Annotated in this window: 39 protein-coding genes and 1 CRISPR repeat array; of the genes, 31 read left to right on the top strand and 8 right to left on the bottom strand. The window is 43.9% G+C overall.

Going from position 1 to position 51,123, the window contains the following annotated elements:
• Positions 1 to 77 precede the first annotated feature (77 nt).
• The 4 genes from csn2 to cas9 are packed head-to-tail and all read right to left on the bottom strand — an operon-like array spanning position 78 to position 6,178.
• Positions 78 to 776 (bottom strand): type II-A CRISPR-associated protein Csn2, encoded by a 699-nt coding sequence (csn2, locus tag HMPREF3190_RS07060; protein WP_066781695.1) that lies wholly within the window; start codon positions 774 to 776, stop codon positions 78 to 80.
• Positions 773 to 1,105, bottom strand: coding sequence for a CRISPR-associated endonuclease Cas2 (cas2, locus tag HMPREF3190_RS07055; protein WP_066781693.1), 333 nt, complete (start codon positions 1,103 to 1,105; stop codon positions 773 to 775). Before cas2 ends, csn2 begins: the two co-directional genes overlap by 4 nt.
• The gene (gene cas1, locus HMPREF3190_RS07050) at positions 1,102 to 1,983 is read right to left on the bottom strand and encodes a type II CRISPR-associated endonuclease Cas1 (RefSeq protein ID WP_066781691.1); all 882 of its coding nucleotides are present in this window, start codon (positions 1,981 to 1,983) and stop codon (positions 1,102 to 1,104) included. The genes cas2 and cas1 overlap by 4 nt, the downstream gene beginning before the upstream one ends.
• A complete protein-coding gene (gene cas9 / locus HMPREF3190_RS07045; RefSeq protein WP_066781689.1) occupies positions 1,970 to 6,178 on the bottom strand; it encodes a type II CRISPR RNA-guided endonuclease Cas9 in 4,209 nt (1,402 codons plus the stop codon). The genes cas1 and cas9 overlap by 14 nt, the downstream gene beginning before the upstream one ends.
• Positions 6,179 to 6,683: 505 nt before the next feature.
• Between cas9 and tilS the strand changes: the two genes are divergently transcribed.
• The 10 genes from tilS (at position 6,684) to HMPREF3190_RS06995 (ending at position 19,280) form a co-directional block, all read left to right on the top strand.
• Positions 6,684 to 7,853 carry a tRNA lysidine(34) synthetase TilS gene (tilS, locus tag HMPREF3190_RS07035; protein WP_082715243.1) on the top strand — a complete coding sequence of 390 codons (1,170 nt, stop codon included), beginning with the start codon at positions 6,684 to 6,686 and terminating at the stop codon, positions 7,851 to 7,853.
• Between the two features lie 224 nt (positions 7,854 to 8,077).
• A complete protein-coding gene (locus HMPREF3190_RS07030) occupies positions 8,078 to 9,541 on the top strand; it encodes a YcxB family protein (RefSeq protein ID WP_066781684.1) in 1,464 nt (487 codons plus the stop codon).
• Between the two features lie 171 nt (positions 9,542 to 9,712).
• Positions 9,713 to 10,405, top strand: coding sequence for a Maf family protein (locus HMPREF3190_RS07025; RefSeq protein ID WP_449676403.1), 693 nt, complete (start codon positions 9,713 to 9,715; stop codon positions 10,403 to 10,405).
• Between the two features lie 603 nt (positions 10,406 to 11,008).
• The gene (gene hpt / locus HMPREF3190_RS07020) at positions 11,009 to 11,560 is read left to right on the top strand and encodes a hypoxanthine phosphoribosyltransferase (RefSeq protein ID WP_066781762.1); all 552 of its coding nucleotides are present in this window, start codon (positions 11,009 to 11,011) and stop codon (positions 11,558 to 11,560) included.
• 5 nt (positions 11,561 to 11,565) lie between these two features.
• Positions 11,566 to 11,721, top strand: a complete 156-nt coding sequence (locus HMPREF3190_RS07475; RefSeq protein ID WP_156425756.1) for a hypothetical protein — start codon at positions 11,566 to 11,568, stop codon at positions 11,719 to 11,721.
• A gap of 71 nt (positions 11,722 to 11,792) precedes the next feature.
• Complete coding sequence (gene ftsH / locus HMPREF3190_RS07015) at positions 11,793 to 14,261, top strand: ATP-dependent zinc metalloprotease FtsH (protein ID WP_082715229.1); 2,469 nt, start codon at positions 11,793 to 11,795, stop codon at positions 14,259 to 14,261.
• Between the two features lie 8 nt (positions 14,262 to 14,269).
• The gene (gene folP / locus HMPREF3190_RS07010) at positions 14,270 to 15,622 is read left to right on the top strand and encodes a dihydropteroate synthase (RefSeq protein WP_066781682.1); all 1,353 of its coding nucleotides are present in this window, start codon (positions 14,270 to 14,272) and stop codon (positions 15,620 to 15,622) included.
• Positions 15,594 to 16,982 carry a hypothetical protein gene (locus HMPREF3190_RS07005; protein ID WP_066781679.1) on the top strand — a complete coding sequence of 463 codons (1,389 nt, stop codon included), beginning with the start codon at positions 15,594 to 15,596 and terminating at the stop codon, positions 16,980 to 16,982. Before folP ends, HMPREF3190_RS07005 begins: the two co-directional genes overlap by 29 nt.
• Positions 16,983 to 16,991: 9 nt before the next feature.
• Complete coding sequence (locus HMPREF3190_RS07000; protein ID WP_082715227.1) at positions 16,992 to 18,503, top strand: MATE family efflux transporter; 1,512 nt, start codon at positions 16,992 to 16,994, stop codon at positions 18,501 to 18,503.
• A 156-nt stretch (positions 18,504 to 18,659) separates the two neighbouring features.
• Complete coding sequence (locus HMPREF3190_RS06995) at positions 18,660 to 19,280, top strand: biotin transporter BioY (RefSeq protein WP_066781677.1); 621 nt, start codon at positions 18,660 to 18,662, stop codon at positions 19,278 to 19,280.
• Between the two features lie 148 nt (positions 19,281 to 19,428).
• Here HMPREF3190_RS06995 and HMPREF3190_RS06990 read toward each other — a convergent pair whose 3' ends face one another.
• Together HMPREF3190_RS06990 and HMPREF3190_RS06985 are read right to left on the bottom strand one after the other, a co-directional pair.
• Positions 19,429 to 20,427 carry a sensor histidine kinase gene (locus HMPREF3190_RS06990; RefSeq protein ID WP_449675192.1) on the bottom strand — a complete coding sequence of 333 codons (999 nt, stop codon included), beginning with the start codon at positions 20,425 to 20,427 and terminating at the stop codon, positions 19,429 to 19,431.
• A gap of 64 nt (positions 20,428 to 20,491) precedes the next feature.
• Positions 20,492 to 21,190 (bottom strand): response regulator transcription factor, encoded by a 699-nt coding sequence (locus HMPREF3190_RS06985; RefSeq protein WP_066781675.1) that lies wholly within the window; start codon positions 21,188 to 21,190, stop codon positions 20,492 to 20,494.
• Between the two features lie 115 nt (positions 21,191 to 21,305).
• Between HMPREF3190_RS06985 and HMPREF3190_RS06980 the strand changes: the two genes are divergently transcribed.
• The 4 genes from HMPREF3190_RS06980 to tsaD all read left to right on the top strand — a co-directional run bounded on the left by HMPREF3190_RS06980 (position 21,306) and on the right by tsaD (position 27,862).
• A complete protein-coding gene (locus tag HMPREF3190_RS06980) occupies positions 21,306 to 22,079 on the top strand; it encodes a type III pantothenate kinase (protein WP_066781673.1) in 774 nt (257 codons plus the stop codon).
• Positions 22,080 to 22,261: 182 nt separating this feature from the next.
• A complete protein-coding gene (locus HMPREF3190_RS06975; protein ID WP_066781671.1) occupies positions 22,262 to 24,241 on the top strand; it encodes a cell wall-binding repeat-containing protein in 1,980 nt (659 codons plus the stop codon).
• A 327-nt stretch (positions 24,242 to 24,568) separates the two neighbouring features.
• Positions 24,569 to 25,117: a tRNA (adenosine(37)-N6)-threonylcarbamoyltransferase complex ATPase subunit type 1 TsaE gene (tsaE, locus tag HMPREF3190_RS06970; protein ID WP_449675198.1), complete on the top strand. Its 549-nt coding sequence runs from the start codon at positions 24,569 to 24,571 to the stop codon at positions 25,115 to 25,117.
• A gap of 15 nt (positions 25,118 to 25,132) precedes the next feature.
• Positions 25,133 to 27,862: a tRNA (adenosine(37)-N6)-threonylcarbamoyltransferase complex transferase subunit TsaD gene (tsaD, locus tag HMPREF3190_RS06965; protein ID WP_066781668.1), complete on the top strand. Its 2,730-nt coding sequence runs from the start codon at positions 25,133 to 25,135 to the stop codon at positions 27,860 to 27,862.
• 153 nt (positions 27,863 to 28,015) lie between these two features.
• On the opposite strand, the gene HMPREF3190_RS06960 is transcribed toward tsaD, so the two are convergent.
• Positions 28,016 to 28,909: a class I SAM-dependent methyltransferase gene (locus HMPREF3190_RS06960; protein ID WP_449676399.1), complete on the bottom strand. Its 894-nt coding sequence runs from the start codon at positions 28,907 to 28,909 to the stop codon at positions 28,016 to 28,018.
• A 279-nt stretch (positions 28,910 to 29,188) separates the two neighbouring features.
• Here HMPREF3190_RS06960 and HMPREF3190_RS06955 point away from each other — a divergent pair, with 279 nt between their 5' ends.
• The 17 genes from HMPREF3190_RS06955 to HMPREF3190_RS06875 all read left to right on the top strand — a co-directional run bounded on the left by HMPREF3190_RS06955 (position 29,189) and on the right by HMPREF3190_RS06875 (position 49,956).
• Positions 29,189 to 29,386, top strand: a complete 198-nt coding sequence (locus HMPREF3190_RS06955; RefSeq protein WP_066781666.1) for a CASC3 protein CASC3 — start codon at positions 29,189 to 29,191, stop codon at positions 29,384 to 29,386.
• 379 nt (positions 29,387 to 29,765) lie between these two features.
• A complete protein-coding gene (locus HMPREF3190_RS06950) occupies positions 29,766 to 31,142 on the top strand; it encodes a Sec-independent protein translocase subunit TatA/TatB (protein ID WP_066781664.1) in 1,377 nt (458 codons plus the stop codon).
• A 1-nt stretch (position 31,143) separates the two neighbouring features.
• Positions 31,144 to 31,932: a twin-arginine translocase subunit TatC gene (gene tatC / locus HMPREF3190_RS06945; protein WP_066781663.1), complete on the top strand. Its 789-nt coding sequence runs from the start codon at positions 31,144 to 31,146 to the stop codon at positions 31,930 to 31,932.
• A gap of 31 nt (positions 31,933 to 31,963) precedes the next feature.
• Complete coding sequence (gene hypA, locus HMPREF3190_RS06940; protein ID WP_066781661.1) at positions 31,964 to 32,392, top strand: hydrogenase maturation nickel metallochaperone HypA; 429 nt, start codon at positions 31,964 to 31,966, stop codon at positions 32,390 to 32,392.
• Positions 32,393 to 32,607: 215 nt separating this feature from the next.
• On the top strand, positions 32,608 to 33,261 hold the full coding sequence (hypB, locus tag HMPREF3190_RS06935; RefSeq protein WP_066781659.1) for a hydrogenase nickel incorporation protein HypB: 654 nt from the start codon (positions 32,608 to 32,610) through the stop codon (positions 33,259 to 33,261).
• Positions 33,262 to 33,495: 234 nt separating this feature from the next.
• Positions 33,496 to 34,314, top strand: coding sequence for an NAD(+) synthase (gene nadE, locus HMPREF3190_RS06930; RefSeq protein ID WP_066781656.1), 819 nt, complete (start codon positions 33,496 to 33,498; stop codon positions 34,312 to 34,314).
• A gap of 381 nt (positions 34,315 to 34,695) precedes the next feature.
• Entirely contained in the window at positions 34,696 to 34,983 is a 288-nt protein-coding gene (locus tag HMPREF3190_RS06925) for a co-chaperone GroES (protein ID WP_066781654.1), read from the top strand.
• Between the two features lie 39 nt (positions 34,984 to 35,022).
• Complete coding sequence (gene groL / locus HMPREF3190_RS06920) at positions 35,023 to 36,654, top strand: chaperonin GroEL (RefSeq protein WP_066781651.1); 1,632 nt, start codon at positions 35,023 to 35,025, stop codon at positions 36,652 to 36,654.
• 215 nt (positions 36,655 to 36,869) lie between these two features.
• The gene (locus HMPREF3190_RS06915; protein WP_066781648.1) at positions 36,870 to 39,803 is read left to right on the top strand and encodes a CRISPR-associated helicase/endonuclease Cas3; all 2,934 of its coding nucleotides are present in this window, start codon (positions 36,870 to 36,872) and stop codon (positions 39,801 to 39,803) included.
• A complete protein-coding gene (locus tag HMPREF3190_RS06910) occupies positions 39,796 to 41,502 on the top strand; it encodes a type I-E CRISPR-associated protein Cse1/CasA (protein WP_066781646.1) in 1,707 nt (568 codons plus the stop codon). The genes HMPREF3190_RS06915 and HMPREF3190_RS06910 overlap by 8 nt, the downstream gene beginning before the upstream one ends.
• Positions 41,502 to 42,074 carry a type I-E CRISPR-associated protein Cse2/CasB gene (casB, locus tag HMPREF3190_RS06905; RefSeq protein WP_449676395.1) on the top strand — a complete coding sequence of 191 codons (573 nt, stop codon included), beginning with the start codon at positions 41,502 to 41,504 and terminating at the stop codon, positions 42,072 to 42,074. Before HMPREF3190_RS06910 ends, casB begins: the two co-directional genes overlap by 1 nt.
• 1 nt (position 42,075) lies before the next feature.
• Positions 42,076 to 43,308, top strand: a complete 1,233-nt coding sequence (gene cas7e, locus HMPREF3190_RS06900) for a type I-E CRISPR-associated protein Cas7/Cse4/CasC (protein ID WP_066781643.1) — start codon at positions 42,076 to 42,078, stop codon at positions 43,306 to 43,308.
• A 10-nt stretch (positions 43,309 to 43,318) separates the two neighbouring features.
• Complete coding sequence (cas5e, locus tag HMPREF3190_RS06895) at positions 43,319 to 44,053, top strand: type I-E CRISPR-associated protein Cas5/CasD (protein WP_066781641.1); 735 nt, start codon at positions 43,319 to 43,321, stop codon at positions 44,051 to 44,053.
• 8 nt (positions 44,054 to 44,061) lie between these two features.
• Entirely contained in the window at positions 44,062 to 44,718 is a 657-nt protein-coding gene (gene cas6e, locus HMPREF3190_RS06890) for a type I-E CRISPR-associated protein Cas6/Cse3/CasE (protein ID WP_066781639.1), read from the top strand.
• A gap of 35 nt (positions 44,719 to 44,753) precedes the next feature.
• Entirely contained in the window at positions 44,754 to 45,710 is a 957-nt protein-coding gene (cas1e, locus tag HMPREF3190_RS06885; protein ID WP_066781637.1) for a type I-E CRISPR-associated endonuclease Cas1e, read from the top strand.
• Between the two features lie 104 nt (positions 45,711 to 45,814).
• Entirely contained in the window at positions 45,815 to 46,870 is a 1,056-nt protein-coding gene (gene cas2e, locus HMPREF3190_RS06880) for a type I-E CRISPR-associated endoribonuclease Cas2e (protein WP_066781633.1), read from the top strand.
• A gap of 29 nt (positions 46,871 to 46,899) precedes the next feature.
• Positions 46,900 to 47,415: a CRISPR direct-repeat array (repeat unit 29 nt; unit sequence GTTTTTCCCGCATACGCGGGGGTGATCCC).
• 2,292 nt (positions 47,416 to 49,707) lie between these two features.
• A complete protein-coding gene (locus HMPREF3190_RS06875) occupies positions 49,708 to 49,956 on the top strand; it encodes a type II toxin-antitoxin system Phd/YefM family antitoxin (protein ID WP_066781631.1) in 249 nt (82 codons plus the stop codon).
• 128 nt (positions 49,957 to 50,084) lie between these two features.
• Here the strand turns inward: HMPREF3190_RS06875 and HMPREF3190_RS06870 are convergent, their stop codons facing one another.
• Positions 50,085 to 50,306, bottom strand: coding sequence for a hypothetical protein (locus HMPREF3190_RS06870; protein WP_066781628.1), 222 nt, complete (start codon positions 50,304 to 50,306; stop codon positions 50,085 to 50,087).
• Positions 50,307 to 51,123: the final 817 nt, after the last annotated feature.

Genomic DNA, 51,123 nt, shown 5'->3' with positions numbered 1-51,123 from the left:
CCAGTTAAAACGACACTGCTCCAAAACCATGGAGCATTTCGTTTCACTCTCCATTGCAAAAAGAGTGGGTCGCTTAACTAGCAATTCTTGTAAATTGTTTCACATAATGCCTCGTCAACAACAAGATTATTGCAACCATTATACACATTGTTAGGTATGGCATTCTCCAGAAAGAGCATTGAAATAGGAGCTTTTAGCACTTCTTCAAGGAAAATTTTTAGTTCATTGTCACTCAAAAAGAGCGACAAATTAACAAAAATAATTACTTTTTTATAGTGTATGTCTTGTGCAAAATGCAAGAACTGTATAAGCTTGTCAAGGAGCGTAGATTGTTCTGAAAGCTCAATACCGAAAGCAAATGATTTCAGAAACTTATCTAAACTCCATTCTACTGAAAAAGTATAATCTGCGCTATATTGCAGAGCATAGGTGTTGATAAGTGAAAATAGCTGATTTGCTTGTTGTTGTATTTCAAGACTTTGATTGATATCAGATTGCATGGTTGCGCAGAGCTGTTTTTGTAATTCTCCTATAAAGCTTTTATCCGACCAAGGAAGATTAAACGGATCAATAATCACGGAACATGCTTGAAGTGGACTGATAGCTTTATTGTCCTGATCGATAAACGCATAGGGTTCTTGCGCATGTTCTCCTAAGTGCGACAGCAACGAGCTTATTATGCGCGTATAGAGTATCTTGCTATGCACAGAAAGCATAAAAGGCTGATAAGGGTTAATATCGCACGTATGTTCAAAGCCGTTAATGCATAATTTCATATAATGATCAGCCCTTTCAAAGAGGTTTCTCTATCATTAAACGGCGCCTCTCCCGTAAGATATGTCATATTACTAAATTGTTTTTCAGTAATGCGTAATACTTGTACTAAACCCTTAGGCGGCTTATGTTGCGTTAGTCGTTCCAGTGCATACATATACGCAGCATCATTTATCACTAGGCGCACATATACCGATTGCTGCATAAACACAAAGCCCTCATTAATCAAAAATCTGCGAAAGTGTCGATATTCCTTTTTATCGGCCTCCGTAAGAATAGGAAGGTCAAAAAATACAATCATGCGCATATATCGTACTCGTCTATCGGTCATGGCATTGCGTTAAAAGAGCTGATATCACTTACAGGAATGGTTTTATTAAGGGCATTTATACATTCGCTTATATACATGTGAATAATTGAACGCAGCTTATAAATGCCGTTTTTGTACTCAAATTCAAGGTTTGGCATATCAATAAGATTGTATTTTACTTCTCGCGTAAGTTCGCTAAATTCCCCTTCAACAATAATTCGATCAATAACAGGCCGAAATGGCTCCATAAAATCGCAGCTTAAATTGAATGGGTTGGCAGGGCCTCGATGATAAATTCCGCATTGCAACAATAAACCTTTGGCAGCAAGCTCTCTGTTTAGTATAGAGAGCAAAATAGCATAGCCATAGTTAAGCATTCCATTGATAGGCGAACCGTCATCGCGTGAAAAATGAGATCCAAAGAGCGCTCTAAAGTAAATATTTGCAGCTACTGCCTCGCGGTTCGTTGTATCGCCCGATTTTACAGTACGCGCCAGTTCATAGAGTTGATTGGCAGGATTAGTATGACCACAGTCAAGGAGCACATCGGCTTGGTTATTTATTTTATGCATAATAATTTGCTGCCATACACGTTTTTTGGACGGTTCACTCCATTGTAATTGCTCGTTGGATCGTTGGAATATGTTATACGCGCCAAAAAGCGGTAATAATTGACCAACGGGATTATGCCGTTCATCGGGGATAATAAGGGATATTTTGTTTTTTGCGAGCTCCGAGAGCAAGTAAGCGCTCAGGTATGCCGTCTGCGTTTCAAGGCAGACGGCATCAAACTCGCTTAAATGTATGGAATGGGTATTGTGCTCTGTACGTATAACCATGCAACCGCTTTGGTAGGAGCACTTACATGGGTTTTCTATAAATATCTCACGAAATGCCAATGGTTTCCTTTCGCTCGAACATGCCTGTTACGGATTGATCAATAAAGGTCACCGTGGTGGCGGGATCATTAAGCAGTGAGTTTAGATTAATGAGTTTTACGCCTGCTGTTTTTGCACCACCAAATATTTGAAGATTAACTACATTGGATTCTGCATTAATAAGGTTAAAGAGACCATAAATTGAGTTCTGTAACTCAATACGATCAGGTATGTCAAGGCAATCGGCCAGTTTTTCTGTAAGGTTTAAGCGTCTAAATACATCAGGAGCAATACGCGGTGCATTACGCAATATGTATACCACCAGTTCTTCTAAGGCACTGTCATCCAGTTCTTTTTTGTCTTCTATAGCATTGATTGCTCCATAAAGATGCATTGGGAAGGCAAGCTGAAGCGCATTTCTTACTTCTTTTTTGCCTGTTATGTAGTAATAATCGCTTACTGAACGATCGCTGTCTCCACTGCATTGGCTAATACAAATAAGCTGATATTTTGGAACGCACGCGCGCTCGATACGCTGGAAGACCAGATCCTTTGTTTTTCTTTTAGCGTTTGGCACGTTTTCATGTTCTACCAATTGCTTGGCATACTGTGCTAAAGCACCTCTATCATCACGATTTATGTTTGCTGCTATATACAAGGGCACACCATCGAAGCGATACTCTACATCTCCTTGTTTGTTAAGCACGCTATAAATAAAGAAGTGTGCGTAGTCTTTCCCTGAATAACCACCATATTTCTGAGTGTCTAAATTCTTTTTAAGCGGAATAAGTGAATCTGGTGTTTTCTTCTTGTCGTGCGGCGAGTAAATGGTTTGATCCCAGAACTGGCCAGCATCGATAAAAGGTCTTCTGGTGAGATATAAATTTTTATAGCTAAGCGCACGGCGAAGGCGTTCTATCTCAGAAGCGCTATTCCATATAGTGTCACCGTTTTCGTTACTATAATCGCAAAAGAAACTATGCGCCATAAAGCTGCGTGAATCGAAATTCCGAGTTTGAGCACTGTGTTGCAACTTGCTTTGAGCAATATATGCGCGTAATATTTTTACGTATCTTACAGGGTTTTCATACATATCGGGAAAGCGCGTTTGTACAAAGCGACCCATGGTAGATGCCAGCAGCGCATCATGAGCATGATGGAAGGAATTGGCAGTACGTGATTTATATAAGTTGCATGCTATGCGTACATCGTGCGACAACGAAGCTTTAACAGGAATAATTTTCGTATCAGGTAGAATTCTACTCAATTCATCGCGTAGAACTTTTACTATTTGACTTGTTTCTACTAATTGTCTATTAATGAAACCTTTAATTTGAGCATCCGATAAAGATTTACGTTTCAGGTTATTGTGTTTCTTTTCGGATATGAGCCCAGCTTTTTCAAGTGAAGTCCAGAATGGCTCTTGTTTTGCTTGAATGACGCTTGAAAGCAGCAATGAGTCGCTTTTTCGTTGGTTTTCGCTTGCGTAAACCAGTACCCTATTGTCAAAACTGTTGTCTGTTATGTAGGATTGAGGGATAACGTGGTCAATTTGATAGCTTGAAAGATTGTTAATATCAAGCGATTTGCCAGAATACATGCACTTCCCGTTTTGCGTAAAATACAAAAATAGTTTGTCGTCAATATTTTGTTTTTTGTAGGTTTCAAGCAGTTCTAAGGAGTGTTTAATTGCTGGTGCATTTGCCTTATCAATCGATTTAAGCGTTTCTAGGTTTTTCTTTAAGCTGGAATAACGTGATGATGTGCGCGTGTTATGTTTCCCATCTTTTTCATCGCGTGTTGTTTCAATATAAATGCACGTAGGATCATGCTTAGTGATTCGTCTGATTTCACCAACAATATGCAGCGCTTGATTTACACCGCGTTTAATAGCGGGTGACATAATGGCTGTGTCAAGCACACTTTCGTTGGTTTTGGCAAGGTGCTCGTTGTTATATTCCTCAATTTTTTTATCGAATTCGAGCTTTTTGTCGGTAATTACTTGCATAAATACCAACGTTCTGCCGTTTTCTGGATGTCCATTGCGCAATACGTCTATAATGCTCTCACGGCCACGTGGCGTTTCAACAGTTAAGCCCGACAATAATTGTTTCGAGCATTTTCCCCAACCGCTAAATTTGCGACGTGCGATTGTTTTAATTTCGTCCTTGCTGAACATATCTCCAAAACGTTCTTTAATTTTCTGTTCGAAAATTTCTTTATCTTCAAAGATGGTGCCCCACAAAATAAGTTGTTCCGCTGTTTCTATTTGTTGTGCAGTTAAATCATTTGCTGCATCTACGTTAAAGAGTTTGCGGAAGAAATGGTGCGAGCTCAGCGTCGATTCAAAGCCATGTTCGCCCTGACCGCCAGCAACGGAGTTATTGATGTGCCCTTGTGCCTTTAAATAGTTCGAAACATCGGCATAGCTTACTTTTTGTTTTTTAAGAAACAGCTGGCGGTATATTGCCTTGCAGTCTTTGTTGCTGAGCGGCATTCGACGTTCTCCATCGCAATTCCATCGCGCTCCGTTCAGTTCGTTAAGAACGCAAAACTCTTGATATAGCAGCGATTCTTTCGGCAATACGTCTTCGCCATATAAATAGGTGCATTTACCTGTCATGCGTAAAATAAATGCTTCTGCGCTGGCAGATTTGTCGATAATACTGTCCCAGTTCCATGGGTAAATGCGCTGGTTTTCTGCGTCTTTATTGCGTTTGGACCAAGCGAATTTACGGCCATTGCGTTGTATCCCTTTTTGGGTCAGAGGCCCTACATAGTAGGGAATTCTAAACGTAACAAGCGATTCCAATTTCGGCTTAATTTTTGTAAGGAACGGGTAGTGTTGAGCTTGATTCTCAATAATGAGCTGCATTTCTTCCAGATGGAATTGATAAGGATACACGCCATTATCGCTTGTTTTTTGACGGCGCAGGAATTTCTCTTCATCGAAATCTTGCTTCATTTGTTGGTATGCTGCATCGTTCACCGCATCAGTATTTTCAAAAAGATCCTTGATATATTTCTTGAATTCATCATAATCGGTGCTATGTTGCGCATTGTAGCGTGCATACGTACATAATTGCTTTTTTGCCTTTGGGTCTTCGGCGCTAAGGTTAAAGCACTCGTTGTAGCGTTGCGGATTATATTTTCTTACCAGTTTTTTAAGAGTTCTCAGTTGTTTGCTGTAGAGCGCATATGAGTAGCAATGATACGCAGAAAGGGTACATTGCGCTGATTCGTTTTTAACTGCTGTATTATTTAGAATTTTTTCTACAATTATTCCAGAATATAAATTGAGGATACTTTGCAGTAATACCTGATTGGCATCATCAATTGTTTCTTGCAATTTGAGGATTTTTTCCTCTTCATTGCATTTTGCTTTGTATTCGTCTTTTTCACCTTCAATATTGAAGATAATTTTGAAGTCGGTTTTATATCCTAACAGTGCTTTTGTTAATTCGCCTGCAATTTTATCGTTTTCAATGCATGTCGCGAAAAATGTTTTAAGAGTGTCCTTTTTTTGCTGGTTGCTTTGCTGATGAAAGCACGTATTCAATTGGCTTGCAAGCGTTGTGGTGCCGTCAATTTCGTGAAAACAAAGATCATTATTTTCACACCACAGCTGCAGCTGATCCAGAAAATCGGCAATTTGGCTATCGAGGTTAAAGTTTCTTACATTAAGCGTTTTGTTGTCTTGATATAAAAAGTTCCCTCGGTATTTCACAATATTGTGCAACGCTAAATAGATAAGGCGCAGATCAACCTGTTCACTGCACTCAACTAAAAATTTGCGCAGGTGAAAGATGGTGGGGAATTGCTGGTAATACTCCTGTTCATTGGCAAATATTTGAGCGCCGCACAAAATAGGTTTGCCGCCAAACAAATAACCTTTTCCTTGTTCGGTTCTGTCTTCTTGCCACAACCTCGATTGGTTTAAGCGAATAAAAAAGTTTGAATCGCATGATTCCATTTCTGCAGCGAACTGCTCTTGCAGCAGGGAAATACGCCATCTACGACGCTTGAGTCGTCTGCGTGCACCGCGCGCTTCCCGTGTTTCTTGTGCGGTTGATGCCGACTCAAACAGGCGCGAACCTAAGGTAGGCCGATGGTTAAACGTAAAGAGATCGCCATCGAGTGTGGTAACGGCCCATCCGGTAGAACCAGTGCCTACATCGAGCCCAATTGAATAGTCTTTTGCATTGCGAAGTTTCATGTTGACAGAGCTCCTTACGTGTTTTACACTCTAGGTGTTTTAATTACCAGTTAAAACGACATTGCAAGTCAAAATAAAGCTGTAGCTTAAAGACTCACTTTGTGAGCGATGTGTAGACATCAACTCTGAACTCCTTCGGGAGTTCTTTTCTTTTATTTTCAAGTATTATGTAGTTACAATCAAGAATACACGCATACAGCTACGGTAAGCGGCTGTGTTTTGCACGTGATGAGTTACTGCGCACGTTGAGGGCACTGCGGTTTGGGATGGGCACTGTGTACGTAGAAGGCACTGCGGCACAGAATGGGGCTTGCGCACGTCGCGGGCACTGCGCATGCCGATGGTACTGCGGTGCGGCATTCGTGCACAACCCCAGCACACGTAACACCTGCACGTAACACCTGCACGCACCGTTCACAAGCCCCCATCAGCACGCCATTGCCCATAAGCGCCCGCACAATTCCCAGACAGGAGAACACGCGTGAATGCTTCTAAAAACACGTCGATGAAACCGTTACCAGAAACGGATATATCACAAGTTCAACAGGCACTTCCTAGTACCTGTGAAGAGTTCGTGCACACGCTTCGTGCCACCATCGAGCGTAATCACCTTGCACATCCGCACACACCAGTGCTGTTGATGGTTTCAGGCGGTTCCGATTCGTGCGCGCTTGCGTATGTAGCGTGGCTGTTGCGTGAACGTGGTGTGTTGCAGCACCTGGCTATGCTGCATGTGAACCATTGTTTGCGCGGCTTTGACTCTGATGCTGATGCTGCGTTTGTGGAGCGCTTGGCGGCGCACTTGAACATCCCTCTTTTTAGCTGCCGCATTGATATTGCTCGCATGGTGCGTGATGAGCAGGGTAATATGGAAGCTATCGCACGTCGCGAGCGTTACCGCGCAGCACAAGAAGCGCTTGAAAGTTTCTGTACTCATTGCCAGCTTGCACCCTCGCACGGTGTCTTCTGCACCGCGCACACGGCAAACGATCGCGCTGAAGCGTTCTTCATGCGCTCAATTGTGGGCACTGGACCAGGTGGTTTTCGTGCCATGCGCTACCGTAACGGGCAGTGTATTCGCCCTTTGCTTGACGTGTCACGCGAACAAGCGCGCGCGTTTTTGCGGGCGTTTCCCCATGTCTTACCTGGTGAACACGGGGAACTTTGGCGAGAAGACGCTACGAATGCTAACACCGATCACTTTCGCGCATATGTGCGCCATACGCTTGTTCCCGCAGCTGAAAAGTGGAATCCGCAATTTCTAACAGTGCTTACGCGTAGCATGAATTTGATTGCTGATGAGGACGATTTTCTTGAATCGCTTGCTCACGATATCGCCTGCAATCAGGTAACGTGGCTTGATGAAGGTGCGGGATTGGGTTGTGTGTATCAGCATGGATTTCTGCTTGCGCCCCAGTTGGGCACGTATCATCTGGCGTTGTGTCGGCGCGTTGTGCTGCAAACGCTGAAGCGTATGCTGGGCGATGATGCGCGTATCGAAACTGCCAGCGTGCAGGCTATTTTGAGCGGTTTTGTGTATGATGAAACATCGGGCGCGTGCCATATGAACAGCGGATATGTTGCGAACATTCAAGGAAATTACGCAGTAAGTTCCAATAAAAAGGGTGTTCGTGTTGAACCGATGAGTGCGTTTCGCGCACGACGCAAAAAGTAGTCACGTGCATTGCGTATCAACATGCATTGTTCGAATTAATTATTTGAGTACTTGATCTTGCGCCTCTGATTTTTTATGCATGATTTTTTGTGCTTACTTATGGTTTCAATTTTTCTATCTAAGTAGAAGATACGAAAGAGGTAACGTCCGTTTACAATTACAGCCGTGGTATTTAACATAATGGAACAACAGATACTATCGTAACGTTTATGGAGAAAGCGAACATGCCAGATTCTTTCACGAACGAAAAACATAAAGAAATTCCTATGAGTGAGGCGAATCCACGTTATTGTATATCGTACACGCATACCTGGGAAAACTATTACAGGATGAACAGGGATTTATACAAGCAGAAGATGCTGCACATGGGTGCAGTAACTTTTATTCTTTTAATGATTGTTGGAACTGTTTGTATGACAGCTGATACGTTACAGCTGCTTGGATGGGGCGTTTATTGCGCTGCCATTCTGCTTCTTGGTGGCTTGCCGTTGATCTGGAAATATATACTCCGTTTCCAATTTCGAAGACAACAGGTAAATGGTAACGAGGAATGGAATTATGTGTTCTACAATGATTCATTTACCGTGCATACGAAGAACACTATCGTGACAAGAAAATATTCCGATTTGTATTGCATAGTTGAAAGTGCCGATTACATTTATTTGCTACTGGAAATGAATCACGCTCTTCCAGTTCCACGCGATAAGGCACAGTGTGATACATTTCTTCTTAGTTTGGGTAAGCAGCGAAAAAAAGATAGAATTGCATCGGTACTCTGCTGGTTGTATGTACTAAGCGGTATTCTAACAGCATTTTACGGAATGACTGCAGCGCGTCTTCCATATCAGTGGCTTTTGCAGACGTGGGTATATGTTATATGTGCGGCAATGCCATGTATCTGGATTATTACAATAGTGCTAACAGGTGTTTCTTGGAATCGGCATCGTATTTCCTGTGTACAAAAGACTGGTGTAAGAATCGTACTTCGGGTTTTATTGTTTATGCTTTGCAGTTTACTTATTTTGGGTCTTGGTTTGTTTGACACGGTATTTATTTTTGATCGATACCCGATAATAAAAAATGACAATGGAACCTACACAGAGCACGTGGACGATAAGTATGCCCCTTTTGAGTATTATCTTTATCAGTCGCAAGGACCGTTTTTCTTGAAGTATCTTCGGCCAATGACAAATGCAAATGATACAGATCCGACAATAAGTGAATCAGAGTGGTTTTCTCGAATGGAGAGTAACAACAGTACAGCTGGAAAGTTAACAACTGAATATCGAGAGGACCCTTCTCGTGCGTTTGATACTTCTGTTCAGGATGCAGAAGAAGAGAAACGACGAATCGGAGCTCTTAAGATATTTGATATGTATTTTGTACCGCAAGGCTCTACGTTTAAGGAGCACTATACTGCTAAAGGGGATAGATATTTTGTCCTGCATGAAAGCAACTCGGATATTGCCTATTTGCAGTATGATAGAGATTCTAAGAATGGTAATTGTGGCCTTTATGTCGTATTTAAGGCTATTAAATCTTTAGATGGACGCTGGTCGCCCTATGATACACAGATGCAGAACATATATGCTTATGAATACAACACTGGTACTATTGTAAAGAGCGATAAGGCTAGTTGGTCGGATGCTGGAAGTGAAGAGTATCGCACGTTGACGGGCGAACTATAAGAACAGTAAAATTCCGTTTTGGATCAGCGAAAATTCTAATATGCAATAGTCTTGGGATCTTCACGTTATTGTGTTTATGCCAGGGGTGAATTCCTTTAAGGTTCTATAATAACAACGTGTTAAACGTGCATTGCGTTTCAGCTAGAAACAATGCAAAGGAAGTTACACCATATGGCAAGCAATCAACCACGCGAAGGACGTTACATGGAGGAAAGCATTCTTGATAATCAGCCAATCGATTTGGTGCTCGCGTCAACATCGCCTCGGCGCAAACAGCTTTTTGAACAGGAGAAATTGCGCTTTCGTGTTCTTAGTGCTCACGTTGATGAAACGCTTGATGCCGATTTGCGTGCGCGTCCGTTTGATGCTGTGCAAAAGCTGGCCGAGAAAAAAGCCCACGCGGTAGTAAATGCCATTTTGGCTGATGAAAACTATCGTGGCTTTCTGGTGGTGGTAGGCGCTGACACGATGGTTGCGCGTGGCGGGGAAGTGTTCGGCAAGCCTACGTCCGCTTCCGATGCAACGCGTATGCTTCGCGCGCTGTCTGGCACATCGCATTACGTGCACACGGGCGTGTCGGTGTGGTATTGCTTTGCAGGTGAACACGAGAGTGATTTTTCACTTGCGTATCGTAGTTTTACGGACACAACGCGCGTTACCTTTAGACAGCTTAGCAGCCTTGACATTGAAACATATCTTGCAACGGGTGAACCGTTTGACAAAGCGGGTGCGTATGGAATTCAAGGCAGCGCCGCCCAGTTCGTGCAGCAGCTTGACGGCCTACGCTCCACGGTGGTTGGCTTTCCTATGGAGCGTTTTCTGCACGAATTTGCTGATGTTGTACAGCGCGTGAAACTTTCATGATGACGTGGGGAACGCGTTCTCCACGAGCTCATACGCGTGTCCTACGAGCTCATATGCGTTCCTGAGTATCTGAGGCACTGCCTTTGAGGCACCGCCACGTTTCCAAGCACTTACCTTGCTCTTCCCATGCGTTTACACATATTTGCACGCGCGCGCCCGTTCGAGCTGCACGTCTTCAATAGTTGGGAATTTTTGTGTCGCGTTTTCACACTCGCGCCCGCTCGAGCGTAGTGTTATCCTGCACGAGCATTCGTTTCCCAGTGTCACCATCGCGTTCCCAAGCAGCTGAATCGCGCTTCTTAGCATCAGTATTTTGCTGCAATTGAGGATGTTTTATTTTATGCGCGCGACCTGAGCTCATCAATGCCGCGTAGATGCTACAATAATGAACCGTATCATTACATTTTCAGGCGAGGCGCGTTTGTGCTTAGTTATGCATTATAGTTATGACAGGCATAAACCGGTACGCCCGATTGGGGTTAAGGACGCATAACTATGACAACACAGCCTGCATATTCAGATAAAACACCAGTTCAAATGACAGGTTCTCGAAGCGAACTTGCTCAAGCTGATGGTGCGAATACCGCATCGGCGCACTATGATATGCACAACGACATTAAAGAGGTGTTTTTCACCGAGCAGCAAATTCAAAAACGAGTTGCTGAACTGGGAGACGCTCTTACTCAAGAGTTCCAATCGGTTGCTGATAAAGGCGAAACGATTGTGCTCGTGTCGGTTTTGCGCGGTGCTGCAATTTTCATGGCCGATTTGGCGCGTTATATGAACGTGCCTCTTGAGATGGACTATATGGCCATTTCATCGTATGGTTCGGGCACGAAAAGCTCTGGTGTTGTGCGCATTTTGAAAGATTTATCGTCCGAAATTAAGGGCAAGCACGTTATTATTGCCGAAGATATTCTCGATTCAGGCCTGACGCTTACGTATTTGCTGAAGAATCTTGCTTCGCGCGAGCCAGCGTCGCTTTCGGTGGTGCCTTTGTTGCGCAAAAAAGTAAAGGAACAAGCACCCATCGATTGTTTGCACGTTGGTTTTGAATGCCCCGATGAGTTTATTGTTGGCTATGGCCTTGATTATGCTGAAAAATATCGCAATTTGCCTTATATTGGTGTTTTGAAGCCCGAAGTGTACGAATAGGAGTTTTGGGATTAGCACCAGCGGCGGTATCAGCGTTGCACGAACAGCACAAGTGCCGCGAATGGCACAAGTGCCGCAAGCACGACCGCTACGAGCATGAACAGCATGACCAGCACAAGCACCGCACCAGCACAAATGCCACTACCAGCACAAACACGTAAAACTACGGTACCTACCAAATGGTATAAAACAGTACAAAACGATATAAAACGGTACAAGAAAGTTAGGACTTATGGCACAACAACGAAACAAGTTCAAGCCAAAACCAAAAAAGCTGCGCACGCTTATCATCAATGTGGTCATTGTTGCCATCATTGTGTTTTTAGTGGGCCGCCAGCTTATGTTTGGGCAAAACGGGCAGCAAGGAAACACCGATACCTTAATTACCTCGGAATTTGTATCTGCTGTACAGCAAGACCGTGTGAAGTCGGTTGTATATGACGCTGGCTCGTATACTGTAAGTGGAACCTATTACCCGGCAATTACTGCTGGTTCGCAAATTAGCTCAGCGTTCAAAGATTCATTTGAAGCGCTGAATGCTCGTTCAGGTGAACAAGCTCGCGTGCATACGCCTGCGCATGCGTCATCAAGCGCAAGTGCTCAGGCGGGTGAAAATGCACAAGTACCAGGGGTAAGCACGTCACTTCTCGATTCAAAGCAATTAGGTACCGAGCGTCATTACACATCAACCTACCTTGGACAAAATTCGCTCGATGCGTTGCTGAAAAGCCATCCGCAAATTTCGTACGAAATTAAGCTTCCATCACCCTTTAGGGAAATTTTGCAGTCGGTTGTGCCTGTTATTTTGATGGGTGCGTTACTCTTCTTTTTCCTGTTCCAAGTGCAAAAAGCGGGAAGTTCACAAATGGGATTTGGTAAAACGAGTGCACGCCGGTCTATTGAAGAGCGTCCTGATGTTAGCTTCGATGACGTTGCTGGTGCCGATGAAGCGGTTGAAGAAATGCGCGAAGTGAAAGACTTTTTGTCAAATCCTGAAAAATATAAGGAACTGGGAGCACGTATTCCTCATGGTTGTTTGTTGGTTGGCCCTCCTGGAACTGGTAAAACGCTTCTTGCTCGAGCTGTTGCTGGCGAAGCTGGCGCGCCCTTTTTCAGCATTTCAGGATCCGACTTTGTTGAGATGTTTGCGGGTGTTGGCGCAAGTCGCGTGCGCGATTTGTTCAAGCAAGCAAAAGAAGCTGCACCGTCGATTATCTTTATTGACGAAATTGATGCTGTTGGTCGTAAACGTGGTGGCGGCTTTGGTGGCGCGCATGAAGAAGCAGATCAAACGCTCAATCAGCTGCTTGTTGAGATGGACGGTTTCGATAAAAACGACTCGGTTGTGCTGATTGCTGCTACAAACCGTGCCGATGTGTTAGACCCTGCACTCTTGCGTCCAGGGCGTTTTGATCGCCAAATTCTTGTTGATGCACCTGACGTGCGCGGACGCGAAAAAATTCTGAAGGTTCACGCTAAAGGCAAGCCCTTAGGAACTGATGTTAATTTGAAATCAGTTGCTACGATTACGCCTGGTTTTACGGGTGCCGACCTTATGAATTTGCTTAATGAAGCTGCGTTGCTTACGGCACGTCGCGGTAAAAAAGTTATTACGCAAAGTGAAGTGAGCGAAGCGATGGAGCGCATCGTTGCTGGTCCTGAGCGTAAAGGTCGCGTCATGACGGAAAGCACGAAAAAGACGATTGCGTATCATGAAAGTGGTCATGCACTTGTTGGATTCAGCTTACCGCTGGCCGATCCCGTTCATAAAATTTCGATTATTGCACGTGGGCGCGCACTTGGTTATACCCTTAGCATTCCTGAAGAAGATAAAGTGCTGAACACGGTAGGAGAAATGAAAGCTCAGCTTGCTGTCTTTATGGGTGGACGCGTTGCTGAAAAGCTATTCTGCGATGACTATACAACAGGTGCTAGCAACGACATCGAGCGCGCAACAGCTATGGCGCGTGCTATGGTTACGCAATATGGCATGTCGCACGTGTTGGGCAACCAAACTTTCGCAAAGCCACGTGAAGAGGCGTATTTGGGCGGTAATGCTTGCAATTATTCAAGCGAAACGGTGCAGCTTATCGATAAGGAAGTGTCGCGTCTGCTTGATGAAGCGTATAACTGTGCGCTTACCATTTTGAAGAACAATGCAGAACAAATGCACCTGATGGCGCGCGTGTTGCTTGAGCGCGAAACCGTTGAAGGCGAAGCGTGCAAGGCGCTCCTTGAGAACAAGTGGGATGAATACGTAGCGCGCGAGCCTGAACTTGAAGCTCAACGTGAAGCTGAGGAGCAAGCGGCACGCAAAAAAGACAAGGATGTTCTGCGCAAGAAAGCAGCCGATGAAAAACACGAGAACCACACGCACGGAAAGCATAATCGTCACGATGGAACTGTGATTGATAAACTGGAAACGATGCTGAGTGCCGAGGGTATCAATGTGCAAATGAAACCTGAACGGCCACTTGAGCGCGATGACGAGGATGCGTCTAAAGCGGCTTCTAAAACAGCAGCGCCCAAGGTGGCGCCTAAAGCGGCAGGCAAGCCGGCTTCTACAACGACGAAACCAGCCTCTGCACCTGCGGAAAAGCCAACTTCGCAATCGGCCGACGCTGCGGACACAACACCCCAGGCTACTGAAAAGCCGCTTCGTGGCACTGGTTCAACTAAGTCTGATTCGTCGAAGGAGTAAGCGCTGTTATGCTGTGGAAGTGCGCGTCATTTACGTTTGATTGCCAGCGTCCTATTATTATGGGTGTCGTAAACGTTACACCCGATTCGTTTTCTGACGGTGGGCAATTCAATTCTTTTGATCGTGCGCTTCAACACGCCCGCGACCTGCAAACACGTGGCGCCCACATCATTGACGTGGGCGGCGAGTCGACACGTCCCGGTGCACAGCCTGTTTCCGAAGAAGAGGAGCTTGTGCGTTGTATCGACGTGGTGCGCGCGCTTGCGCAAGAGGGAATGTGCGTCAGTATTGATACGCGCCATGCTCGTGTGGCTCGTGCGTGTGTTTGCGCAGGTGCAGCTATCATTAACGACGTTTCAGGTTTTCGTGATCCTGAAATGCGTAAGGTAGCTGCTGAGTGCAATGCTGGTTTGGTCGTTATGCACATGAAAGGCGATCCTACTACCATGCAGCAGCAAACAAACTACACGGATATCGTTGCCGAAGTGCGTGATTATCTGCGCGAACGCTGCAATCTTTTACAAGAAATGGGTATTGCACGTCAACGTATTTGTGTTGATCCGGGCCCTGGATTTGGTAAAACTGCCGAACAAAGCCGCACGCTTATGCGCAACTTGCAAGAGTTCGTGCATCTGGGTTATGCCGTCATGTGTGCACCGTCTCGCAAAAGCTATGTGGGCGCAACGTATGGCATCGAAAAGCCGCTCGATCGTGATGAAGCGTCGGCGCAAGAGGCTCTTATGGGTGCTGAACTGGGTGCTTGTGTTCTCCGCATGCACAATGTTGACGCTACGCAGGCCGCGCTGAAGCAGTTTCGGCCGCTTGCTGTTGTGGCACTTGGGTGCAACGTGGCGCTTGTCGATGACGCAGCGCAGGGAGTCGATGCGAAAATTGCCCAGCTGAACATGGCTATTGGTGCGCTCTGTTCGCTTCCCGATACCACGCTGGTTGATGCGTCGCGTTTTTATGAAAGCGAGCCTGCGTATAAGGAAGACCAGCCGGCCTTCGTGAATGCAGTGGTTGCATTGCGTACGGGGATTGCGCCTCGTGACCTGCTGAAATACCTGCATGCTATCGAGAACAGCTTAGGGCGTGTGCGCACAGAGGAAAATGGTCCGCGCACCTGCGATTTGGATATAATCGACTATCAGCTGTATGTAAGTGACGATGAGCAGTTGACGCTTCCACATCCGCGTGCGTGCGAACGCTATTTTGTGGTAGATCCTTTGCGTGAAATTATGCCGTCGTTTGTCTTTGCGAACGGCGTAAAACTTGCCGATGCGCAACCATGTTTTGGAAAAGCAGAAGCTCTTACACGAAGTGAGGCTGCGTATGAACCGCCAGCCGCGCAACAGGAATAATACGCCGTTTTTGAAGCGTACACCGGGCACGAATGATACTCCCATCCAGGAGACGCCACCGTGCGCAAACACCCAAACATGTGCAGATAGTTCCATGTTAAACAACGATATGTGGCACTCGGCACTTCATCAGTATCATGTACCAGCTTGTTTGTGGGATGAGCACACTCAAGCGCAATTCTTGTGTCCTACCGATGAACATAATAATCACGTTCACCTTGAGCCTGCGCTTGTTCCCAGCTTTCACGTTTATGAATTTCAAGAGGTGAGCTCTACCAATATCCTTATTAAACAAGCTATTGATGCCGATGCTCCTGAGGGTATTGCGGCGCTTGCGCATCAGCAACGGGCTGGTTATGGACGGCAAGGGCGAACATGGAACAGTCAACCAGGTGGAATGTATCTTTCGTTTCTGCTTCGTCCGCGCGTTCGGCAGGCCGAGTATCCGTCGCTTGCCCTGGTGGTAGGGCTTGCGCTGCGCAATTTTCTTGCCGAGCGTTTGAGGGGAACACCGCGTGAATCGCTTGCACCGTTTATGAGCGTGAAATGGCCAAATGATGTGTTGGCTCCTTGTATTGTGCCCCATAGAAACGTTATGCCTGATACATTTAACGTATTTGATGGAGCCAACATACCTGATACACCCGATGTATCTGATATAACCAACATGCCTGATGGAGCTCACTTACCCAGGGTCTCCGAGCTGGCATGCGTGCGTGATACCAGCTCTGCGCAACAGCATGCCGCGAGCGTGGAGCAAAACCATGCTACAAGCTTGACGCACATACATGGCAACAATACAGCACAAACAGATGTCGCTCGCTCTGAGCAAATACATGGCGCTCGTATGGTTCAAAAACCTTTCGCAGATGAGTACATAATGGGCAAGTTAGCAGGTATTTCGTGCGAGGTGCATCGAAATGCTTTGTGTGTTGGTGTTGGCTTGAACATTCAAGTTCCAGAAACCTGCGAGAGGGTACCAGCGTCAAGCACGTTATCGCAGCCCTTGTTTGCGCCTGCGTATTGGGAGCCCATCGCCGCAACGCAACGTCCCAGCACCTATGAGTATATTGCACACATTGCATGCGATTTTCTTGCGTATTTTTCGGCGCCGTATGCGCTTTGGCAGGAAAAGGGTTTTGCGCCTTTTGTTGACGCATACACAAAATTCTCGTATTTAACAGGCAAAATGGTTCATATCGTGAACCAAAACGGTACCGAGCACGCGCGTGGACGCGTAACAGGCGTTCATCCAAGCGGTTGTCTGTTAGTCAACGCTTGTTCAAACGCTCGTTTAATTTCGTCAGGTGAGGTACATATTACGCATATATCGGACTACCATAGTAAAAATGGGAAATGAGGAAGATATATGACAGACTTTACTGTGTTAGATCCATCATGCACGAAATCTAAGGACGATACCTATCAAACTGTTGCACATAAACAAGCAGCACCTGCTTCTCCTGACAACAATCGCGCGCAAGATAAGCGCGTGTCACGCCTGGGAACAAGCCCTTTGGGAGGCTTGATTGCAGAATTTGCGCTTCCTGCTATTACAGGGATGATCGTAAGCGGCGCATATGCTGTTATCGATTCGGTATTTTTAGGGCAAGCAATGGGCTCTTTAGGGCTTTCTGCTGCAACCGTTGCTGCTCCGTTTATGATTCTTATTGTTGCGTTTGGTGTACTTATCGGAAATGGCGGTAATACGCTTGCTGCTTTGCGTTTGGGCGAAGGAAAAGTAGACGAAGCCGAGCGTGTATTAGGCAATACGGTGCTGCTTTGTCTTGTATTGGGCATTTCAGTATTTGTTGCGGTGTGTATACCTGCGATTATGGATGCCCTGCTTGCGATTTCAAGTGCAACGCCCGAAGTAGCGCCGTTTGCGCGTACATTCATTACGATTATCGCTGCAGGTATGTTTGTGCAGATGATAGGCATAGGAGTGAACAACTTTATTCGTAGTGCTGGTGCACCTAATCGAGCACTTATTACGATGCTCATTGGTACCGTGGTGTGTATCATCGCTAATTACCTGCTGGTATTACGTTTCGGTTTGGGTGTTGAAGGAAGTGCACTTGCCACTGTTATTGGACAAAGTGTTACTGCCATTTCAGTATTATGGTATTTCACGAAAACGAAAAACGTAGTTTTTCGCTTGCGTGTGAAAAATATGCGTCCGCGCGTACATCTTATAAAAACCATGATTGTACTGGGAGTTCCAAGTTTTATTGTGCAAATTGGGATTGCAGTTTTGTGCGTTGTACTTAACGTTCTTATTGTGCAATATGGCGAAACAAGTACCATAGGCACCGTCGGAGCGTTGGCGTCTATTGGTGTTGTTCAGCGTGTTGCGCTGTTTACTATTTTGCCGCTTGTGGGCATTACGGTAGCGATTCAGCCTTTGCTTGGGTTTAACTATGGCGCAAAATTGTATGCCCGCGTTAAATCGACGCTTATGTATGGTATCGTTATCAACTCGGTATTTTCCATTGTTATGTGGCTTATTATTAGGATTTTTCCGTACCCTATTGTGCAAGCGTTTGGCATATCAAACCCCGATTTACTTGCTTATACCGAATTTGCGATGCAGGTGCAATTGTTTATGTTGCCGCTGGTAGGCTTTCAAATTGTTGGATCAAACTATTTTCAAGCAACAGGTCAGCCTATTATTTCGATCATTTTGTCGCTTATGCGTCAAATGCTGGTGTTAGTTCCTATTTTGCTTACTATCAATTTGTGGATGCCGCATTTATTTCCCCAGTTTACGCAACTTGACTGTCTCAATTTTGCTATGCCAATCTCCGATATTATTTCAACAACGGTAGCGCTTATTTTTGTTATTCGTGAAGTACGTCGATTAAACAAGGCTATTAAATAAGGCAGGTAATGTGCTTCAAGCGCGATTAAGCCTAAGCGCAACGTAACACGGTGCACCGTAATACAGTGCACCGTAACACAATTAAATCATTTTGAAACATTAGATTCTTAGTAATTTTATATAATGCAGCTATGGTTATTCATGTAAGGAGTATCTATGGCTCATTCCTACGAATACAAGCATGCGAATACACAATATTCTTGCAGGTCACATAAGCATTTATGCATCGAAGCCTCCTCGCCATCGCATGCAGTAGCACTGTTAGCGCTTACCATTGCGTTAATGGTAGTAGGCGCTTGGATTAGCGTTCCTTTAGGGCCTGTGCCATTTACGCTGCAAACATTTGCTTTGATGCTGGCACTTATGATACTGCCGCTGCGTTTAAGTGTTGCTGCTACAGCATGTTATTTGCTACTTGGAGCTATCGGATTGCCTGTTTTTGCATCTATGCATGGAGGTCTTGGCATTTATTTTGGGCCTACAGGTGGTTTTATCTGGGGATTTTTTCTTGGAATGGTTATTGCTGGTGCGCTGTGCTATGCGCTTGAGAATGTTGTTCATAACTTTGTTGTAACACGTGCTATAGCTGGTGTTGTATTCTCGCTGGTTGTACACGTATGTGGACTTATGCAATTTATGGCTGTTATGCATGCAGACATTGTAAAAGCGCTGATGGTTACTACTGCTCCTTTTGCAGTAGTCGATGTGCTTAAAATAGTAGTTGCTGTGATAGTTGCCAGCGCTGTTGTTCGTGCGCTGCGTCATCGCGCCGCTTAAGTACTGTCTGGCGTTGCTCAATTATGCCGCCATTATGAAGTGTGATTACGCTGCCACAATGACGCGTTATTTTATACGCCGCCACCTGAGTACCGCCGAGTGATGTCCTATACGCTGCCACAATGACGCGTTATTTTATGCAGCGCTGCTATGAAGCGTCAGTAATTGATGGGATTGCAATAATAAAACAAGCACCGCCACCAGCCCGATTAACAGCCTCAACAGTTCCGTCATGCTGTTCGACAATGGTTTTTACAATCGATAAGCCAAGCCCTGTGCCGCCAGTTGTGCGTGCACGCGATGCATCGGTACGGTAAAAACGTGCAAACAGCAGTTTAGGATCAATATCGCCAAATCCCGTCCCATCATCTTTTACTTGAATGACAGAGTTGCCTTTTAATCCACACAGCTCGATATCAATATGTCCATGAGGCTCAATGAAGCGCGATGCATTTTCAATAAGATTGGTAAGCGCTTGTTTTAATTTGTTTGCATTGCCTAAAATGTCCGGTGCTTCGCCGGTAATTTTTACGTTAGCTTTGCGATCGTGCAAAATAGGTTGCAACGTGTTTACTACTTCGTTTGCAATAGTGCGTAAATTCACGCGCGCAAGATCAACGTGGACATTATCATTTTCAAGACGTGTAAGCGATAATAAGTCGTTTACCAGGTCGGATAGTCGCGTGCTTTCCGTAATGATAGTGTTTTGGAAACGCTCGCGCATAGCGGGGGGTAAGTCGGGGTCAAGCAACATTTCTGCTGTTCCACGTATGGCGGTAAGGGGAGTGCGCAGTTCATGCGCTGCATCGCTTACAAATTCCGCCTGACGCTTTTCTTTACGCATTAAATCGGCGCGCTGATTGTTTGTTTTTTTAACGAGTGCTGCCAAAATCGAGTTAATAGTATCTACTTCATCAAGATAGCCCTCAGATCGAAAAATAGGGCATTGACCTGCTCGGTAAGCTTCGAGTTTCGCAGCTAAACTTACCAGCGGTTCCGATAAGAATCCACCAATAATAAGCGATAGCGCAAATGAAATTACTGCAACGGGAATAAGCAAGAACATCGCGCGCGCGGTAAGGTGCCCTAATACAATGCATGCCGCAAGCACAAGAGAAGTTGAGAGCACCACCAACAGGGTGCACATAAAAGCAAAATATGTTTGCAAGCGTTTGACGATCTTGTCCTTTGTGTATGCTATTTACCAGCGTTTATATAACGCGGAAGCGATAGCCGTAACCGCGTACGGTTTCTACGAGCGTTGGATCGTAGCCTGCTTTGCCAATTTTATCGCGTAGACGCTTGATGTGCGTATCAACAGTTTTGGTTTCAGTAAGAAATTCCCAACCCCATGCGTCACGAAGCAAATCTTCACGTGAAACTACTTTGCCCGCTTGTTTCATAAGGCTTGCAAGCAGCTCAAATTCACGTGGTGTTAAGTCGAGCGAGCCGCTTTCACCTGTTGCGGTATGCGAGTCTTCATCAAGGGTAATACCACTCACGCTTATTGCGTTATTCGTGCCTGAACCTTCAACTCCATTGCCACGACGAAGCAGTGCATGAATACGTGCGATAAGTTCACGAACGCCAAAGGGTTTCGTAAGATAGTCATCGCCGCCAATTTCAAGACCTACTACCTTATCAAGTTCAGTATCGCGTGCCGATAAAAATAAAATTGGTGCGCTTGAAATAGAACGTAAGCGACGGCACAGTTCAAATCCGTCCATATTCGGTAGCATAACATCGAGAATAAACAAATCGTAGTTATTACGTCGTGCAAGCGCAAGTGCTTCTTCGCCATTTGCGCTTTCATCGGGCGCATATCCCTCTTTACGCAGTGCATAGGTAACAAATTCCGTAATAGAAGCTTCATCGTCCACAACAAGCACGCGCTTAAGTGAATCAGCCATATATGCTCCTTATCATGTTAGTGATAGCAATACGTTTACAAACAACATTCTTTCCTTTTGTATAATATAACGATTTAGGGGCTTATTCGGCGTCATTTTGTAAAAAGGTGATTTTATGTTGTTATGTGTTGATGTAGGAAATACGCAAACCGTGCTTGGGGTGTACGAACAATCACATCTTCGTGTGATGTGGCGTATTTCAAGTGAAGCGCATCGTAGTGCCGATGAATTAAAGTTGAGCATTAAAGGTTTGTTTGCTCTTGATGCTATTGATTGTAACAACGTGCAGGGCGCTGTTCTTTCGTGTGTTGTTCCATCGGTAAGCGCTGCATGGATTGAAGCATTAAACAGTCTTTTTTCACAAGAAACGATGATATGCAATGCATTAACAGTTCCCGAACAGCTTTTCAAAACAACGTATCCGCGCAAAGAAGAGATTGGTGCTGATAGAGTGGCCGATGCCATTGCAGCGCGTTATATGTTTGGTGAGCCAGTTGTGGTGGTTGATTTTGGTACTGCAACGAATATTGAAGTTATCGATAGGCAGGGATATTTTGTTGGTGGCATCATTGCGCCAGGCGTCAATACTTCAGCCGATGCGCTGTTTGCTCATGCGCGAAAGTTAAGTTCAACAGAGCTCTTTGCACCTGATAAGCCTATTGGTTGTAGCAGTGCCGATGCTATTCGTTCGGGTATTGTATTTGGTGAAGCTGAAAAAGTATCGGGCTTGTTAGCGCGCGTTTCTCAGCAGCTTGGATACAGCAGTCATGTGGTAGCAACAGGTGGCTTGGCTGATGTTGTGGTACCTCATATGCGCCAGCATGTTGCTGTGTGTCCGTATCTTACGCTTGAGGGAATGCGTATTTTTCATGACAGTACAGCACGCTAAGAGACTTTAGGTGTGTGGATCGGATGCAACGATTGAGAATTTCAACGAACAAAAAGGAAACAATACCTCGTTTATTCTGCTATAACTTCATATTTGTCGACTAAAAGCATATGCGTATACGCTACAATAACGCCACTTTAAAAGTTGTTTGTTAGTTATTGTACAAGTAAGGAGTTGCATTTATGTCTCACGTGCAAGCAAAACATTTGAAACATATGCTCGTAGGTGCCTCATGCGCATGCGCTCTTGCGGCATGCGTATTTGGCGTAAGTGGTGTTGTTGGATTGTCTCCGTTAGCGGATGCGCATGCTGATCAAGGTGTTGAACAACCACAGTCTTCTACTGCTGACTTTCGTAGTTTTATTACGTTTAGTGGTCAAAGCGCCTTAAATGATATTTATACAACGTGTAAATTTGCATCATATAACGTTTTCGATGGCGTGAACGATGCTGCAACACTTGATCATGTGTCTGATGCATTATCTCAAATTAAAGCCGTAAATGCATATCGAGCAAGCGTTGGATTACCCGAGCTGCGTATTTCTGCTAAGCTGATGGTGCAAGCGCAGTGCGATGCTCATTATGCTGATAAGAACATTGCACATCCTCAGCAGTTCAATGTTGGAGAAAACTTAGCGTGGACGTATAACACCACTGATGGTTATTCCTTGTGGCTTGGAGAAAAAGCTGATTTTGACACGCTTGCTGCACAATATGGCGGACAAAATTTAGTAGGGCGCGCTGCCTACGATTTCTATACCGCGCACCAACAAGATATTGAACATGCGCTTAATGATTTGCGCACGACGAAACCAAATGCACAAATTGGGCACTACTTAAATCTTATTAATCCGAATTATTACGCAACAGGCTTTGGCGTATGCACGTATGGTTCTACCAATGGTTGGATCGCCGCAAGCCAAGTGTTTGACTTGCAAACACCTAAGCTTGCTCTTGGTTATCATGTTGTAGGCACCGTTCCAGAAAGCAATGAATCGAATACACAAACTGTTGCCGATTTTGAAGCGCAATGGAATGCGTTTAAGGAGCGTGTACAAGGTCAGTTAGAAAGCGATGCTCATTCTCAAAATGATGCAGGAGAATCTTCACCAGCACAATCAGACCAGACAGACCATACGAATACCGCAGACGATAGTCAAAACACCACCTCTACAACAAACGATTCTCCAGCTACCAGCGCCGATGCGCCGTATTTTCCTGAACTAAGCGCGCTTAAAGGTAATCGTATTTCTGGTGCTTCTTATGCGCAAACAATGCAGGCAATTAGTCAAGCAGCTTATCAAAGCGCCGATGTTGCTATTCTTGCTACGAAAAATGGCTATTGGGATGCGTTATCTGCTAGCGCACTTGCAGGAGCGCATCATGCGCCGTTGTTATTGTGCGATTGGGACGCTGCACCTACACAGACCATCGATGAGCTGAAGCGTTTACACGTAAAAAAGGTTATCGTATGTGGTGGAACAGCTGTTGTTCCTGATCATGTTATTGCACAGCTTAATCGTGAACTTCCGTCAGTAACGGTTGAACGCGTATTTGGTAACTGGGCTGATGATACAGCGGTACGTATTGCGGAGCGTATTCAACACGCCGATACTTGTTTTGTTACGACGAGTGCACATTATGCCGATGCGCTCAGCGCTTCATCGCTTGCGTATGCGAAGCAATTTCCTATTTTCTTAACGAATGAACAGAATGTGTTGAGTGATACAACGCTTGCTGCTATTCATCGTTTGGGTGTTAAACGTATTGTTATTGTGGGAGGAACTGCAGCGGTTTCCGATAACGTACAAGCACAATTGACGCACATGAACCAAGCAGCGCAATTAGGTGCAGACATTATGCGTGTAGCGGGAGAAACGTGGTACGATACCTCGCGCGCGATTGCCGATTTAAGCCTTGCATGTGGCTTTAGTGCGAACCGTGTTGGCATCACTACCAGCTGGGGATACACTGATGCTCTGTGCGCTTCAGCGTTGTGCGGATCGCTTGGAGCGCCACTTCTTCTTGCTGATGACACTAATCCCAAGGTAGTTGCTGAGTTTTTAAGAGATAACCACGATACAATTTCACAAGTAAATGTATTTGGCGGCGACGCTGTTGTTGGTTCATTTACGTTGCACAAAGCTCATATTTCTTTGTAGTAAAGCTGCCTTGCTGGCGTATTGCTTTGTATATGGTGATAGTATAAAAAGCCGCTAAGCGTATGAGTCCTTGGCGGCTTGTTCGTTGATGTTCGTTATTAACGCAGGTACATGAATGCCTATGAATGCCTGGTGACGTATATGGTAATGGGGCGTTAGCATGAGTAGTTTCCGTGTGGTAACGTGTGCGCTCCATTGCGTATTTTCCGTGTGGCACGGTAAGGCTGAGCTCAGGAATTTCCGTGTGGTAATGTGGGCGTTAGCTTTTCTGGTTCCTGTGTGGTACTATCGAGATACAATGATATAAACGCAGTTCAAGGTGGTTATGTGGATACTTCATATACAAGCGAACAGCCGCGCTGTAATGAATTGAACAGCAATGATATACAAACGTGTGCTGATACGTGGAACGTACAATGTTCAAGCGCCAAACAGCTTCAAAACGTAGCTGCGCTGCTTGCACCATATGTGCAAGCAGGTGATATTATTCTGCTTGAGGGCGATCTTGGTGCTGGCAAAACGTGTTTTACGCAAGGGCTTGCGCATGCAATGGGTACGCACGATGACGTTGTAAGTCCTACCTTTAACTTGCTGTTATCGTACGCAACGCACGGAATTCCTCTCTATCATTTCGACTTATATCGTCTTGATACGTACGAACAGCTTGATGATATTGCGTTTTACGAAACAATCGAGGGCGATGGCGTATCGTGTATCGAGTGGGGAGAAAAGTTTATTGACGCGTTAGGTGATGATATACTGCGCGTTTATATTTCTGTTGATGAACAGCAAAATCGACAGGTTCATATACAAGCTACAGGAGCTCGCAGTGCGCATGTATCTAAAAGCTGGCATGACGCGTATACACAGTTGTAAGGTGAAGGATTATCGATGAGCAAGTCGTATGTTGTAATGTTTGACACTTCAAACGAAGTAGTAACGGTTGCGCTTGCACGTATAGTGCTGCACGATGGACGCTGCGCACTTGAGTTGTGTGACAGCGATACGTGCGCTGCTCATCGTGCATCAAATACGCTGCTTCTACCAATGCTCGATGCGCTTTTGAAAAAACATCACGTTGACCATAGCGATCTTCAATGTGTATGTTGTGGTCTTGGGCCTGGTTCTTTTACTGGTGTTCGCATTGCGCTTGCTACAGCGAAAGGCATTGCGCAATCACTCTCTATTGGCTTAATTGGCATTTCAACGCTGGACGCATTGGCTTGGGGAGCATGGCATGCTGGCACACGAGGTGCGCTTGCAGTGGTATGTGATGCGATGCGCAAAGAGGTATATCCTGCGTGCTATACCTTAACTGAACAGGGAGTGCAGCGTCATACCAGCGTATGTGTGATGAAAGTTGCACAAGCGTATACCTTTTTGCACGACACACGTGCGTCACTTTCTCATTCGGCAGGGGGAAGCGGTAGTGCTGATGTGTCATGTTCCAATTCGAGTGCGTCACAGTCTGAGGCTACGGCGTCGCTTTCTCATAACGCGTTAACGTGGGCTATTACTGGTGATGCGCTTACAAAGTATGTCGATGAGTTTTCATCGTTTGGCAGCATGCTTCCAGAAAAGCTGTGGAATACCAGTGGTTGGGGCTTGTTGTTGTGCTTGCAACAGGAAATCGATAGTGCGCGCGTGGATATTTTCGATGCTGCTCGCCATAATCCTGCCTATGTTTTACCTGTTTACACGCGTCTTTCTGATGCTGAAGAAAATGAGCGTGCCCGTTTGAGCTCAACTGATGCGCCGCATAATGCCACTTCTGTTTCAGTACCTGCGTTTGTATCAGCACGTACGCCTGATGGCGTGTCTGCCGGCACGTCTACGTACGATTGCACACTTCCTGCGTCTGGTGTGAGTTCGACAGTTGCATCGCGCGATATTGTGTTGCCTGATGAAAATGGTGATGGTGAAAACGTTGTTGTGTTTCTGCCGCTTGATGCAGCCAGCATGAATGCTGTTGCAGCGTTAGACGCGAACGTTATGCCAACAACTCCCTGGACAAGCGAGCAGTTTCTGAGCGATTTGCGCACGAGCGGTCATGTGTGGTGGGCTGCTTATGCGCTGAATACGCACCGTAACAAGCGTACATTACTTGCATACGCAGGGTGTTTAGTAGCAGGCGATGTAATGGAGCTGCTGCGTATTGGCGTAAGCTGCGCACATCGTCGTTGTGGGATTGCACGCGAGTTGCTCACACGTCTTGCTGATGATGCTCGCAATTTGGGAGCCACAACGATGATGTTGGAAGTGTCCGCAGCTAATGAAAGCGCGTGCGCTTTTTATGAGCGCATTGGTTTTACGGAAGTTTCACGCCGACCTGCATACTATTCAAACGGTGACGACGCTCGTATTATGCAAGCTCCGTTGCTGGTATCAGGCTTTCAAACAGGCGGTATGGAAGTGTGCGAGCATGAAGAAACGGAAGTTGCTCTGCACTCAGCATCAGCGCCAACGGCTTGCATTGCTACGCGTAACGCTTCTTTGCCCAGTGCATCCGCCATCAGTGATAACGCTCCAAGCACTTCTCATACCGATACTGCTTATAACACTGAAGGTGCTGTTCATACACTTATTTTTGCGGTTGAATCGTCATGCGATGAAACAGCCGCAGCGCTTATCGATGGCGCAGGAAATTTACTTGCCGATGTTGTAGCATCGCAGATTGATTTTCATGCTCGTTTTGGTGGCGTTGTTCCGGAAATTGCAAGTCGCAAGCATATTGAAGCAATTTGTGGCGTTGCGTCTGAGTGCATGGATGCTGCACGAAAGCACATAACACCTCGTGAAGCGTCAATGTTTTCATGGAAAAGCCTCGATGCGATAAGCGTTACGTATGCTCCTGGCTTGCTGGGTGCGCTTGTGGTAGGTGTTGCGTGGGCAAAAGGTGTTGCGTGGGCGCTTGAAATTCCCGTGATTGGCGTTAATCACCTGGAAGGGCATTTGTACGCTAATAAAATTGGAAATGACTGGCTTAAGCCTCCGCTAGTTGCCTCGCTGGTCTCAGGTGGAAATACCTTGCTTGTTCATGTACAAGCGTGGGGGTCGTATCATACGCTTGGTTCAACGATTGACGACGCCGTGGGCGAAGCATTCGATAAAGTTGCAAAGGCACTTGGCCTTGGATATCCTGGTGGACCTCATATTTCTCGTCTTGCAAAACAGGGCAATCCGCGTGCAATTGCGTTCCCGCGTGCAATGCTGCACTCGGGCGATTATCGCTTCTCACTTTCGGGCTTAAAAACAGCTGTTATTACCTACATCAACAATGCAAAACAGCGTCATGAAGAACTGCCTGTGGCTGACATCGCGGCAAGTTTTCAGCAGGCAGTAATCGATGTACAAGTTGAAAAAAGTCGTACAGCGTTGCGCGAAACGGGTGCAAAAGTGTTTTGCTTAGGTGGCGGTGTGGCTGCAAATCCGCAGCTACGTCGTGCGTACGAGGAGATGTGCGCTGAAGAAGGTGTGCGTCTTGCGCTACCGCCTTTGCGTTCGTGCGGCGATAATGCGGGCATGATTGCGCTTGTAGCATACGATCGCTATAAGCAAGGGAAATTTTTCAATATTGGGTTTGATCCTCAAGCGCGCTGTAATTTAGACGAGCCGTATTAAGCGCCACACGCTCGACTGAACACACACTCGACTGGATTATGTGACTTCAGCTTCTTCGCGCGCGAGATTTATGTAGCTACCTTACCCTTTTGCTCTGTCGCTCGGTTTAGGTACGTAGTTTACGTAGCTGTGCTTGATTACTATTTATGTAGTTTACGCTTCTTCACAGGGCTTAAATGCGCGATGAATAGCAGCAATCCCGCCAGCGCAGTTTTTCCACGTCACACGCTCGAAACCGCTTTCTTCAAACAGGTGTGCAAATTCTTGTTGCGCTGGAAACGCATGTATCGATTGTGCAAGATATACAAAGCCTTCAGCATCCCCCGTAATAAATTTACCCCATAAGGGAATGTTATGGCGCAGGTAAAATTCGTATAACGCGCGCCACAGCTTATTGTGCGGATGCGAAAATTCTAAACACACACACGCGCCGCCTGGTTTCAGTACACGGCGTATTTCCTGCAATGCACGTTTTCTATCGGGCATGTTGCGGATACCGTAAGCTACGGTAACGCACTCGAAGCTGTTATCGGCATAGGGTATGTTTTGCGCGTCTACAACATGGAAATCAATAGGAGTAAGTTTGGAATAATGGCGCTGATAACGCTCTTTTGCTACGTCAAGCATTTCTGGAACAAGATCGCTGCATACTATGCGAGCTGGTTTTTTCTTGCGCGCGACACAAAACGACACATCGCCTGTTCCTCCAGCTATATCAAGAACAGTATCCGCGTGCGTAATGGGTGCGTAATCTACCAGCGCATGCAACCATAAACGGTATGTTCCAAAGCTTGAACAGGTGTTAAACAAGCCGTATTTTCGTGCAATATTTGAAAAAATACATTTTACACGCTCTTCTGATATCGATGCAGGAGCTGGTGTTCCCGATGCAGTGTCTATAGTGTGTATATGCGAATGTTCTGCTTGTTTTGCTGAGGCATTATGCCCATGTAATCTTGTCGGTTTGGTATCGTTGGTATCAAAAAAGGCATCCTTGGTGTGTTGATGTGGGTCGTGAGGCATGTTTTGTGTGCTGTGAGAAGTCATGATTGCCTTTCATCAAACTTGTGCGTATGTGCATCGTACTGATAAAACAGTGAGCAGGTGGTATAGGACGATAGCTATGATACAAGTAACATTCTATAAAATGTTTGGAATTGTAAGTTCCCGAAGTGTATTATGCACACAGTGATATGATAATAACGCTTTTAGCGCAAAAATTTTCTAAACGGTTACGCGACTGCTTGAATAAGAATGATTACACTATGGCAATTGCGGTTCGTTGAGAACGTTTTATGCGATTTTATACGGTATAAAGGAGATGCAATGAGTTCGCAAAAAACTAGTGGAAAGCAGACTGCCGATCGTGTTGCCGCTGCTCGCGCACGCGAAGCTCACTACAAAGCTGCCCGCGAACGCTCCGAGCGTATTAAAAAGGTATTTACCGTGGTTGTTGCTGTGGTATTGGTGTTGGCGCTGGGCATTCCAACGGTTGCACTGTCATTGCTTGGTGGTGCGCATTAAGCGTTTTCTGTTGCGCGTTTTTGCGAGGAGAGCTGTTCGTTAGTGTGATAGCACGCGCAGAGTAAGAGCTTTATGGTAAAGCGTTACCTGGAGAAACGATGCAGCATGAACAAGCGTTGCACCGTGAAGAAACGATGCGACGTGATGAAGCAATGCAGAGGTGCTCTGGAGCGGTATAGAGGTGCACAGGTTGTGATAGCGCTGCATTATATGTGCGTATTATAATTGCATGAGAGCGTAACACAGTTGGTTTTGGCGATGAACAGATAGACAGTGCGCTTCGAATGCACCGAGATATTGCACCAACAAAGACGAGAAATGCGCATGTATCACCTGTTTAATCGGGTAATTATGGCGGTACGTATTGAAGGGTTAATTTGTGTTTGGTATTGGCGGATTTGAACTATTTATAATTCTTCTTTTTGGGTTTCTTATTTTTGGCCCCGAAAAATTGCCAGGAATGGCAAAAACAGCTGGTAAAGCTATTGCAAAGCTGCGTAATGTTCAGCAAGAAATGAGCGATGTTATTCGCAGCGATGTGTTTGACCCGAACTCTGATGAACCTATTAAAGATCCCACACAAGCTTTTGATAAGGTTGCCACAAAAGCTTCGTCGTTGGTGAAAGAAACCTTTGATGAAGCAACAGGACATAAAAAGCAGCAAAGTTCTGCATCATCGAGTGTACGTGCGGCCGATGCAGATGCTGCGAAAGATGCCTTTGAACAGCGCAAAGAACGCTACGAGCGTGAACGCGCAAAGCGTGCTGCAGAAGCGGAAGCTCAGCGTAAAGATGAAGCGCGTAAGCGTGATGAAGAGCAGTTGCGTGAGCGTCGTCGCATGGAAGATGCAAGTTTACTGCCCGATTCTGCCGTTGCTGCAGAAGAAGTTCGTCGTGAAGAAGAAGCCGAGGAAGCTCGGCGGAAACAAGAAGCTGAACAGCGTAAAGCTGCAGCTCAGCGTAAAGCAAAGGCACGCGCACATGCAAAAGAGTTGCAAGAAGCAGCGCGTGAGCAAAAAGAGACTCAAACACATGATGTTGCTGCAAGTGAAAACGCTCCTGACAGTACTAAAATGTCCGTTAAAAGCGATACTGCACGCGATACTTCTGACGGAGCGCTCGATAATGCTATTTCTGTTGATGAGCAGAGTGTCTCTGCATCAAGTAGTACAGCGAAACGTGGCACTAAGCGTTCGGTAGCATCCAAAACTCCTACTAAAACTACTGCACAAACTCGCACAAAAACTACTACAAAAGCTACGAAGTCTGCCATAAAGACAACAAAATCACCTGATACAACTGCAAAAACAGCAACAAAGACTACAAAAACTGCCAAAGCCACTGGCACAACAGCGGCAACAAAAGCTACAAAAGCGTCTGAAGCCGCTGGTAAAACAACTGCTAAAGCCGCTGGCACTAAGCGAACTAAAAACGCAGCTGATAGTACTGATCAAGCTTCGACATCTTCTAAAAAAACGACCGCAAAAACATCCGCTTCCACTGATCAAGCTGAGCAATCGGTATCTGAGAAAACAAAAACGTCGCGCAGTAAAACGTCAAGCGCAGCATCTCGTACAAAAACGTCACGTAGCAAAGCGTCAACTACAACGTCTCGCACAACAACGACGCGTGCTAAAGCGTCAACCAAAACAGGCGCACAAGCACCTGCTCCAGCATCCAGCGATACGAGCACTGAAACGCCTACTATTTCAACTGCCTCGGCATATGGTAGTTTAAGCATCGAAAAGGAGAACTAACATGCCTATTGGACCTGCTCGTATGCCGCTTATGGAACATTTAGGCGAGCTTCGTATGCGCATTGTGCGTATCGTGGCTGCGCTGCTTATTGCCTTGATGGTGTTTTATACCGCTACACCTACGATTATTCAATTTCTGTTGCTGCCTATTGCGCAATCGGTTGGTATTGATCCTACTACTGGTGCGGCTCAGCTGTATATTCTTGATCCATTTGAGGCATTTGCTACGCGTTTTTTGGTGTCGTTTTGGGCATCAGTTGTTGCTACGTCACCAATTATTTTGTGGCAGATTATAGCGTTTTTTCTGCCAGCGCTTCGCCCGAAAGAGCGCCGTTGGTTTATGCCTACGTTTGCAGCAGCGGTTGTGCTTTTTATTTTCGGAACTATCTTTTGCTATCTGGTAATTCTTAATCCTGCGTTTGGATGGCTGGTTGACCAAGCAAGTGGTGTTGGTTTAGTACAAGCACGTCTTTCTACGTATATTGACATCATTATTAAGTTTGAACTTGGTTTTGGTATTGCCTTTGAGCTTCCAATTCTTATTTTCTATCTGGTGATATTTAATATTGTTTCATACAAGAAATTACGTAGAAGCTGGCGTTATGTATATGTTGGACTGATGGTATTTTCAGCTATTGTGACGCCCGATGCTAATCCAGTTACTATGTTTTTGATGTTTGCAGCACTGTTAGTATTATATGAAGCGTCGTTGTTCGTAGCGCGCATTGTTCTTATGCGCCGCATTAAACAGCAGCAAGAACAGGAATTACAGGAAAAACAAGCAAGCTAAACAGTGCATACAAAGGTTTAAGGAGCATGATATGCACGAGATGGGGATTATGGAAGGTGTGCTTGACAGCGCTTTGAAAAGCGCACAACAAGCTCACGCACTTCGCATTCGCAAAATAACGCTTTCAATTGGCGATATGACTGAATGCATTGATGATGCGCTGCAATTTTCGTTTGAAATTTTGTCGGAAAACACGCTTGCACAAGGTGCAACGCTTGTGTTGAATAAAGTTTCGCCACGTAGTGTGTGTCTTGATTGCCGCAAGGAATTTGATCACGATCGCTTTCATAGGCAATGCCCCTATTGTCAGAGTTATTCAACCGATCTTATTGCTGGTCGTGAGCTTTCTATCGATTCCATTGAGGTTGACTTACCCGATGATAACAAGGGTGTAAGCGAGGGGAATGTCGCGAGTGATGGTGGCGGCACAAAAACTGCACATAGCGAAAGTGACAGTTAATCGAGCGGTAAGAATAATCCGAACGCTGCGCTATGTGTCGCCAGTGTCGTATTTCTCTTAGCGAAATGCACCATTATCCTCCGTTTTGCGGCATTTCCTCTCGTGTTTAGCGCTTGACGCACGCAGTTGTGTGCGCTACAACATGCAGTAAGAACTGTGATTCAAAAACGAACTCTGTTATGGCATATAACAGTTTATAGCGTTAGGGGAGTGTTATGGAAATAGACATTAAACAGCCCATTCTTGATAAGAACGACAAAATTGCTGCTGCTTTACGCAGTAAGCTCGATAAACATCACGTGTACGTAATTGACCTGTTGGCAAGCCCTGGATCTGGGAAAACATCCACTATTCTGGCAACAATTGATGCCTTGCGTGATGAATTTAATATTGCTGTTATTGAGGGCGATATTGCAAGCAGTGTAGATGCCGAAAAAATAAAAGACTACGGCATTCCTGCTGTTCAGATAAATACTGGTGGCGCGTGTCATCTTGAAGCAAACATGATTTCTAAAGCAATCGACTTGCTTGATATTGAACGCCTCGACTTAATTATTATCGAAAATGTAGGTAATTTAGTATGTCCTACCGATTTTTATTTGGGCGAAAACACTAAAGTGATGATTTTGTCAGTGCCTGAGGGTGATGATAAGCCGCTCAAGTATCCTGGTGTTTTCCAAGCTTCGCGTGCTGTTATCTTGAACAAAATTGATACGATGCCGTTTTTTAATTTTAACCGTGAAGCGTTTGACGAGGCAGTTAAGAATCTTAATCCGCAAGCTCCAATTTTCCCCATCGCTGCAACAAAGGGCGACGGAGTGGATGCATGGGCAGAGTGGCTACGCAAGCAAATTCATGCTATTCAGTAAAGCAAACTTGCTTGTTATCTGGTAATACAGGCGCGTCTGCTTGCAAGGCGTTTTGAGCTGTTCTGTTTATTGTGCGCGCGGCGTTATGCAGTCTGTTTGTCGATACCTTTGCCATGGTTTAAGATAGATGATATGCCCTGTTTGTGAGCGCCTACACACGTAATGCGCTGCTGTCACATTGTTGATTGCCCCATTTGAGAACATCGGCGAAATGAAAAGGATACTGTTATATCAATGGTTTGCTCATCACGTTTTCCGCATGCAGTAAGCGTGCAAGAGATATACGACCTGTGTGTAAGCGATGTGCGTACATTTTGCAAACAGGCGAATGTATCGTCATTAGTTGTGGGATTATCAGGCGGTATCGATTCAGCGCTCTGTACGTGTATGGCTGTTGATGCGCTTGATGCAGAACATGTAACAGCCTTAGTGTTGCCAGGGCCATTTTCTTCTGATGCATCGCGAACTGACGCCTATACGCTTGCTCATATGTTGCACATTCCAGCACATGAGATCTCAATTGTTCCAGCTTACGAGGCGCTTTCGCAGCCCTTGTCTACCTTGCTCGGTGCGCACTATCAGGGAGTTCCCGATCAAAATGTGCAAGCTCGTCTCCGTATGGTGGCGCTTATGGCATTCTCGAATGCGTATGGTGCATTGTTGTTGAACACGGGCAATAAAACTGAGGCACTGATGGGATATTCAACGCTGTACGGCGATACCGCAGGCGCGTTTGCCCCGATTGGAGGTTTGTATAAAACAAGTGTGTATGCGCTTGCTCGCTTGCGTAGCATTCCAGAAGCAATTATTGATAAGGCGCCGTCTGCCGAACTTGCTCCTCATCATTTTGACGAAGACGTGCTTGGATTTTCGTATGAACAGCTTGATGCTTTTTTGGTTCGTGTGTACGATTTGCACATGAGTGTGCATGATGCAGCACAAGAAGTTGGATTGTTGCCTGATGAGGCGCAGAGCATTGTTGCTCGTGTGGAACAATATACCTATAAGCGTGCATTGGAGCCTCCTTATCCACAGCACACGTTTTATGCTTAGCACGTGAGTGCGTCTGCGTTCATGTGCTTGTTTCGCTTTCGCCACGCATACATCGCGCTCGCAGATTGTGCGCTCCTTATTCGCGTACTTTTAGCTTTCTCCATGTGCACGTTTCGCTCGCACCCATTTTTTCTTTGCGTTAGCTGCGCCGTCATCTTTTCTCCATATCGCTTTGTACCTGCGCACCTGTTCACTCCGCGTACTGCAATTCGATTTTGAATTTCCTATATTTGTCTTGTTTTTTGCACAAAGGGTGTTATATTGAGAAGTGGAATTTAGCACTCATAATATTTGAGTGCTAGCAGTTTTTACAAGTGAGTGCTTGAAAGGCTTGCTTATAAAGCTGTCACGTTAGATAACCATGAAAGGGAGGTCTCAACTATGAGCCTTAAACCATTGGGCGATCGTGTGATTGTAAAGGCTGATGAGGCTGAATCAACCACAGCTTCTGGTTTGTATTTAGCAAGTGAGGCAAAAGAAAAGCCTCAAACCGGTACTGTTGTTGCCGTAGGAGAAGGCAAGTTGAACAAAGATGGCGTTTTAGTACCTGTTCCTGTTTCTGTTGGCGACAAGGTTATTTACGGTAAGTATGGCGGGACGGAAATCAACCACGACGGCGAAACCGTTTTGATTCTTCGTGCCGACGACATTTACGCTATTTGTCAGTAAACTACGTGCCATTACTTGTGAGATAAGGAAGTTCCTACTATGGCTAAAGATATTTTGTTCCAGGAAGATGCGCGCGCATCTCTTGCTTCAGGTGTTAAAAAGCTTGCCGATGCTGTTAAGGTAACGCTTGGTCCTAAAGGCCGTTATGTTGCTATTGAAAAGTCGTACGGCGCGCCTCTCATTACCAACGACGGTGTAACCGTTGCTCGTGAAGTTGAGCTTGAAAACCCTGTTGAGAACATGGGTGCACAGCTTATTCGTGAGGCTGCTGTAAAAACGAATGACGTTGCTGGAGACGGTACTACTACCGCTACACTGCTTGCCGACATCATTGTGTCGGAAGGTCTGCGCAACGTTACAGCTGGTGCAGACGCGCTCAGCATTCGTCGCGGTATTCAAAAAGCAACCGATGCCGTTGTTGAAACCATCAAGAAAAACTCAACCGCTGTTTCAACACAAGAGCAAATTGCAAATGTTGGTACTATTTCTGCTGGCGATGCTGAAATTGGTTCAAAGATTGCAGAAGCAATGGAAGCTGTTGGTAAAGACGGCGCAATTTCTGTTGAAGAAAGCCAAACGTTCGGCATGGAAATGGACATTGTTGAGGGTATGCAGTACGATCGCGGCTACATTTCTCCTTACATGGCTACCGATATGGAGCGCATGGAAGCGGTGCTGAACGATCCGTTTATCCTGCTTACCGACCAGAAAATCTCCAATATTCAAGATATGCTGCCGCTGCTTGAGTCCATCATGAAAACAGGTCGTCCGCTGTTGATTGTTGCTGAAGATGTTGAAGGTGAAGCGCTTGCAACCTTGCTGTTGAACAAGTTGCGCGGCACTATCAATGTTGTTGCTATCAAAGCTCCTGGTTTTGGTGATCGTCGTAAGCGTATTTTGGAAGACATCGCAGCTGTTACAGGTGCGCAGGTTATTTCAAAAGATTTCGGCATGACTATTGCTGATGCTACTCAACAAGCATGCGGTACTGCGAAAACCGTTAAGGTTGACAAAGACAACACGCTTATTGTTGACGGCGCAGGCGACAAAAAGGTTATTGACGAGCGCATTGCGCAAATTAAAACCGAAATTGAACGCACTGAGTCTGATTTCGATCGCGAGAAATTGCAAGAGCGCTTGGCAAAATTGTCTGGTGGTGTTGCAGTACTTAAGGTTGGCGCTGCTACCGAGCCTGAGTTGAAAGAAAAGAAGAGCCGCATTGAAGATGCACTTCAGGCAACACGTGCTGCGGTTGAAGAGGGCATTGTTCCTGGTGGTGGCGTTGCGCTGCTCGATGCTGTAAGTGCGCTGGACGCTCTAAAACCTGCTGATAAAGATGAAGAAGTTGGCATTAACATTATTCGTAAAGCGCTTGAAGCTCCTATGCGTGCGATTGCGCAAAATGCTGGCTTTGAAGGCAGTGTTGTTGTTGAGCACGTAAAGGCTCTTCCTGCTGGCGAGGGCTTGAACTGCGCAACTGGCGAGTATGGCAACATGATTGCTATGGGCGTTAACGATCCTGTGAAAGTAACACGCACGGCGCTTGAGTCGGCTGCGTCCGTTGCTTCGCTGATTCTTATTACAGAAGCTACCGTTAACGAAATTCCTAAGGAGAAAGATAACGCTGCTGCAGCTGCTGGCGCAGGTGCTGGCATGGGCGGCATGATGTAAGCTTTGTCCTTGCGCGAATGAGTGCAAGTGTGTAGCTATCCGAATGAGTGCATGCTACTGCACATTTTGAGGTACGTAGGCGTAACTGGTAGAAATACCGGTTACGCCTTTTTCTTTTGCTATGGTTTTTTATGATATTGTTTGTACAAGAACAATTCTAGAAATCAAATTACACAAGTACTCGCTCGTGGTGCTGAACTAGAAAGTTTGCGCGTATGGAACAACAATTATCCTGGCTATGGGCAAAGAAAAATTGCGTTCATGAGGCAAAGAAAAATTGCGTTCATGATGTACCAATGTGGCTACCTCTTACTGTTCATTTACAAGATACTATGGAAGTATGTGGACTTTTGTATGAGCATTGGTTGTCTAATGGCGTTAAGGAATTTTTGAAAAACTCAATCAGTCCTGATCTAGAAGATAAGGAAGAGTTCCCGAAAAAGTTATGTATGTTTTTGGGCGCTGTCCATGATATCGGCAAAGCAACACCAATTTTTCAGGTTAAAGCCTCACATTCTGTTGATAATGAACTTGATACCTTAGTTTTGGAAAATTTGAAACAGGCTGGGTTTACAAAACTTGATGAATACATCGCAAAACAATTGAAAGACGTTCGTCATAATATTTCGGGACAATACATTTTGACTAAAGAAGGCATTAATCTATGCGTTGCTAACATTATAGGGGCTCATCATGGTATTCCTGTTTGCGAGCAAAAAGCCGAAGATGCATTTTATGGGTATAATTCATCGTTTTACCAGGACGATAACAACAATTCTCCTATTGCTATTTTGTGGCAAACTCTTCAAAAGACATTAGTACATAATGCACTTACCAAGTGTGGATTTAAATCTGCTTCAGATTTACCATGCGTTAGTCAACCGGTGCAAGTGATCCTATCGGGTTTATTGATTATGGCGGATTGGATTGCCAGTAATGAGAAATATTTCCCACTTATTTCGTTAGATACCTGCAAGGTAGAACCAAACCGTGCAACAAAAGGATTTAAAAAATGGTATGAAGAGCGCACACACGCATGGAATTTTGAAGGATATAATTCTGAATTTTTTGATCCAGATATTTTTCAAACACGTTTTGGTTCTATAGAGAAAAATCCTGAGCACACATTCAAACCAAATAATATACAAGAAAAAGTTGCGAATTTAGTGCACAAGATTGCAGATCCAGGCATTATTATTTTGGAAGCGCCTATGGGTAAAGGTAAAACCGAAGCTGCACTTGTGGCGGTAGAAGAACTCGCAAAGAAAACCAAAAGAACGGGAATGTTTTTCGGCCTTCCCACGCAGGCTACATCAAATAGCATGTTTGGCCGTATTACAGATTGGTTGCGCCATTTTGATGGAAAACAATCAATTAGGCTTATACATGGAAAAGCACAGCTTAATGAACAATTTGCCAATTTACCAAAAAGTAGCGGTATTTATGAAGACGATACTTATGATGATAATAGAAGCATCCACAATATAGGATCTAGTGAAAACGATACAACTAAAATAAGTGTTAATGCCTGGTTTGCAGGTAGGAAACTATCCATTTTAGACGATTTTACCGTTGGAACTGTTGATCAGATTTTGCTCATGGCGCTTAAACAAAAGCATCTCATGCTGAGGCATCTTGGTTTTTCCAACAAGGTTGTTGTTATTGACGAAGTACATGCTTATGACGTGTACATGAGTGTTTATTTGTATCAGGCTTTACGATGGCTTGGTGCGTATGGAGTGCCGGTTGTTATTTTATCAGCTACGCTACCAAGTGATAAGCGCAAACAGCTTGTTGAAAATTATATGAATGGAGCTGGAAAATTTAAAACGGCTGCAAAACCCCCAAATTTTGATACGAATGAGGCGTATCCACTTTTAACATATAACGATGGCCAGACTATTAAACAGTTCTCTGATTTTGATACAGAACAAGGAGTTAATTATGAAATACAGTGTAAATCGCAAAGTGAAAGCGAAAACGAAGCTATCGTTGAGCTTGTAAGGAAACTTACACCAGATGGTGGAGTTGTGGGCGTGATTGTCAATACGGTTCGCAGGGCGCAGGAGTTTGCCCAGTGTTGCATGGAAATATTTGGTGAAGACAATGTTGCGCTTCTGCACTCTTCATTTATTGCGACTGATAGATATTGTAAAGAAAAACAGCTGATAGATACCATAGGTAAAGGCGGGAAGAGGCCACACTTTAAAATTGTTATCGGAACGCAGGTTATTGAGCAGTCGCTTGATATAGATTTTGATGTCTTAATCACAGATCTTGCTCCTATGGATCTTTTGCTGCAAAGAATGGGGCGTCTTCATAGACACCAAACTACCAAACGTCCGAAAAATCTTCAGATGCCAAAGGTGTGTGTATTGCATTGTGTAGATTATGCCTTTGATAAGGGAAGCGCTTATATTTACTCACCGTTTATTTTGTTTCGGACAGAATATTTTTTACAACAGCATCTTCAAAAGAAGACCACGATTAATTTACCTAATGATATCTCGCCTTTAGTGCAGAGCGTGTATTCGGATACTGAGTTAAATTTACTTGAAGAAACGGAAAAATTAAGAGAACGGTATCGCACATATAAAGATAAATATGAATTGACCGAAAAATACAAAGAGAATAAGGCAAAAATATATAGACTCGGTATACCAGCGAAAAAAATTAGTACAGAAAAAAATTTAGGTGAGTGGATTACAAATTCAGATAATGAAGCTGAAATTTCAGACGCTCATGCATATGCTGAAGTGAGAGATACTGTTGATACGGTAGAAGTTATCGCATTAAAGGCTTGCGAAGGCGGATATGAATTTTTTGACAAGCCTGGAGTTCTTGATCCAAGCGATAATAAAACAGCTATGGAAATGGCGAAACATACTATTAAATTGCCTCAAGCTATTTTGTATGGTATTAGGCCTCAGGATGAAGTTAATACCAATACGGCTGGAATTGACCTAGTGATACAAAAGCTTGAAGACTATTACCGAGAAAATTTAGCCGCTTGGGATAATCAGCTTTGGCTAAAGGGCAGCCTCGGTATAATATTTGATAAAAATAATGAGTTTAAACTGCTTGGAAAGACATTAAAATACGATACACGTTATGGATTAAAGATAGTGACGGAGCACAGAGATGAGTAGGTTTAATTTAATTGATGAGCCATGGATATCTGTTGTAATTGACTATAAAGGCACCACAAAACTTGTGGGGCTTAAAGAGTTCTTTGAAAACGCACACACCTATATTGCATTAGCTGGTGATATGCCAACACAAGATTTTGCTGTTATGAGGTTTATTCTTGCTATTCTGCATACGGTGTTTTCTCGCTACGATGCACAGGGCAATGCATACGAAATGGTTAAGCTTGATGAACGTATGCAACAGCGTGAAGAAGTTGATCAGGGAGATTATGAAGACTATGAAGACGCTTTGCTATACACATGGAAAACCCTGTGGAAAGCAGGAAAATTTCCTGATATTGTCGTGAAATACTTGGATGCATGGCATGATAGGTTTTACTTATATGATGATAAGTACCCATTTTACCAGGTAACGAAAGAAATTATATCAAAAGTTAACGCAGAGCTTACGAACAGCACATACGACCGAGCAATTGTTTGTCCCAAGTTGATTAATAGAACGATTTCTGAGTCGGGTAATAAGATAGCGTTATTTTCTCCGCGATTCGATTCTAATAAAAATAATCTCACCGATGCTGAATTAGTGAGATGGCTTATTACGTTTCAAGGCGTTTCAAACGCGTCGGATAAGAAAACGATTATTAAAACTAAATCAACGAAGTCAATTGGATGGATTTATGGTTTAGGTGGAGTGTTTTTTAGTTCAGATAATTTATTTAAAACATTGCTTTTTAATTTTGTTCTTAAGCACCCAGAACAACAATATAATGTGTCGCAACATCCAGTATGGGAATTTGAGCAATCTGAACTTTATGAAATGTATAAAGAATCAAGAATGATTGATAATCTTGCATGTTTATATACCAACTGGAGTAGGCTTATGTATTTGTTTTACGCCGATGATAAGGAGTCTCGAAAAAATTTACGGTTGAGAATAGTTAAAACTCTTGCCCCTCAGAAAGAGACTAACGTTCTTGAACCAATGGCTAAATGGAAACCTAACAAGATTCTCGCTGCAGATAAACCTCAAAAGAATGAAGCTGCTTGGAGGTCGTTTAATGCGATTATCAATCGCAGTGATAATTATAGAAGATTACCTGGTATAGCAGATAATTTGAATCACTTAAAAAAAGATTTTGGCGAAGATGAACTAGTTCAGGTTAATGTAATCAGTGCAATAGATGATGGCGAGCGTTTGTCTAGAGTATTGGTAGAAGAGTACTATGATAATTTTAATTTAAAATTGTTCGTTGCAACAGATTTACTTGATAAAGGATGGGTGGTAAGAATTAATGACGTTATTGAAACAACAAAAGAAATAATTGAAAAAGATTATGGTCATTTCTTATCTGAAATAAAGACAATTAGGAATATTAACTTTAAAGATTTTGTACCAAATAAAAAGGGAGACTTATATTTTAGAATTGATAAGCCTTTTAGAGATTGGTTAGCCGACATAGATTGCAAGGATAATAAAGATGCAAAAGAACAGGAATGGTATGCGAAATTAAGAAAAATTATTCATATTCAGATATATGAATTTTTAAAAAATGCATCTTTACGAGATTTTATTGGTGTTGTTATTAAGGATAAGAAAAATAAAAATAAAGAAAATAATATTGCCATAGCTTTGAATATACTTATGGCAAGTGTTAATAAGAAATTGCCTAAACTAGATAACAATCATAGGAGTATATGATGGAGCAAAGTATTTATCAGGATGTGTCAAGGATCCTTAGCAAAATAGATACTACGCGTGATACACCAGATACAAAAGCTTTACTTGCTCAGTTACGTAATTCAATTGTTTCAAAAAACATTAACTATGTTTGCTCATTGGGGTATCTTGTTTCGTATATTCCCGAAGAACAGTTGGGTAGCGGTGAGAAATTAAGTCATTATGAAAAGGCAATTTTAGTTGCTGTGCAAATGTATGCGCTTCATCAGCAGTCAAAAAGTAACTCAGTATTAACGCTTGATAATAAATATTATAACTTAGGAGATTCACTCCGTATGCTCAGAAGCGAAGATAGCAAGTCTATAGATAGACGATTTAATATAATGATTACTTCACGTAATTTTAGCCAATTACAAAATCAGCTAAGACAATTTGTCAAGCTACTAAAAGCAAGGTCAGATGCTAAGGTGAATTATGCCAAGCTTGCTGATGATTTATATTGGTTTTTGCGTGGTTTAAAAGATAATTTAAAAGTCGCCTGGTCACGCTCGTATTATAAAGCTACAAAAGAACATAGTGAAGGGGAAAACTAAAATGGAAAACACAACTTCAGAAAGATTATTTTTAGATATTCATGCTATTCAAACTGTTCCACCCGCAAATATCAATCGTGATGATACGGGTAGCCCGAAAACGGCACAGTTTGGTGGTGTTACAAGAGCAAGAGTCAGTTCTCAATGTTGGAAGCATGCAATGAGGAAGTCTTTTCCTGAAGATAAATTGGGCGTCAGAACCAAACGTGCTTTGGATTTATTTTATGAACACTTAGGAGATCTGGACGAAAACAGAAAATACGAATTACTATTTTTGTTAGAGTCTTTGGGATTTGCAGTAAAAATTAGTGCAAGCGATGATAAGGGTGAGAGTGAAAAGATTATTATCGATAGTGTTTTTATGTGGTGTAGTAATAATATTAAGGCGTTTATTAATTTTTATCTTAAAGAAAAAGAGCAAATTACTCCTTTAGCTGAGAAGTATCATCAAGAGATTAAGGAGGAACTTGCGAACCCGAACAGCAACAAAAAGAGGTGGCGGAAACTTAGCAAAAAAGAAAAGAAATTACAACTAAAATTGTCTCAGGATTTAGCTACAAAATTAAAAGATAATAATTCTCTTGATATTAACCTTTTTGGTAGAATGCTTGCAGGAAATGAAGATCTAATGACAGACGCATCGGCTCAGGTGGCGCATGCTATATCAACGCACGCTATAGAGGATGAATTCGATTTTTTTACTGCTGTTGATGAAAAAACAATTGAAGGTCAAACAGGAGCAGGTATGATAGGCACTATCGAATATAACTCTTCTACATTATATCGTTATGCAAATATTGGTCTTCATAATTTACATAGTCAGCTTCATAATAAAAAAGATGTTATTGATAGTGCACAGTTGTTTGTTGACGCATTTGTAAAGTCTATGCCAACAGGAAAGATTAACAGCTTTGCGCATCAAACTTTGCCCCAAGCTATTATTGTATCCTTAAGAGACGACCGTCCAGTTAATATGATAACTGCATTTGAAAAGCCAATTAAATCTGAAAATGGGTATGCTGCTCCCTCAATTGTAAAGTTGTTTGAGGAATATGGTAAGTATGACAAAATTCTAGACAAACCTCGTTTTACTGAGTATTTACTTCTTGATGATTTTAATGTTGCCAATATTGGTGGTAATGCTGCACATAGCCTTAACGATCTCATTGTTGATTTAGGTGCAGCTATATCATCAAATCTTAAAGAACAGCGTGAAGAGCTTCTCGAAAATTAGGTGATCTATTGTGAAAACAATATTACTTAAGTTAAGTGGTCCTCTTCAAGCATGGGGCACGTCGTCACATTTTGAAACAAGAAAAACTGACTACTATCCATCAAAATCGGGGGTAATTGGTATTCTTGCAGCTAGCCTTGGCTATCAGCGGTGCGAAGATGCAAAAATACAAAAACTTAATACGTTAGATTTTGCAGTTCGTATTGATCAAACGGGTGGGCTTTTAAGAGATTTTCATACCGCAGCGAAATATAAGCGATGTGCAAATGGGTGCGACAGGAGTATTAAATTTACCAAGACTTATACAACTTATCGTTATTACATGGAAGATTCTGTGTTTGTGGTAGCTCTCTCTCATGCAGATAATCAATGGATCGATCAGATAATTTATGCGTTGAAGCATCCTTGTTTTGCTCCATATATGGGAAGACGTTCGTGTCCTTTACCAGCAGATTTCATACTTCCTTCTTCAAATGAAGATGCGCTTTCTGCATTGCGTAACGTTGAATGGCAAGCCGCATCTTGGTATAAGAATAAATATAAGAATTATCGCGCAGAAATTTATGCTGACAAAGATTTAATTCCTCATGGAAGAGCAATAATGAGAAACGATCACGTGGTTTCGTTTTCTCAAAAGGAGCGTAAATTTAGCCCACGATTTGAAGCAAGAACAGATCAGGAATTAAGCACTAGCAACAACAGTAAGCTTGGTAACAATGAACCTGACTTTTATGAGAGTATCTGAGGTGTGCGATGTATATATCAAGAGTTCAGCTTGATTCTTTAAATCGTAGAGTCATGCGCGATTTAAAACATGTAGGTTGTTACCACGGATGGATTGAGGATTCATTTCCTGAAGAACGTTTACAGCCTAAAGAAGAATCTAATCGGAAGTTGTGGCGCATTGATCAAGTTAATAATAAGCAATACTTACTTATTGTTAGTAACAACAAACCGGATTTGAAAAAGTTAGAAAAATATGGAGTTAAAGGATCGGCGAGTACTAAAAATTATGATGCGCTTTTAGCTTCTTTACAAGAAGGAATGAAAGCAAAGTTCAAAGTCAAGCTTAACACAGTAAAGTCGCTCTCAGATCGAACCACCCACCCTAAGCGTGGGAAAGTTGTAGTAGTTGCTTTTAAAGATTTGCCATCTTTCTTTATGGAGTGTGCAAGCACCAATGGATTCTCGATTAACCCTGAGCAAATTCGTATAACAACGAGTAAAGAATTGTTTCAGCATTATGGTGAGAATAAAACGAGTCATGTTCATATGACGTTTGCCGTTGCAACGTTTGATGGGATTTTAACAATTACTGATTTAGAAAAATTTAAAAAAGCACTGACGCATGGAATGGGAAAGAAAAAAGCGTACGGATTTGGAATGCTTACTGTTATCCCTTGTAAATAACGGCATTGTATGTCGGTTGCAAAGGCGGTTATCGCATGGACACGTTTGCAGGCGCTAAAAAAACAGAGCTACCAGAACTGCCGCGAATCAAAGATCGGGTAAGTTTCATTTACGTTGAACGTGCGAAAGTCAGTCGTCTTGATAGTGCAGTTACCGTATATGACGCGCGCGGAACCGTTCGCATTCCCGTTGCGATGATAGGCGTTCTACTACTTGGCCCAGGCACCGATGTAACGCATCGCGCGATGGAACTTCTTGGCGATGCGGGTGCTTGTGTTGTGTGGGTTGGCGAACAAGGGATTCGCAATTATGCACACGGACGAGCGTTGTCGCGCAGTTCGCGTTTATTGGAGCAGCAAGCCAAGTTCGTATCGAATACACATTTGCGTTTGAGCGTAGCGCGTGCAATGTATCAAATGCGCTTTGAGAATGAAGACGTGTCAACTCATACGATGCAGCAATTGCGAGGAAAAGAAGGCGCGCGCGTTCGTAGCATCTATCGACGCATGTCACGGCAGTATGGTATTGAGTGGGACGGGCGTTCATATGATGTTGAAAATTTTTCCGATGGCACGCCCATCAATCAAGCGTTGTCTGCAGGCAATGTATGTCTGTATGGTTTGGTTCATAGTGTGATTGTAGCTCTTGGGTTATCACCTGGACTTGGGTTTGTACATACTGGGCACGATCTATCATTTGTATATGATGTTGCGGATTTGTATAAGGCAGATATCATCATCCCAGCAGCATTCAATCTTGTATCAAGCATAAGCGAAAACAGCAATGTTGCCGATCTTATGCGCTTGCGTGTACGCGATGTTTTTGCAACAGGAAAATTAGCGGCGCGCATTGTGCACGATGTACAGATCTTGTTAAATGTTTCTGCAGATGAAGAGGTGATTGTCGATGTTATTCATCTGTGGGACGACAAAGAACGCTTAGTTGCAGCTGGCGTGAATTATAGCGAGTACCAGAAGGCAATTGTTAGCTGATTAATATTATGTGTGCCTTTTGGCGTGATGAGGTGGGTTACCCAAAGTATCTTGGTTATATATGCGATAACATGTGAGGTGAACAACATGCGAGGTGAATATGTATGCCCATGACGGTTGTTACATTATCGCGCTGCCCCGCTTCACTGCGAGGCGACTTAACAAAGTGGATGCAGGAAGTGTCAACGGGTGTTTACGTTGGCAATTTTAATAGTCGCGTACGCGAGCAGTTATGGGAGCGCATAACCCAATCCTCAGGTAGTGGCGCTGTCACTATGTCTTTTGCGGCTCAGAATGAAATCGGATACGATTTTAAATTGAAAAATGCGCAACGGGAAGTGATCTATGAAAGCGGTATTCCTCTTGTGTACATTCCTTCGCCTGTTGTATGCGTGTCCAAAGATGACGCTGGTGACAGCGGAGTGGGCAGTGTTGGCGATGGTGGCGTCGCAGGTGATGGTGCGGGAGCGGTTTGTTATGGGTTTAGTAAAGCGGCACGCTTTCGAAAGGCTCGTCAGTATTCAAGTAAGCGCCCTGCTAAGTTGAATGCAAAGGCCAAGCACGAGTTGATACAAACGGATGAAGTTACTAAGTATACCTGCGGTTGTTCCTTGCGTGATGTGTTATCAGCTACGCTAACAAATGAATGTGTATTTGTTGACATTGAAACAGATGGTCTATGTGCTGGTCAGAACCGTATTCTTGAACTTGGTGCAGTGAAGTGGTGTAGTGGTGAAGTGCACGAGTATCATTGTTTGGTGGCCGGGAGCAATGATTATGTTGTTCCAACAGATGCAACTACACTAACAGGTATTACAACTCAAATGCTATATGAACAGGGGATTAGTGAAGGTGAGGCGCTCGGTGCCCTAAGAACCTTTATAGGAGATTTACCAATTGTTGGATATAACATTGCTTTCGATATGAATTTTTTGACTGCGGCGTATCGTGGCGCGCACAAGGATGCTTTAACTAACAAGACTATAGATTTGCTTCGTTTTGTAAAACAGGAAAAGTTATTCTTGAAAAGCTATAAGCTTGAGAATGTGCTAGGAGAGTATGGTATCATTGAAAAACTGCCACATAGGGCGCTTGAGGATGCAAGGCTGACAGCATTGCTTGCAACAAAAGTAAATAAATTTGTCCATTTTTTGAAGTAATACTGGCCTGTGAACTGGATCTTTTTGCTGTTTTTCCCGCATACGCGGGGGTGATCCCTGCACATGATAGCCATACATGTCTTTTTCTTCGTTTTTCCCGCATACGCGGGGGTGATCCCACCTTTACGCCTTTGAGCAGGTGCGGAGCAAGGTTTTTCCCGCATACGCGGGGGTGATCCCGGACACTCCAGCAGCAACTTGATACTGCAACAGTTTTTCCCGCACACGCGGGGGTGATCCTCGAGGAAAACGCGCGACAATATTCAAAAACTCGTTTTTCCCGCACACGCGGGGGTGATCCCAGTGAGGATCAAACGGTAAAAGTTGCTGGAAAGTTTTTCCCGCATACGCGGGGGTGATCCCCACTTTCCCCAAACAGGCGAAGTTATCGGTGGGTTTTTCCCGCATGCGCGGGGGTGATCCTGACTATGCGATCGATTTTTACGATGAACTGTGGTTTTCCCGCATACGCGGGGGTGATCCCTATTTTGGCTACGAGGACACAACGGTTCATATGTTTTTCCCGCATACGCGGGGGTGATCCTCAAGAAGAAAAATTGAACATTGTATCACTCCTGTTTTTCCCGCATACGCGGGGTGATCCCTACTTTGGGTATGAAGACACAACGGTTCATATGTTTTTCCCGCACACGCGGGGGTGATCCCAAGTCCCTATCATGCGCGGCTTTATCTTCCGCGTTTTCCCGCACACGCAGGAGAGCTCTGCGCTTTTGTGGTAAAATGTAGTTAACCCGCTAAAGGGCACTGGAGCTTTACCAGAGCCATTTAGCGGGTTATTGGCTATATAAGTTTTCCCGCATACGCGGGGGTGATTCCAGTTAACGTATATAAAATATATAAAAAGCTAAAATAATAAGCACGCCTACCTTGACTTAAATTATCACGTTGATATAAAATGTAATTAAGTTCAAAGCGATGGGAATAAGCTTTCAGTAATTGTAACTGCGAACACTGTTCCAAGCTTTGAACTTTTTTTGTTGGGTGTTAGTATTTTTATCTGCAACTACAAGCGGTTTATACACATAGCCCTGAAGTTCCTACTGATAAGTAACTCTTGTTTGACCGATAGTTAAACCATGATGTATAATCTCATTAGATCCAAAGCAAAAAGAGTATGCTTGCGACAATTGTTGCCGCGAAAACTGCTCAAGTCTTTGGATTTTTTCTTTGTTCATGGAGAAACTAGCATCTGTTGTTGCATGTTTATCTTTGATCGCGCACACGGGGACAATCCCAAAAAAATTCTCCCCGTTGTATACAAAAGCGGTAACAGCATCGAGAACGCTCCCGAAGATGCTACCGCTTGGTATCTTCACTATATCACGCCAACATCATAAATGAAATTTTTCTCGCATACGCGGGAATAATCCCAGCATCATCAGGAATGCTCCCAACGATACTGCGATTTTCCCATACGCGCGGCGTGATCCTCATCGAAATCGTAATCGCGAAAATTGTAAGCAAAGTATTATCGCACACGCGAGGATAATCCCAGCGGGTTAAGCAGCTGCGGAAATGCCCGCCGCCGATAACCCGCTACTTTCATTATACCACAAAGGGGTATCTATGTTTTTTCCGCACACGCGAGGGTGATCCTAATAAAAAGACTAAACCCCTCTGAATCGGTCAGTGGGGAAGCCTTTTTATGCTTACACTATGCCACAGTTTTTCCCGCACACGCGTGAATAATCCTAGGAGGTAGCTCCTCCATTAGCGGAGCAGCATGCCTCCTAGTTAAACAAAATTATACTACAAAAGAGTGCTCATGTTTTCCCGCACCCGCAGGAGAACTCTGCGCCTTTGTGGTAAAATGTACTTAACCCGCTAAGAGGCACTGGAGCTTTACCAGAGCCATTTAGCGGGTTATTAGCTATATAAGTTTCCCGCACACGCGGGGGTGATTCCAGTCAACGTGCATAAAAAGCTAAAATAATAAGCGCTCCTACCTTGACTTAAATTGTGATGTTGATATAGAATGTCATTAGGTTCAAAGCGATAAGAAGAAGCCCGCAACAATTGGAGTTGCGCACACTGTTCCAAGCTTTGAACTTTTTTGTTGGATGTTGGTGTTTTCATCTGCAACTACAAGTGGTTTATACACATAGCCCTGAAATTCTTACTGATAAGTAACTTTTGTTTGACCGATAGTTAAACCATGATGTATAATATCAACAGATCCAAAGCAAAAAGGGTATGCTTGCGACAAGTGTTGCCGCGAAAACAGCTCAAGTCTTTGGATTTTCCTTTGTTCGTACACAATACGATATTCTCCCGTACATATGTATGCTTCTCATGCACATCCGCGAGGGCGTAATCTGGGCGTAATCTCGATATTGTCGTGACGATATTGCTGTATCGATATTGCTGTATCGATATTGCTGTGATACAGTGACATTAAATAGAGGTGATAACGTCGGGCGGATGCCTGAGGTTGTCACCTCTATATTTTAAGTTCGGTCTTTTTTGTACGCGTGGAAAAGGTTGAGGTAGGTTAGCTATGGCGCTAGACGTGGATTAGCGTTCCTATACCTGTGGCGTGGGATAAGTCTGAATGTCGTACATAAAAAGCTATTATGATTAGCGCTTTTACCTTGGCCAATACACCTTGACCAATAACTAAACCTTGATGTATAATCTCATCAGATCCAAGGTAAAAAAAGAGTATGCTTGCGGCAATTGGAGCTTCGAAAACAGCTCAATACTTTGGGTCTTTTCTTTATGCTGAGCTTTCGTGACGCAATAACAGGTGCAATGGTCGACGAGCTTTATGCGTCCTACCTATATATCACAATGAACATTATAGGGAGATGACTTTAATGCAATGTGTAACCGTAACGCACCTTCGCAAAGATCTTTTTGCATTACTCCACTACGTTCTATATTTTAATGAGCCTGTTAAAGTACGCACGAAGAATGGCAATGCTGTTATCATAAGCGAAGACGATTACAACACTTTAATGACAATGCTATATACATCATCAGTTCCTTATATGCGCAAAACGATTATTGAAGGCCTGCATACTCCTCTTTCTGATTGCGTTTCAGAAAATGAGGTTAGCTGGTAAGCATTAGTGTGCACGCGAAAGAGATTTCATTCAACATTATTTAAAGATAGATTTTGATCTTTAATGTGTAGCGTTGATCATTTCATTAATGAGACTTTCATTTATAAACTCAGAAGATGTTATGTTTTTCATTCGGCTTCTTTTTCTATGGTCAATTTTAGATCTTCGGGCACTTTTGCTGAAAGCGTTTCGCGTGGTTGCATAGGAATGCGCTTCGCGTATGCAGGTGCATAGTCTCCATGCCATTCGCTTGGTATTTCACCAGCATCAAGCTTTGTCGACCATTGTTCAATCAGTTTTTTAGCGCCTTGTTTTTCATTGTTTCTTTTATCGATACCTTTAACACACATCTAATTCTCCCTTTTGCGTTTCTCTTGCTTCAGATCTTCCATTCGTCAGGATTATAGCCTGAATAGACCATGAAACGGCTTTGCTGAATATCAATGCACACAACAAACTGTTTAGATTTTTAATGTGCAGCTTTTTGGTTTGAATTATAATGAATTATTTATATAAAAAGTCATTATAATAAGTGCTCCTTGCTTGACTTAGGTTTTCGCTTTGATGTATAGTGTCTATACGTTCAAAGTGATGAGAATAAGTACGCAGCAATTGGAGCTGCGAAAACTGGTCCAAGCTTTGAACTTTTTTGTTGGGTATTGGTGTTTTCATCTGCAACTACAAGTGATTTATATAAATAGTCCTGAAATACTTACTGATAAGTAACTTTTGTTTGACCATCGTTTGAAACTTGATGTATAATCTCATCAGATCCAAAGCGAAAAGAGTATGCTTGCAACAATTGGGGTTGCGAAAACAGCTCAAGCCTTTGGATTTTTTCTTTATTTAGAGAGTTAACCAACATCCGCTTTTACAGTCTGCGCCTTTTCCGCGCAGGTGATTCTAAGGCGTAACTACGATAGGGCTGAACCCCGAAGTAGCTACGCCTTAGTTGTTTGTAATTGTATCATGTCAGTTTTGGATAAGCTCATTACACTTAGCTATGAAAATAATAACAGCGCTGATTTAGCGATACTAAAAGACCAAAGATTAAAGACGAACAAATTATGCAGCTACCCTTGCTGGAGTGGACGTATGGGGTAAAGCTGTAGTAATGCTTAACGATGCAACAGAGCGCACCTTAACTTGCTGGAGTGGACGTAGGGG

It is taken from the genome of Umbribacter vaginalis, assembly GCA_001552935.1.
GTDB classification, from domain to species: domain Bacteria; phylum Actinomycetota; class Coriobacteriia; order Coriobacteriales; family Eggerthellaceae; genus Berryella; species Berryella vaginalis.
This window is presented reverse-complemented; position numbering and strand designations above follow the sequence as displayed.

Excerpts from the sequence above, each read along its gene's own strand:
- tatC (WP_066781663.1), top strand. The coding sequence starts at position 31,144 with ATGCCTATTGGACCTGCTCGTATGCCGCTTATGGAACATTTAGGCGAG.
- ftsH (WP_082715229.1), top strand. The coding sequence starts at position 11,793 with ATGGCACAACAACGAAACAAGTTCAAGCCAAAACCAAAAAAGCTGCGC.
- hypB (WP_066781659.1), top strand. The coding sequence starts at position 32,608 with ATGGAAATAGACATTAAACAGCCCATTCTTGATAAGAACGACAAAATT.
- cas6e (WP_066781639.1), top strand. The coding sequence starts at position 44,062 with ATGTATATATCAAGAGTTCAGCTTGATTCTTTAAATCGTAGAGTCATG.
- tilS (WP_082715243.1), top strand. The coding sequence starts at position 6,684 with ATGAAACCGTTACCAGAAACGGATATATCACAAGTTCAACAGGCACTT.
- tsaD (WP_066781668.1), top strand. The coding sequence starts at position 25,133 with ATGAGCAAGTCGTATGTTGTAATGTTTGACACTTCAAACGAAGTAGTA.
- HMPREF3190_RS06980 (WP_066781673.1), top strand. The coding sequence starts at position 21,306 with ATGTTGTTATGTGTTGATGTAGGAAATACGCAAACCGTGCTTGGGGTG.
- HMPREF3190_RS06975 (WP_066781671.1), top strand. The coding sequence starts at position 22,262 with ATGTCTCACGTGCAAGCAAAACATTTGAAACATATGCTCGTAGGTGCC.
- HMPREF3190_RS06915 (WP_066781648.1), top strand. The coding sequence starts at position 36,870 with ATGGAACAACAATTATCCTGGCTATGGGCAAAGAAAAATTGCGTTCAT.
- hypA (WP_066781661.1), top strand. The coding sequence starts at position 31,964 with ATGCACGAGATGGGGATTATGGAAGGTGTGCTTGACAGCGCTTTGAAA.
- HMPREF3190_RS07025 (WP_449676403.1), top strand. The coding sequence starts at position 9,713 with ATGGCAAGCAATCAACCACGCGAAGGACGTTACATGGAGGAAAGCATT.
- groL (WP_066781651.1), top strand. The coding sequence starts at position 35,023 with ATGGCTAAAGATATTTTGTTCCAGGAAGATGCGCGCGCATCTCTTGCT.
- HMPREF3190_RS06870 (WP_066781628.1), bottom strand. The coding sequence starts at position 50,306 with ATGTGTGTTAAAGGTATCGATAAAAGAAACAATGAAAAACAAGGCGCT.
- HMPREF3190_RS06910 (WP_066781646.1), top strand. The coding sequence starts at position 39,796 with ATGAGTAGGTTTAATTTAATTGATGAGCCATGGATATCTGTTGTAATT.
- cas9 (WP_066781689.1), bottom strand. The coding sequence starts at position 6,178 with ATGAAACTTCGCAATGCAAAAGACTATTCAATTGGGCTCGATGTAGGC.
- cas7e (WP_066781643.1), top strand. The coding sequence starts at position 42,076 with ATGGAAAACACAACTTCAGAAAGATTATTTTTAGATATTCATGCTATT.
- HMPREF3190_RS06960 (WP_449676399.1), bottom strand. The coding sequence starts at position 28,909 with ATGACTTCTCACAGCACACAAAACATGCCTCACGACCCACATCAACAC.
- HMPREF3190_RS06955 (WP_066781666.1), top strand. The coding sequence starts at position 29,189 with ATGAGTTCGCAAAAAACTAGTGGAAAGCAGACTGCCGATCGTGTTGCC.
- HMPREF3190_RS06990 (WP_449675192.1), bottom strand. The coding sequence starts at position 20,427 with ATGTGCACCCTGTTGGTGGTGCTCTCAACTTCTCTTGTGCTTGCGGCA.
- cas2e (WP_066781633.1), top strand. The coding sequence starts at position 45,815 with ATGCCCATGACGGTTGTTACATTATCGCGCTGCCCCGCTTCACTGCGA.
- folP (WP_066781682.1), top strand. The coding sequence starts at position 14,270 with ATGCTGTGGAAGTGCGCGTCATTTACGTTTGATTGCCAGCGTCCTATT.
- casB (WP_449676395.1), top strand. The coding sequence starts at position 41,502 with ATGGAGCAAAGTATTTATCAGGATGTGTCAAGGATCCTTAGCAAAATA.
- cas1e (WP_066781637.1), top strand. The coding sequence starts at position 44,754 with ATGGACACGTTTGCAGGCGCTAAAAAAACAGAGCTACCAGAACTGCCG.
- HMPREF3190_RS06985 (WP_066781675.1), bottom strand. The coding sequence starts at position 21,190 with ATGGCTGATTCACTTAAGCGCGTGCTTGTTGTGGACGATGAAGCTTCT.
- csn2 (WP_066781695.1), bottom strand. The coding sequence starts at position 776 with ATGAAATTATGCATTAACGGCTTTGAACATACGTGCGATATTAACCCT.
- hpt (WP_066781762.1), top strand. The coding sequence starts at position 11,009 with ATGCACAACGACATTAAAGAGGTGTTTTTCACCGAGCAGCAAATTCAA.
- HMPREF3190_RS06875 (WP_066781631.1), top strand. The coding sequence starts at position 49,708 with ATGCAATGTGTAACCGTAACGCACCTTCGCAAAGATCTTTTTGCATTA.
- HMPREF3190_RS06995 (WP_066781677.1), top strand. The coding sequence starts at position 18,660 with ATGGCTCATTCCTACGAATACAAGCATGCGAATACACAATATTCTTGC.
- HMPREF3190_RS06925 (WP_066781654.1), top strand. The coding sequence starts at position 34,696 with ATGAGCCTTAAACCATTGGGCGATCGTGTGATTGTAAAGGCTGATGAG.
- HMPREF3190_RS07030 (WP_066781684.1), top strand. The coding sequence starts at position 8,078 with ATGCCAGATTCTTTCACGAACGAAAAACATAAAGAAATTCCTATGAGT.
- HMPREF3190_RS07000 (WP_082715227.1), top strand. The coding sequence starts at position 16,992 with ATGACAGACTTTACTGTGTTAGATCCATCATGCACGAAATCTAAGGAC.
- nadE (WP_066781656.1), top strand. The coding sequence starts at position 33,496 with ATGGTTTGCTCATCACGTTTTCCGCATGCAGTAAGCGTGCAAGAGATA.
- HMPREF3190_RS07005 (WP_066781679.1), top strand. The coding sequence starts at position 15,594 with ATGAACCGCCAGCCGCGCAACAGGAATAATACGCCGTTTTTGAAGCGT.
- cas2 (WP_066781693.1), bottom strand. The coding sequence starts at position 1,105 with ATGACCGATAGACGAGTACGATATATGCGCATGATTGTATTTTTTGAC.